At 66.4% G+C, this 55,628-nt stretch carries 59 protein-coding genes (2 of these 59 only partly in view); 27 read left to right on the forward strand and 32 right to left on the reverse strand.

Translation table 11 applies throughout. The features are described 5' to 3' along the window. The 3 genes from EDC22_RS04780 to EDC22_RS04790 all read right to left on the reverse strand — a co-directional run. Window positions 1-407, reverse strand: the 5' end (the start) of a protein-coding gene (locus EDC22_RS04780) for a xanthine dehydrogenase family protein molybdopterin-binding subunit (protein WP_132805462.1). It extends 1,957 nt beyond the left edge of the window; only the first 407 of its 2,364 coding nucleotides appear in the window; it begins with the start codon at window positions 405-407; the stop codon falls past the left edge of the window. A 33-nt stretch (window positions 408-440) separates the two neighbouring features. Next, window positions 441-932: a (2Fe-2S)-binding protein gene (locus tag EDC22_RS04785; protein WP_132805463.1), complete on the reverse strand. Its 492-nt coding sequence runs from the start codon at window positions 930-932 to the stop codon at window positions 441-443. A 162-nt stretch (window positions 933-1,094) separates the two neighbouring features. Next, entirely contained in the window at window positions 1,095-1,565 is a 471-nt protein-coding gene (locus EDC22_RS04790) for an SRPBCC family protein (protein ID WP_132805464.1), read from the reverse strand. 143 nt (window positions 1,566-1,708) lie between these two features. Here EDC22_RS04790 and pcaB point away from each other — a divergent pair, with 143 nt between their 5' ends. Genes pcaB through pcaC form a run of 3 tightly spaced genes read left to right on the forward strand, consistent with a single transcriptional unit; the run spans window position 1,709 to window position 4,228 of the window. Further along, a complete protein-coding gene (pcaB, locus tag EDC22_RS04795; protein ID WP_245499630.1) occupies window positions 1,709-3,040 on the forward strand; it encodes a 3-carboxy-cis,cis-muconate cycloisomerase in 1,332 nt (443 codons plus the stop codon). A 17-nt stretch (window positions 3,041-3,057) separates the two neighbouring features. Then, a complete protein-coding gene (pcaD, locus tag EDC22_RS04800; protein WP_132805465.1) occupies window positions 3,058-3,837 on the forward strand; it encodes a 3-oxoadipate enol-lactonase in 780 nt (259 codons plus the stop codon). Window position 3,838: 1 nt separating this feature from the next. Beyond that, window positions 3,839-4,228: a 4-carboxymuconolactone decarboxylase gene (gene pcaC, locus EDC22_RS04805; RefSeq protein WP_132805466.1), complete on the forward strand. Its 390-nt coding sequence runs from the start codon at window positions 3,839-3,841 to the stop codon at window positions 4,226-4,228. Here the strand turns inward: pcaC and EDC22_RS04810 are convergent. Next, window positions 4,225-5,157, reverse strand: coding sequence for a helix-turn-helix domain-containing protein (locus tag EDC22_RS04810; protein WP_165926796.1), 933 nt, complete (start codon window positions 5,155-5,157; stop codon window positions 4,225-4,227). The genes pcaC and EDC22_RS04810 overlap by 4 nt on opposite strands. A gap of 289 nt (window positions 5,158-5,446) precedes the next feature. On the opposite strand from EDC22_RS04810, the gene EDC22_RS04815 reads away from it, so the two are divergent. The 11 genes from EDC22_RS04815 to EDC22_RS04865 all read left to right on the forward strand — a co-directional run bounded on the left by EDC22_RS04815 (window position 5,447) and on the right by EDC22_RS04865 (window position 16,529). Continuing rightward, window positions 5,447-6,484, forward strand: coding sequence for a TRAP transporter substrate-binding protein (locus EDC22_RS04815; protein WP_132805468.1), 1,038 nt, complete (start codon window positions 5,447-5,449; stop codon window positions 6,482-6,484). Between the two features lie 98 nt (window positions 6,485-6,582). Then, window positions 6,583-7,155 carry a TRAP transporter small permease gene (locus tag EDC22_RS04820; RefSeq protein ID WP_132805469.1) on the forward strand — a complete coding sequence of 191 codons (573 nt, stop codon included), beginning with the start codon at window positions 6,583-6,585 and terminating at the stop codon, window positions 7,153-7,155. Continuing rightward, on the forward strand, window positions 7,155-8,474 hold the full coding sequence (locus EDC22_RS04825) for a TRAP transporter large permease (protein WP_132805470.1): 1,320 nt from the start codon (window positions 7,155-7,157) through the stop codon (window positions 8,472-8,474). Before EDC22_RS04820 ends, EDC22_RS04825 begins: the two co-directional genes overlap by 1 nt. A gap of 139 nt (window positions 8,475-8,613) precedes the next feature. Beyond that, window positions 8,614-9,549, forward strand: a complete 936-nt coding sequence (locus EDC22_RS04830; protein WP_132805471.1) for an ABC transporter permease subunit — start codon at window positions 8,614-8,616, stop codon at window positions 9,547-9,549. Then, window positions 9,546-10,883, forward strand: coding sequence for a high-affinity branched-chain amino acid ABC transporter permease LivM (gene livM, locus EDC22_RS04835; protein WP_132805472.1), 1,338 nt, complete (start codon window positions 9,546-9,548; stop codon window positions 10,881-10,883). The genes EDC22_RS04830 and livM overlap by 4 nt, the downstream gene beginning before the upstream one ends. Next, window positions 10,880-11,779: an ABC transporter ATP-binding protein gene (locus tag EDC22_RS04840; protein WP_132805473.1), complete on the forward strand. Its 900-nt coding sequence runs from the start codon at window positions 10,880-10,882 to the stop codon at window positions 11,777-11,779. Before livM ends, EDC22_RS04840 begins: the two co-directional genes overlap by 4 nt. Further along, window positions 11,776-12,516: an ABC transporter ATP-binding protein gene (locus EDC22_RS04845; protein ID WP_132805474.1), complete on the forward strand. Its 741-nt coding sequence runs from the start codon at window positions 11,776-11,778 to the stop codon at window positions 12,514-12,516. Before EDC22_RS04840 ends, EDC22_RS04845 begins: the two co-directional genes overlap by 4 nt. A gap of 7 nt (window positions 12,517-12,523) precedes the next feature. After that, window positions 12,524-12,868: a DUF6867 family protein gene (locus EDC22_RS04850; RefSeq protein ID WP_132805475.1), complete on the forward strand. Its 345-nt coding sequence runs from the start codon at window positions 12,524-12,526 to the stop codon at window positions 12,866-12,868. A gap of 140 nt (window positions 12,869-13,008) precedes the next feature. Then, complete coding sequence (locus EDC22_RS04855) at window positions 13,009-14,112, forward strand: branched-chain amino acid ABC transporter substrate-binding protein (protein WP_132805476.1); 1,104 nt, start codon at window positions 13,009-13,011, stop codon at window positions 14,110-14,112. Window positions 14,113-14,250: 138 nt separating this feature from the next. Beyond that, on the forward strand, window positions 14,251-15,255 hold the full coding sequence (locus tag EDC22_RS04860; RefSeq protein WP_132805477.1) for a P1 family peptidase: 1,005 nt from the start codon (window positions 14,251-14,253) through the stop codon (window positions 15,253-15,255). Window positions 15,256-15,350: 95 nt separating this feature from the next. Then, window positions 15,351-16,529 (forward strand): NAD-dependent epimerase/dehydratase family protein, encoded by a 1,179-nt coding sequence (locus EDC22_RS04865; RefSeq protein ID WP_132805478.1) that lies wholly within the window; start codon window positions 15,351-15,353, stop codon window positions 16,527-16,529. 34 nt (window positions 16,530-16,563) lie between these two features. On the opposite strand, the gene EDC22_RS04870 is transcribed toward EDC22_RS04865, so the two are convergent. Then, window positions 16,564-18,081 (reverse strand): 2-hydroxymuconic semialdehyde dehydrogenase, encoded by a 1,518-nt coding sequence (locus EDC22_RS04870; protein ID WP_245499631.1) that lies wholly within the window; start codon window positions 18,079-18,081, stop codon window positions 16,564-16,566. A gap of 73 nt (window positions 18,082-18,154) precedes the next feature. After that, window positions 18,155-19,546, reverse strand: a complete 1,392-nt coding sequence (locus EDC22_RS04875) for a UDP-glucose dehydrogenase family protein (RefSeq protein WP_132805479.1) — start codon at window positions 19,544-19,546, stop codon at window positions 18,155-18,157. A gap of 540 nt (window positions 19,547-20,086) precedes the next feature. Between EDC22_RS04875 and rpmG the strand changes: the two genes are divergently transcribed. Together rpmG and EDC22_RS04885 are read left to right on the forward strand one after the other, a co-directional pair. Then, window positions 20,087-20,254 (forward strand): 50S ribosomal protein L33, encoded by a 168-nt coding sequence (gene rpmG, locus EDC22_RS04880; protein ID WP_132805480.1) that lies wholly within the window; start codon window positions 20,087-20,089, stop codon window positions 20,252-20,254. A gap of 97 nt (window positions 20,255-20,351) precedes the next feature. Further along, window positions 20,352-21,839: an aldehyde dehydrogenase gene (locus EDC22_RS04885; RefSeq protein ID WP_132805481.1), complete on the forward strand. Its 1,488-nt coding sequence runs from the start codon at window positions 20,352-20,354 to the stop codon at window positions 21,837-21,839. A gap of 398 nt (window positions 21,840-22,237) precedes the next feature. Here EDC22_RS04885 and EDC22_RS04890 read toward each other — a convergent pair whose 3' ends face one another. Together EDC22_RS04890 and EDC22_RS04895 are read right to left on the reverse strand one after the other, a co-directional pair. Beyond that, on the reverse strand, window positions 22,238-23,611 hold the full coding sequence (locus EDC22_RS04890; RefSeq protein ID WP_132805482.1) for a PleD family two-component system response regulator: 1,374 nt from the start codon (window positions 23,609-23,611) through the stop codon (window positions 22,238-22,240). Beyond that, window positions 23,608-23,994 (reverse strand): response regulator, encoded by a 387-nt coding sequence (locus EDC22_RS04895; RefSeq protein WP_132805483.1) that lies wholly within the window; start codon window positions 23,992-23,994, stop codon window positions 23,608-23,610. Before EDC22_RS04895 ends, EDC22_RS04890 begins: the two co-directional genes overlap by 4 nt. A gap of 105 nt (window positions 23,995-24,099) precedes the next feature. On the opposite strand from EDC22_RS04895, the gene EDC22_RS04900 reads away from it, so the two are divergent. From EDC22_RS04900 to EDC22_RS04910, 3 genes are all read left to right on the forward strand, one after another. Beyond that, complete coding sequence (locus EDC22_RS04900; RefSeq protein ID WP_132805484.1) at window positions 24,100-24,384, forward strand: DUF3572 domain-containing protein; 285 nt, start codon at window positions 24,100-24,102, stop codon at window positions 24,382-24,384. Window positions 24,385-24,401: 17 nt separating this feature from the next. Then, window positions 24,402-25,307, forward strand: a complete 906-nt coding sequence (locus EDC22_RS04905) for an ROK family protein (protein ID WP_207903691.1) — start codon at window positions 24,402-24,404, stop codon at window positions 25,305-25,307. 95 nt (window positions 25,308-25,402) lie between these two features. Further along, window positions 25,403-26,695 carry a DNA polymerase IV gene (locus tag EDC22_RS04910; protein ID WP_132805486.1) on the forward strand — a complete coding sequence of 431 codons (1,293 nt, stop codon included), beginning with the start codon at window positions 25,403-25,405 and terminating at the stop codon, window positions 26,693-26,695. A 68-nt stretch (window positions 26,696-26,763) separates the two neighbouring features. Here the strand turns inward: EDC22_RS04910 and EDC22_RS04915 are convergent, their stop codons facing one another. Then, entirely contained in the window at window positions 26,764-27,588 is an 825-nt protein-coding gene (locus EDC22_RS04915) for a cell envelope integrity EipB family protein (protein WP_165926797.1), read from the reverse strand. Window positions 27,589-27,729: 141 nt separating this feature from the next. Between EDC22_RS04915 and EDC22_RS04920 the strand changes: the two genes are divergently transcribed. From EDC22_RS04920 to EDC22_RS04935, 4 genes are read left to right on the forward strand one after another with little or no spacing between them, the layout of a single operon-like run. Then, window positions 27,730-28,191 carry a RidA family protein gene (locus EDC22_RS04920; protein ID WP_132805488.1) on the forward strand — a complete coding sequence of 154 codons (462 nt, stop codon included), beginning with the start codon at window positions 27,730-27,732 and terminating at the stop codon, window positions 28,189-28,191. A gap of 4 nt (window positions 28,192-28,195) precedes the next feature. Further along, the gene (locus EDC22_RS04925) at window positions 28,196-28,939 is read left to right on the forward strand and encodes a glycerophosphodiester phosphodiesterase family protein (RefSeq protein ID WP_132805489.1); all 744 of its coding nucleotides are present in this window, start codon (window positions 28,196-28,198) and stop codon (window positions 28,937-28,939) included. Window positions 28,940-28,990: 51 nt separating this feature from the next. Further along, window positions 28,991-30,247, forward strand: a complete 1,257-nt coding sequence (locus tag EDC22_RS04930; protein WP_132805490.1) for a GNAT family N-acetyltransferase — start codon at window positions 28,991-28,993, stop codon at window positions 30,245-30,247. A 56-nt stretch (window positions 30,248-30,303) separates the two neighbouring features. Continuing rightward, window positions 30,304-30,729, forward strand: coding sequence for an HIT family protein (locus tag EDC22_RS04935; protein WP_132805491.1), 426 nt, complete (start codon window positions 30,304-30,306; stop codon window positions 30,727-30,729). A 23-nt stretch (window positions 30,730-30,752) separates the two neighbouring features. Here EDC22_RS04935 and EDC22_RS04940 read toward each other — a convergent pair whose 3' ends face one another. From EDC22_RS04940 to EDC22_RS04960, 5 genes are all read right to left on the reverse strand, one after another. Continuing rightward, a complete protein-coding gene (locus tag EDC22_RS04940) occupies window positions 30,753-31,097 on the reverse strand; it encodes an AzlD domain-containing protein (RefSeq protein ID WP_132805492.1) in 345 nt (114 codons plus the stop codon). Further along, on the reverse strand, window positions 31,094-31,798 hold the full coding sequence (locus EDC22_RS04945; RefSeq protein WP_132805493.1) for an AzlC family ABC transporter permease: 705 nt from the start codon (window positions 31,796-31,798) through the stop codon (window positions 31,094-31,096). The genes EDC22_RS04940 and EDC22_RS04945 overlap by 4 nt, the downstream gene beginning before the upstream one ends. Before the next feature lie 34 nt (window positions 31,799-31,832). Then, on the reverse strand, window positions 31,833-34,238 hold the full coding sequence (gene clpA, locus EDC22_RS04950; RefSeq protein ID WP_132805494.1) for an ATP-dependent Clp protease ATP-binding subunit ClpA: 2,406 nt from the start codon (window positions 34,236-34,238) through the stop codon (window positions 31,833-31,835). Window positions 34,239-34,247: 9 nt separating this feature from the next. Next, entirely contained in the window at window positions 34,248-34,574 is a 327-nt protein-coding gene (gene clpS / locus EDC22_RS04955; RefSeq protein WP_132805495.1) for an ATP-dependent Clp protease adapter ClpS, read from the reverse strand. A gap of 277 nt (window positions 34,575-34,851) precedes the next feature. Further along, a complete protein-coding gene (locus tag EDC22_RS04960; protein WP_132805496.1) occupies window positions 34,852-35,184 on the reverse strand; it encodes a phasin family protein in 333 nt (110 codons plus the stop codon). A gap of 392 nt (window positions 35,185-35,576) precedes the next feature. On the opposite strand from EDC22_RS04960, the gene EDC22_RS04965 reads away from it, so the two are divergent. Further along, entirely contained in the window at window positions 35,577-36,965 is a 1,389-nt protein-coding gene (locus tag EDC22_RS04965) for a D-alanyl-D-alanine carboxypeptidase (RefSeq protein WP_132805497.1), read from the forward strand. A gap of 12 nt (window positions 36,966-36,977) precedes the next feature. Here EDC22_RS04965 and EDC22_RS04970 read toward each other — a convergent pair whose 3' ends face one another. The 6 genes from EDC22_RS04970 to EDC22_RS04995 form a co-directional block, all read right to left on the reverse strand. Then, the gene (locus EDC22_RS04970; RefSeq protein ID WP_132805498.1) at window positions 36,978-37,688 is read right to left on the reverse strand and encodes a DnaJ domain-containing protein; all 711 of its coding nucleotides are present in this window, start codon (window positions 37,686-37,688) and stop codon (window positions 36,978-36,980) included. A 9-nt stretch (window positions 37,689-37,697) separates the two neighbouring features. Beyond that, window positions 37,698-38,429 carry a vWA domain-containing protein gene (locus EDC22_RS04975; RefSeq protein ID WP_132805499.1) on the reverse strand — a complete coding sequence of 244 codons (732 nt, stop codon included), beginning with the start codon at window positions 38,427-38,429 and terminating at the stop codon, window positions 37,698-37,700. A gap of 101 nt (window positions 38,430-38,530) precedes the next feature. Next, window positions 38,531-38,971: a DUF1489 family protein gene (locus EDC22_RS04980; protein WP_132805500.1), complete on the reverse strand. Its 441-nt coding sequence runs from the start codon at window positions 38,969-38,971 to the stop codon at window positions 38,531-38,533. Further along, window positions 38,971-39,579, reverse strand: a complete 609-nt coding sequence (locus EDC22_RS04985) for a flavin reductase family protein (RefSeq protein WP_132805501.1) — start codon at window positions 39,577-39,579, stop codon at window positions 38,971-38,973. Before EDC22_RS04985 ends, EDC22_RS04980 begins: the two co-directional genes overlap by 1 nt. A gap of 2 nt (window positions 39,580-39,581) precedes the next feature. Then, window positions 39,582-40,301: an HAD family hydrolase gene (locus tag EDC22_RS04990; RefSeq protein WP_132805502.1), complete on the reverse strand. Its 720-nt coding sequence runs from the start codon at window positions 40,299-40,301 to the stop codon at window positions 39,582-39,584. A gap of 1 nt (window position 40,302) precedes the next feature. Further along, on the reverse strand, window positions 40,303-40,881 hold the full coding sequence (locus EDC22_RS04995; RefSeq protein ID WP_132805503.1) for a nitroreductase family protein: 579 nt from the start codon (window positions 40,879-40,881) through the stop codon (window positions 40,303-40,305). Window positions 40,882-41,122: 241 nt separating this feature from the next. Between EDC22_RS04995 and EDC22_RS05000 the strand changes: the two genes are divergently transcribed. Further along, window positions 41,123-42,841: a vWA domain-containing protein gene (locus EDC22_RS05000; RefSeq protein WP_207903692.1), complete on the forward strand. Its 1,719-nt coding sequence runs from the start codon at window positions 41,123-41,125 to the stop codon at window positions 42,839-42,841. Between the two features lie 86 nt (window positions 42,842-42,927). Here EDC22_RS05000 and EDC22_RS05005 read toward each other — a convergent pair whose 3' ends face one another. From EDC22_RS05005 to EDC22_RS05020, 4 genes are all read right to left on the reverse strand, one after another. Beyond that, window positions 42,928-44,892, reverse strand: a complete 1,965-nt coding sequence (locus EDC22_RS05005; protein WP_132805505.1) for an acetyl/propionyl/methylcrotonyl-CoA carboxylase subunit alpha — start codon at window positions 44,890-44,892, stop codon at window positions 42,928-42,930. Between the two features lie 124 nt (window positions 44,893-45,016). After that, on the reverse strand, window positions 45,017-46,399 hold the full coding sequence (locus EDC22_RS05010; RefSeq protein WP_132805506.1) for an L-serine ammonia-lyase: 1,383 nt from the start codon (window positions 46,397-46,399) through the stop codon (window positions 45,017-45,019). Window positions 46,400-46,494: 95 nt separating this feature from the next. After that, on the reverse strand, window positions 46,495-47,658 hold the full coding sequence (locus EDC22_RS05015) for an alpha/beta fold hydrolase (protein ID WP_165926799.1): 1,164 nt from the start codon (window positions 47,656-47,658) through the stop codon (window positions 46,495-46,497). 439 nt (window positions 47,659-48,097) lie between these two features. Next, the gene (locus EDC22_RS05020) at window positions 48,098-49,705 is read right to left on the reverse strand and encodes a carboxyl transferase domain-containing protein (RefSeq protein WP_132805508.1); all 1,608 of its coding nucleotides are present in this window, start codon (window positions 49,703-49,705) and stop codon (window positions 48,098-48,100) included. Between the two features lie 141 nt (window positions 49,706-49,846). Between EDC22_RS05020 and EDC22_RS05025 the strand changes: the two genes are divergently transcribed. Then, on the forward strand, window positions 49,847-50,359 hold the full coding sequence (locus EDC22_RS05025) for a hypothetical protein (protein ID WP_132805509.1): 513 nt from the start codon (window positions 49,847-49,849) through the stop codon (window positions 50,357-50,359). A gap of 51 nt (window positions 50,360-50,410) precedes the next feature. Here EDC22_RS05025 and EDC22_RS05030 read toward each other — a convergent pair whose 3' ends face one another. The 6 genes from EDC22_RS05030 to EDC22_RS05045 form a co-directional block, all read right to left on the reverse strand. Beyond that, a complete protein-coding gene (locus EDC22_RS05030; protein WP_132805510.1) occupies window positions 50,411-50,833 on the reverse strand; it encodes a rhodanese-like domain-containing protein in 423 nt (140 codons plus the stop codon). A gap of 140 nt (window positions 50,834-50,973) precedes the next feature. Further along, on the reverse strand, window positions 50,974-51,099 hold the full coding sequence (locus tag EDC22_RS18195; protein WP_281048271.1) for a hypothetical protein: 126 nt from the start codon (window positions 51,097-51,099) through the stop codon (window positions 50,974-50,976). Between the two features lie 151 nt (window positions 51,100-51,250). After that, the gene (locus EDC22_RS05035) at window positions 51,251-52,054 is read right to left on the reverse strand and encodes a YdcF family protein (protein ID WP_132805511.1); all 804 of its coding nucleotides are present in this window, start codon (window positions 52,052-52,054) and stop codon (window positions 51,251-51,253) included. 170 nt (window positions 52,055-52,224) lie between these two features. Further along, window positions 52,225-52,353, reverse strand: a complete 129-nt coding sequence (locus tag EDC22_RS18200; protein ID WP_281048272.1) for a hypothetical protein — start codon at window positions 52,351-52,353, stop codon at window positions 52,225-52,227. Between the two features lie 177 nt (window positions 52,354-52,530). Continuing rightward, window positions 52,531-52,722, reverse strand: a complete 192-nt coding sequence (locus EDC22_RS05040; RefSeq protein ID WP_132805512.1) for a hypothetical protein — start codon at window positions 52,720-52,722, stop codon at window positions 52,531-52,533. A 109-nt stretch (window positions 52,723-52,831) separates the two neighbouring features. Beyond that, window positions 52,832-53,653: an aldo/keto reductase gene (locus tag EDC22_RS05045; protein WP_132805513.1), complete on the reverse strand. Its 822-nt coding sequence runs from the start codon at window positions 53,651-53,653 to the stop codon at window positions 52,832-52,834. Window positions 53,654-53,728: 75 nt separating this feature from the next. Here EDC22_RS05045 and EDC22_RS05050 point away from each other — a divergent pair, with 75 nt between their 5' ends. Beyond that, on the forward strand, window positions 53,729-55,102 hold the full coding sequence (locus EDC22_RS05050; RefSeq protein WP_132805514.1) for a cation diffusion facilitator family transporter: 1,374 nt from the start codon (window positions 53,729-53,731) through the stop codon (window positions 55,100-55,102). A 25-nt stretch (window positions 55,103-55,127) separates the two neighbouring features. On the opposite strand, the gene EDC22_RS05055 is transcribed toward EDC22_RS05050, so the two are convergent. Beyond that, entirely contained in the window at window positions 55,128-55,388 is a 261-nt protein-coding gene (locus EDC22_RS05055) for a hypothetical protein (RefSeq protein ID WP_132805515.1), read from the reverse strand. Then, on the reverse strand, window positions 55,345-55,628 hold the end of the coding sequence (locus EDC22_RS05060) for a S8 family peptidase (RefSeq protein WP_132805516.1). Its footprint extends 1,333 nt past the window's final position; only the last 284 of its 1,617 coding nucleotides appear in the window; its start codon lies off the right edge, out of view; its stop codon occupies window positions 55,345-55,347. Before EDC22_RS05060 ends, EDC22_RS05055 begins: the two co-directional genes overlap by 44 nt.

Below are 55,628 nucleotides of genomic sequence, written 5' to 3' on the forward strand. Positions count from 1 at the left end.
TAATCGACGCTGACCGCCTCGGCGGCATCGCGCGCCTGCCGCACCGTTTCGGCGATGATCACTGCCACCGGGTCCCCGACATAGCGGACCTTGCCCTGCGCCAGGCAGGGGTGGCCGGGCGTCTTCATCGGCGAACCATCCTTCGAATGGATCATCCATCCGCACGGCAGCGGCCCGATCCCATCGGCGGCAAGGTCCGTGCCGGTCAGCACCGCAAGGACGCCGGGCATCTCGAGCGCCGCCTTGGCATCGATGCTCCTGATGGTGGCGTGTGCGTGCGGTGACCGCAGGAAGTAGGCGTGGACCTGGCCGGGCCGATTGACGTCATCCGTGTAGTGTCCCTTGCCCGTGATGAAGCGCTTGTCCTCGACGCGCTTCACACGAGCACCGATTCCGGTCGCACTCATGGCGTCTCCTCCCAGAGACTCGCTCACATCGTGTTATTCTGCGGCCATCCGGCCGCTGGCGGTCATCGCCTGCGCGCCGGCGGCGATCGCCTTGACGATATTGTGATAGCCCGTGCAACGGCACAGATTGCCTTCGAGCTCGTGACGTATCGTGGCTTCGTCGAGGTTCCCGCCGTGCCGATTGACCATGTCGATCGCCGCCATGATCATGCCCGGCGTGCAGAAACCGCACTGCAGGCCGTGGTTGTCGCGGAAGGCTTCCTGCATCGGATGAAGCTGGTCGCCACGCGCCAGCCCCTCGATCGTCGTCACCGAACTGCCGTTGCACTGCACGGCGAGCGTGGTGCAGGACTTCACGGCCTTGCCGTCGAGATGCACGACGCAGGCACCGCACTGGCTGGTGTCGCAGCCGACATGGGTGCCGGTCAGCCGCAACATGTCGCGGAGGAATTCGACCAGCAACGTCCGGTTGTCCACGTCACGGGACTCGGGTTTCCCGTTGACCGTAATGGTCACGCTCGTCATGTCTGCTCTCCTCCTCCGGACGGCTACGTCCGGGCCTGTGTTGTTATGGTCGGGTAGGTGCGGCAAATCGGGGGAAAATCCGCAAGTTCGCGCTGTCAGCTACGGTCTGCCCCTCGTATCGGTTCGGTTTCAGGGGATTCTTGTATCCTATGCCCTCCGAGGTCAAGCCGCGTCCGGCGCTTCGCCCGGCGCGAGCCGCTTGCGGAAATTCTCGAAGAACTGATCGGCCGTCTTCTTGGCGGCACCGTTGACCAGACGCTGGCCGATCTGGGCGATCTTGCCGCCCACCTGCGCGTCGACCTCGTAGGCCAGCACCGTACCGCCGTTCACACCGTCGCGCAGGCTGACGACGGCACCCCCCTTGGCGAACCCCGCAACACCGCCCTGCCCCTGTCCGGAGATCCTGTATCCATTCGGCGGATCGATGTCGGAAAGGGTGACGTCGCCCTTGAAGCGGGCCTTGACGGGGCCGATCTTGCTGACCGCGACAGCCGCGAATTCGGTGTCGCTCACCTTCTCGAAGCTCTCGCAACCGGGGATGCAGGCCGCCAGGACGGCGGGATCGTTGAGCGCGTTCCACACGGTCTGCCGGTCGGCGGGCAGCTCGACCTCACCGGACATCTTCATCGACATGGGCCAATCCTCCTGCACGACGGGGCGAGACTGTAGCGCAGGCGCAACCGGATTGCAGCGTTGGCGCGTGACTCCACCCCCGCGGGGCGCATAGTCTTCGCGCCAGCGGTCGCACAGGGGGCAATTTCGACGTGGATTCCGCATTGCTGTCATCGCTGTTCACGACCCGGGCCATGCGCGAAGTGCTGGGAGACGAATCGCGGATCGACGCGATGCTGGCGTTTGAAGCGGCGCTCGCCCGGGCCGAGGCAGACGCCGGTGTCATCCCGCCGGACGCCGCCGAGGCGATCGAAGCGGCCTGCCGCAGCTTCACGGCCGACACCAGAGCGCTGGCGGCGGCGACCCGCACCGCCGGCAATCCGGCGATTCCGCTGGTCAAGGCGCTCACCGCCCACTGTGCAGAGCCGGGACGCGGCTGGGTACACTGGGGGGCGACCAGCCAGGACGTGATCGACACCGCGACGTCCCTTGTCGGGCGCCGCGCCGTCGCGCTGCTGGACAGCGAGTTGATCCGCCTGTGCGACGGACTGGCCGCCCTTGCCCTCGCCCATCGCGACACCGTCATGCCCGGGCGCACGCTGTTGCAGCCCGCACTTCCGATTACACTCGGGTTCAAGGCCGCCCAATGGCTGGATATGACGATGCGTTGCCGCGAGCGACTCGGCGCGGCTGCCGCCGATGCCTGCCTCCTGCAATTCGGCGGGGCGGTGGGGACGCTGGCAGCATTGGGGGTGGCGGCAGCGACGGTACGCGAGCGGCTCGGCCAGCTCCTCGAATTGCCGGTGCCGCACCTCGCCTGGCACACATCTCGCGACAGGATCGCCCGATTGGGCTGCGAAGTGGCCGTGCTTACGGGAACGCTTGCGAAGATCGCGGGCGATGTCGCCCTGCTGATGCAGGCGGAGATCGCAGAGGCCTTCGAACCGGCCGCGCCGGGCAAGGGCGGATCCTCGACCATGCCCCAGAAGCGCAATCCCGTGGCAGCTCCCGCCGTCCGCGCCGCGGCCCTGCGCGCAAACGGGCTCGCCGCTGATCTGATCTCCGCGCTGCCGCAGGAGCACGAACGCGGCGCGGGCGGTTGGCACATGGAGTGGACGGTCCTGCCGGACCTGCTGCTGGGCGCAGCGGGCGCGCTGTCGCATGTCGGCGAGGTGATCGAGGGGCTGGAGGTCGATCCGGCCCGGATGCGCGCCAATCTGGAGACCGGCGGCGGGACGCTGATGTCCGAGGCGCTGATGATGGCGCTCGCACCCAGACTCGGACGACTGGAGGCGCACCGGCTGGTCGCAGACCTCGCACGCCGGACCATCACGGGCGGCCCGACGCTTCGGCGCCTCGCCGAACAGGATGAGACGGTGCTGGCCGTGCTGGGACGCGAGGGCATCGCTGAGGCGTTCCGGCCGGAAGCCTATCTCGGCGTTGCCGGAGCGAGTATCGACGAAGCCGTCGCGCGCTGGACGCGGCGGCGAGACTGAGGTTCGCAGGAGGACAGATGCCCCATATCGAAGCCGACGGAACGCGGATCTACCATGAAATCTCGGGTTCGGCGGGCAAGCCGTGGCTGGTCCTGTCGAACTCTCTCGGCACCCGACTCGAAATGTGGGACGGTCAGGCCGCAGCGCTGGCGGATGACTTCCGGATACTGCGATACGACAGTCGCGGCCATGGACGATCCGACGCACCGGCAGGCAACTACACGATCGAGCGGCTCGGGCGGGACGTGCTGACGCTGCTCGACGCGCTCGGCATTGCCAGGGCGCGGTTCTGCGGCCTGTCGATGGGCGGCATGGTCGGCATGTGGCTCGGCATCAACGCGCCGGACCGTCTCGACCGGCTGGTGCTGTGCAACACGGGCGCACGACTTGGCCCGCCGGAGCTCTGGTCGCAACGTATCGAGGCGGTGGCGAGCGCTGGAATGGCGGCGGTGACCGATGCGGTGATCGAACGATGGTTCACGCCGGAATTCCGGGCTGCCCGTCCCGACAAGGTCGCGCCCGTGCGACGGATGCTGCTGGATACGCCGGCAGCAGGCTATGCCGGCTGCTGCGCGGCGATCCGCGACATGGACCAGCGCGAGGCCGTGACGTCCATCCGCATTCCAACCCTGGTGATCGGCGGCAGCCGCGACCCCGCCACCCCGGCGAGCATGGCCGAGGAGCTTGCGTCAAGCATTCCCGGTGCGCGGCTCAGCATCCTGGAGGCGGCCCACCTGTCGAATATCGAGCAGGAAGAAGCCTTTAACGATACTGTTTCAACCTTCCTGAGAGCCTGAAATGGACGACAGCGCCCGATTTGAACGTGGCATGGCGAATCGCCGGGCCGTGCTCGGCGATGCCCATGTCGACCGCGCGACGGCACGCACGACCGAGGTCGATCGCGACTTCCAGAACCTGATCACCCGCTATGCCTGGGGCGAGATATGGGATCGTCCCGGTCTCGACCGACGCACGCGCAGCCTGCTGACGCTGGTGATGCTGCTCGCCCTTGGCCACGAGGAGGAGTTCAAGTTGCATTTGCGCGCCTCGGCCGCCTGCGGGGTGACCCGCGGCGAGGTCATCGAGGCGCTCCTGCAAGCGGCGATCTACTGCGGTGTGCCGGCGGCCAATACGGCGTTCCGGCATGCCAAGGACGTGTTCGCCGAGATGGATTCCGTGCACTCCTAACGCCGCGATCCGGGCTGGCCCGCCATTTCGCGCCCTCTGGGCCGTGGACGACCCTCGCGGAATGCCTGGGGGGTGATGCCGGTATAGCGGCGGAAGAAGCGGGTGAAGTGCGTCGGGTCGTTGAATCCCAGATCATAGGCGATCTCGCTGACCGACTGATCGGTGAACATCAGCTGGCGCTTCGCCTCCGTGACAACCCGCTGGCGGACCAGATGGCCCGCGGTGACGCCCGCCACCCGCTTGCAGTGATCGTTCAGCCGGTCGGCCGTCAGGCCGAGCGCCTCGGCGTAGTCCGCAAGCCGCCGCGTCCGCCGGAACTCCGACTCGACCAGATTGAGCAGCCGCTCGACCGTCGTGTCGCTGCGCCGTAGTGTCACACTGTCGTGACGCAAGCGGCTCGCGGCGACCCGGCCGGCCTCAATGACCAGTAGAGTCAGGCAGGCACGCATGGCGAGCCGGTACCCGTCCCGGCCGAGTTCATGCTCCTCGGCGAGCAGGTCGAACAGGTCAGTCAGGCGAGACAGGTCGTCCTGCGGCCCGAACGGGACGAGGATCCGTCGATGTCCCTCGGCGAGTTGCCCGGCGAGAGATTCGCCTGCCGCCGGCGTCGCGCCGACGACGTCGCGCGAATAGGACAGTACATGACCTCGGGTCCCCGCCTCGAAGCGGAAGCCGTGCACTGCCAGCGGCGGCACGAAGATCAGCACCGGTGCGGCAAAGGGCAGCAGCGACTCTTCGAACGTCATTTCGCCGCGGCCGGCCGCGATGAACAGGATCTGGCCGAGATGGCGGTGACTGTGCGGCGCGATCTGCCAGCCATGCCGCCAGGATCGTGAGGCGATGGTTTCGATGTGGACGAAATCGAAGACGTGATCGTCCGCGTGCTCGCCGTAGAGATGGAATTGCGGGATCGCGGCGCTCGTCGGCATCTCTGGCAACTGTGGGGATGGCAAGAGTCGGGGAACGGCCGGTGCACTCCTCGAACTCCGGCCGGCAGGGGCCGGATCTATCATGATAGGCTGGCAAGGCGGGCCGGTGAACGCGGAATGAGCGGTGCTTGCGCTCGCAATGCGAACAAGCGATCGACATACGACCATCCGACGCCGGCTCTCGGTTGCGCACCGTCCGGCCATCGCGGATAGTCAGAGGCACTTCAGGATGGACTGCCGCATGCGAACGGCAGCCAGATGCGAAACAACTGCCCTTGGGAGGTCTTCCATGAGACGCACCGCTCTTGCGCTCACAGCCGCGATCGCGCTGCTGGGCTCGACGGCGATCCCGGCCTTGGCCCAGGATGTCGTCCTCAAGATCCATCAGTTCCTGCCGGCCCAGGCGCCGATCCCGGCGAATTTCATCAAGCCGTGGGCGGAGAAGGTCGAGGCGGAGTCGAACGGCCGCATCAAGTTCGAGCTGTATCCGGCCATGCAGCTCGGCGGTGCGCCGCCGGCGCTCTACGATCAGGTGCGCGATGGCGTCGCCGACATCGTCTGGACGCTGCCGGGATATACCCCCGGCCGGTTCCCCGGCACCGAGGCGTTCGAGCTGCCGTTCATGCCGGCCAGCGGCGAGGCGACCTCGCAGGCCGCATGGGAATTCTACGACAAGCACCTGCGCGATGAATTCGCCGACGTCCACATCATCGCCGTCCACACCCACGGCCCCGGCCTGCTGCACGTGAAGGGAGACGGCGTCCGCAAGCTCGAGGACATGCAGGGCCTCAAGCTGCGCGGCCCGACCCGCGTCATCACCAAGCTGCTGGAGCAGCTCGGCGCAACGCCGGTCGGCATGCCGGTCCCGGCGGTTCCCGAAGCCCTTTCGAAGGGCGTCATCGACGGCACGGTGATCCCGTGGGAGGTGACGCGGCCACTCAAGGTCGCGGAGCTCGTCGACACGCATACCGGTTTTTCAGGCGACCGAGGGCTCTACACGAGCTTCTTCATCTTCGCCATGAACAAGGACAAGTACGAGTCGCTTCCGGACGACCTAAAGAAGGTCATCGATGACAATTCCGGTCTCGAGACTGCGAGATGGGCCGGCCGCGTGATGGACGAGGGCGACATTCCCGGCAAGGCTGCCGCCGAGGCACGCGGCAACACGATCATCATCCTGGACGAGGCCGAGACGCAGCGCTGGAAGGAGGCGTCGCAGCCTGTCATCGTCGCCTGGATCGCCGAGATGAATGACAAGGGTCTCGATGGCCAGGCACTGTATGAAGATGCCAAGGCTCTGATCGCAAAGTACGCGTCGGGGAGCTGAGCGGACACGAGAGTCGACGGCACCCGGCAAGGGATGCCATCGGCGGCGGAGCGGAACCCGCTCCGCCGCGGCCTCACGGACGAGAGACTTGCCTCGGCATGCCGCAGCTGACCCATCCGCCCGCCGGTATCGCCCCCGCACTCGAAGCACGGGTGGGGTTGTGGATCGGGCGGTTCGCCGCGGCACTCGCCCTGACCGGCGGAGTTCTGCTGATCGTGCTGGTGATCCTGTCGGTCATCAGCATCACGGGGCGCGGAATGGCCGGCTGGATCGATTTCCTGCCATTCCGACCGGGACCGATACCCGGTGACTTCGAACTGGTCTCGGCCGGGTGTGCCGTGGCCGTATGCACCTTCCTGCCGTGGTGCCAGCTCAGGAGGGGCCACGTCACCGTCGACGTCTTCATCACCCGGCTGCCCCCGCGGGGACGGGCGGTGCTGACCCTTGTCGGCAATGTACTGATGACCGGCGCGGTCGCCATCATCGCCTGGCGCCTGCAACTCGGTTTGGCCGACAAGATGCGCTACGGCGAAACCACCATGATCCTGCAGATGCCGGTCTGGTGTGGCTATGCCGGGGCGGTGGTCGGGCTCTGGGCCTTCGCGCTGACCGCGCTCTATACCGTCTGGCGATCGATCAACGAGATCGCGCAGGGACGTGACGGGGACTGATGGACCGCCTGGAAATCGCCCTCCTCTCCTTCCCGGTGCTGCTCGGGATGATCTTCCTCAGGGTGCCGATCGGGCTTGCCATGCTGATCTGCGGCATCGTCGGGACTGGTCTCGTCGCCGGCTGGGTTCCGATCCTGGCGAGCCTCAAGTCGCTCACCTACGACGTCCTGTCGAACCACAGCCTGTCGATCATCCCGATGTTCCTGCTGATGGGTCAGTTCGCGACCAAGGGCGGCATCTCGCGGGCATTATTCCGGGCTGCGGCTGCGTTTCTGGGCCACCGCAAGGGTGGCGTCGCAATGGCAGCCGTCGGAGCCTGTGCAGGCTTCGGGGCGATCTGCGGATCGTCGCTCGCCACGGCGGCCACGATGGCGCAGGTGGCGCTCCCCGAGATGCGCCGCTACGGGTATTCCGGCGCGCTTGCGACCGGGACGCTGGCCGCGGGCGGAACCCTCGGCATCCTGATCCCGCCGTCAATCGTCCTGGTGATCTACGCGATCCTCGCCGAACAGAACATCGTCAAGATGTTCATCGCCGCCTTCGTGCCCGGACTGCTCGCGGCGATCGGCTTCATGCTGGTGATCGCCATCTATGTGCGCACGGTGCCGACGGCGGCAACGGCCGGCGAGCGGGTACCGGCCCGCGAACGGCTGCGCGCCCTCGTCGAGATCTGCCCGGTCGCGCTGATCTTCGCGCTCGTGATCGGAGGCATCTATGTCGGCTGGTTCACGCCGACGGAGGCCGCCGCCATCGGCGCGGCAGGAACCGGCCTACTGGCGATGCGCTCCGGCGGTCTCGACTGGAAGGGCCTTGCCGACGCGCTGCTGGCGACAGCGGTATCGACCGCGATGATCTATTTCATCGTGTTCGGTGCGCAGGTGTTCAATACCTTTCTCGCCTTCACCCAGCTTCCGCAATTCACCGCCGACTGGGTGGCCGCGTCGGGTCTCAGTCCCTGGCTGGTGCTGACCCTGATCCTGTTTGCCTATCTCGTGTTCGGCTGCGTGATGGATTCGCTGTCGATGATCCTGCTCACCGTGCCGATCTTCTTCCCGCTGATCATGACGCTCGATTTCGGCATGAGTCCCGAGGAAACCGCGATCTGGTTCGGGATCCTGGTGCTGATCGTCGTCGAACTCGGCCTCGTCACGCCGCCGGTCGGCATGAACATCTTCATCATCAACTCGATGGCCCGCGACGTGCCGATGACTGCGACCTATCGCGGTGTCCTGCCGTTCCTGGGGGCGGAACTGGTCCGCGTCGCGCTCCTGACGGCGGTACCATGGATCGTGCTTTTCCTACCACGGGCGATGGGTTGACCATGGTCGGACAAGCTCGGTGATTGTCACTTATGTGACGGGTTGCTATGACCAGTGAGGGGGTCCGCACGGGCCCGACGCGATACCGGCCAAGAACCGACCAAGATCGGCCGGCGCTTCTTCGAGGGGGCTCTCGCGCATGGAGTATTTTCTCCAGCAGCTGATCAACGGCGTCACGCTCGGCTCGATCTACGGGCTGATCGCCATCGGCTACACGATGGTCTACGGGATCATCGGCATGATCAACTTCGCCCACGGCGACATCTTCATGATCGGCGCCTTCATATCGCTGATCTTCATCATTCTCATCGGCGTCACCGCGGGCATGTCACTCGCCGTCATGATCCTGGCGCTGATGCTGGTGCTGGTCATCGCCATGGCGCTGACGGCGACCTATGGCTGGACAGTCGAGCGCCTCGCCTACCGGCCGCTGCGCACCTCGTTCAGACTGGCGCCGCTAATCACTGCGATCGGCATGTCGATCGTGCTGCAGAACTATGTGCAGATCGTCCAGGGCGCGCGGGTCAAGCCGCTGCAACCGATCATCTCCGGCGGCTTCACGCTCATGGAGCTGCAGACCGCCGCCGGCACCTTCCGGGTCAACCTGTCGATCATCCAGATCGTCATCGTGGTGACGACGGTGGCATTGATGGCCATCTTCGCGCTGATCATCGCCCGCACCTCCCTCGGACGGGCGCAGCGCGCCTGTGAGCAGGACCGCAAGATGGCCGCGCTGGTGGGCGTCAACGTCGACCGGACGATCTCGCTGACCTTCGTCATGGGCGCCTCGCTCGCTGCCGTCGCGGGCATGATGTATCTGCTCTACTATGGCGTGATCGACTTCTACATCGGCTTCCTCGCCGGCATAAAGGCATTCACGGCGGCCGTGCTGGGCGGCATCGGCTCCCTGCCCGGCGCCATGCTGGGCGGTCTGCTGATCGGCCTCATCGAGACCTTCTGGTCGGCCTATTTCTCGATCGAGTACAAGGATGTAGCGGCCTTCTCGATCCTGGCGGTGGTGCTGATCTTCATGCCCTCCGGCATCCTCGGCAAGCCGGAGGTCGAAAAGGTATGACAGCAAAGCCGGCTGCCGATTCGGAATCCAACCGCGTCGCTGGCGCGCTGAAGGATGCGGGCCTTGCGGCGGTGGTGACGTTCGCGCTCGCAGCACCAATCATGGGGCTGCGCACGACCACGTCGGCCGGCAACAGCGGGCTGATCATCGTCCAGGACTGGCCGTCCGTCTTCATTGCCGTCGCAGTGGTGTTCGTCGGCCGATTCCTGCTCGACCTGTTCGTCTGGCGGCGGGTGATACCGGTCCCGATCGGCGACAAGTGGTTCCGCCGGCCCGGTGGCATGCCGCTCGCCCGCCATGGCGAGGCGCTCGGCAAGTACTTCGGCCCTGCCCTGCTCGGCTTTGCCCTGGTGCTGCCGTTCCTGCCGATATCCGACCGCTACGTCATGGATCTGTCGATCCTTGTCCTGACCTACGTGATGCTCGGCTGGGGGCTCAACATCGTCGTCGGACTCGCCGGCCTGCTCGATCTGGGTTACGTGGCGTTCTACGCGGTCGGCGCCTATTCCTATGCCCTGCTCGCACAGCATTTCGACCTTGGCTTCTGGATCTGTCTGCCGCTCGCGGGGATCCTGGCCGCGTTCTGGGGGATCATCCTCGGATTCCCCGTCCTGCGGCTGCGTGGCGACTATCTGGCGATCGTCACCCTTGCCTTCGGCGAGATCATCAGGGTGGTGCTGCTCAACTGGTACGAGTTCACCAACGGACCGAACGGCATCTCCGGCATTCCGCGCCCATCATTCTTCGGTCTCGAGTTCGAACGCGGCGAGGACGGTTTTGCCGCGTTCTTCGGGCTCGAGTTCAGCCCGATGCACCGGATCATCTTTCTCTATTACCTGATCCTGGTCCTCGCGCTCATCACCAACTTCGTGACGCTGCGCCTGCGCCGCCTGCCGGTCGGCCGGGCCTGGGAAGCGCTGCGCGAGGACGAGATCGCCTGCCGGTCGCTCGGTATCAACACCACCAACACCAAGCTGACCGCCTTCGCGATCGGTGCGATGTTCGGCGGCTTCGCCGGTTCGTTCTTCGCAACGCGACAGGGTTTCATCAGCCCCGAATCCTTCACCTTCATCGAGTCGGCCCTGATCCTGGCGATCGTCGTGCTCGGCGGCCTCGGCAGCCAGATCGGCGTTGTCATCGCGGCGGTGGTGATGATCGGAGGGTTCGAGTATTTCCGCGAGTTCGAGCAGTACCGGATGCTGTTCTTCGGACTGGCGATGGTGGTGATCATGGTCTGGCGCCCGCGCGGCCTGATCGCCACCCGCCAACCGTCGATTGCCCTGACGAAACGCAAGGCGATCGGCGCCGACATGGTCGGAGAGGGCCACGGATGACGACTGCGGCAAACCAGGCGGCGACGAGGCCGCGATGGCAGGCAGACCCCGTGCTCACCGTCGAGCACCTGACCATGCGGTTCGGCGGGCTTGTCGCCGTCGACAATTTGAGCTTCTCGGTGGGGCGCGGCGACATCACCGCGATCATCGGCCCGAACGGCGCCGGCAAGACGACGGTGTTCAACTGCCTGACCGGCTTCTACAAGCCGACCGAGGGGATGATCACCATGCGTCGGGCGAGCGGCGAGACCTTCCTCCTGGAGCGGATGCCCGACTTCCGCATCGCCGCGCAGGCGAAGGTTGCCCGCACGTTCCAGAACATCCGCCTGTTCGGCGGAATGACGGTTCTGGAAAACCTGATGGTTGCCCAGCACAACCGGCTGATGGTCGATTCCTACTATACCTTGGGCGGCATCTTCGGACTGGCGCATTTCCGCCGCTCGGAACGGGCTGCCGTGGAAAAGGCCAAGTACTGGCTTGACCAGATCAATCTCACCGATCGTGCCGACGATCCGGCCGCCGACCTGCCCTACGGCGCCCAGCGCAGGCTCGAGATCGCCCGCGCCATGTGCACGGAGCCGGAGCTGCTTTGCCTTGACGAACCGGCCGCCGGCCTCAACCCGCGCGAGTCGGCGGAGCTCAACGAGCTTCTGCGTTACATCCGCGACAGGCATTCCACCTCGGTGCTGCTGATCGAGCATGACATGAGCGTCGTGATGGAGATATCCGACCACGTCATCGTTCTCGACTACGGCGAGAAGATTTCGGACGGAACGCCCGAACAGGTGCGCAACGATCCCTCGGTGATCGCCGCCTATCTCGGCGTCGAGGACGAGGAGGTCAACGAGGTTGAACGCGAGGTCGGCGCCATCGACGCGGACGGAGGGCGGGCATGAGCGCGGCCGATTCCTCTCCGCCACTGCTGTCGGTGCGCGGCGTCGAGACGCACTACGGCAAGATCATTGCGTTGCGGGGCGTCGATCTGGATGTCCGGTCCGGCGAGATCGTCACGCTGATCGGGGCAAACGGGGCCGGCAAGTCGACGCTGATGATGACCATCTGCGGCAATCCGCGGGCGAGCGCCGGCACGATCCTTTTCGACGGCATCGACATCACGCGCATGCCGACGCACGAGATCATGCGGCTGCGGATCGCCCAGTCGCCCGAGGGACGCAGGATCTTCCCGAGAATGACGGTATTCGAGAACCTGCAGATGGGCGCCTCGATCACCGACCTGTCGCATTTCGACGAGGATCTCGAGCGGGTCTACACGCTGTTCCCCGTGCTCAAGAAGCGGTCGGCCCAGCGCGGTGGAACGCTGTCGGGAGGCGAACAGCAGATGCTGGCGATCGCGCGCGCGCTGATGAGCCGCCCGCGGCTGCTGCTGCTGGACGAACCCTCGCTCGGGCTGGCGCCGCTGATCGTCAAGCAGATCTTCGAGGTGATCGGCGAACTGAACCGGGTCGAGGGGCTCACCGTGTTCCTGGTCGAGCAGAATGCCTACCATGCGCTGAAGCTCGCTCATCGCGGCTATGTGATGGTCAACGGATCGATCACGATGAGCGGCAGTGGCAGCGAGCTGCTGGCCCGGGAGGAGGTTCGCTCGGCCTATCTCGAAGGCGGACGGCATTGAGGCGCACATGGGACTTCTCTGGGAAAGCAGTTTCGGCGTGTTCCTGCTGGTGACGGTCTGCCTCGGCGGCGCCGCCGCCTTCATGACCGGCCGCGCGATCGCCTCGACCTGGCGCCCGGTATGGCAGCTTCCGGCCTATCTGCTGCTGCTCGCCGCCGCCGCCCGGTTCCTGCATTTCTCGCTGTTCGGCGGCTCGCTGCTGTCGCTGCACTATTATTTTGTCGACCTTGTCATCCTGGGTGTTTTCGGAGCGCTCGGATTCCGTCTGATGCGGGTTCGCCAGATGGTTACGCAGTACGGCTGGCTCTATGAACGGGCCGGTCCCTTCGGCTGGAGGGATCGGCGATCCTGAATGCTGGCGAATCATTGCCGACGTTTCATCCGCCAGCCGTTCCTAATCCCGAAAATCCGTGCAATATAGGCTTCAACCGGGCTCGTCCCGGGAGAAACCCAGGGGCCGAACCGGCCCGCATTCTGGAGGGAGTCGACTTCATGAAGAAGCAACTGTTGACGGGACTGGCGCTGTCCTTCGGCATTGCCGCCGCGGGTGCCGCGCATGCCGACATCACGATCGCCACTGCCGGTCCGATGACCGGCCAGTACGCCTCGTTCGGCGCGCAGATGAAGGCGGGTGCGGAGCAGGCTGTCGCCGACATCAACGCCGCCGGCGGCGTGCTCGGTCAGAAGCTCGTGCTCGAGGTTGGCGACGATGCCTGCGATCCGAAGCAGGCCGTGGCCGTGGCCAACCAGATGGTCGGCAAGTCGATTGCGCTGATGGCCGGGCATTTCTGCTCGGGATCCTCGATCCCTGCCAGCCAAGTCTATGCGGAGGAAGGCATCATCCAGATTTCGCCGGCCTCGACCAATCCGAAGTTCACCGACGAGCGCCCCGGTCCCGGCGTATTCCGCGTCTGCGGCCGCGACGACCAGCAAGGTCAGGTGGCCGGCAAGTTCCTGGCCGAGAAGTTCGGCGACAAGAAGATCGCGATCCTTCATGACAAGTCGGCCTACGGCAAAGGTCTCGCTGATGAGACCAAGAAGTACATGAACGAGGCCGGGAAGCAGGAAGCCCTCTACGAGGCCTACACGGCGGGCGAGAAGGACTACACCGCGCTCGTCTCCAAGCTCAAGTCCGAGAATATCGACGTCGTCTATGTCGGCGGTTACCACACCGAGGCCGGCCTTATCGTCCGCCAGATGCGCGATCAGGGCATGGACGCGCTGCTGATCTCGGGTGATGCGCTGGTTACCGACGAGTACTGGCAGATCACCGGCGACGCCGGCCAGGGCACCCTGATGACCTTCTCGCCGGATCCGCGCAAGAACCCGGATGCCGCACCGGTGGTCGAAGCCTTCCGTGCCAAGGGCATCGAGCCCGAGGGCTACGTGCTCTACACCTACGCCGCGATCCAGACCTGGGCACAGGCGGTCGAGAAGGCCGGCTCGACCGACTATGACGCCGTGGTCAAGGCGCTCAACGAGGGCGAGTTCGACACCGTTCTCGGCAAGCTTTCCTTCAACGAGGTCGGCGACGTTTCGCTGCCGGGGTACGTCTTCTACGAATGGAAGGACGGCGCCTACGATTATCTGAACTGATCGTCGGGCAACCGGTTTCCAGGGAAGGCCCGGTCTTGCGCCGGGCCTTCTTCCTGCCATCGCCTCCGTCCGTTCGCCCGACTGTCGGTCCGACCCCGCCCGCCTTGCGCGGGATTCGGCACGAGAGGCCCTGACGCGATGACTCCGGGACCAAGAAACAGCCTCACCGATGTCGCCGGTCTCTCGGTTGGCAACGCCGACGACGATCGTCTGATGTCCGGCACCACGGTCATACTGTGCGACGAGCCCTCGGTGGCGTCCGTCGACGTGCGTGGTGGCGGGCCAGGTACCCGCGACACCGAACTGCTCGCGCCGGAGATGACGGTACCGCGCGTCGATGCGGTCGTGATCTCCGGCGGGTCCGCGTATGGCCTCGATGCCGCGTCCGGCGTCCAGGCTTGGCTGCGGGACAAGGGCCGTGGCTTTGCCGTCGGCCCGGTTACCGTACCGATCGTTCCGCAGGCGATCCTGTTCGATCTGATCAATGGCGGCGACAAGAATTGGGGGAAGTTCCCGCCCTATCGCGAACTCGGCTGGGCAGCTTGCGAATCGGCCACCAAGGACTTCGCCATCGGCTCGGTCGGCGCGGGTCTCGGCGCGACCACCGCAACGCTGCGCGGCGGCCTCGGCACCGCCTCGGCAGTCACCGACGACGGCTACACCGTCGCCGCGATCGTCGCGGTCAATTGCGTCGGCCGCGTGACGATCGGCGATGGCCCGCATTTCTGGGCCGGGGCGTGGGAGGCCGGTGCGGAGTATGGCGGCCATGGCCTGCCGGCCCATGTCGACGAGGCAGCGCTCGCGCCCTACTCCAAGCTCGATGCCCTCTCGTCGACGACGCCGGCGCTGGTCGCCACAGACGCGGTACTCACCAAAGCAGAAGCGAAACGTCTCGCCGTGATGGCACAGGACGGAATGGCGCGCGCGATCCATCCCGTGCACACGCCGCTCGATGGCGACACGGTCTTTGCGGTGGCAACCGGCAGGAAGCCGATGAACGACCCGGTGGTCGACATGATGCGGATCGGCGCGGCGGCTGCCCGCTGTCTCGCCCGGGCGATCTGCAGGGCGGTTTACGAGGCCGGTCAGGGCGGGCGCGGTCCGGCCCGGTGGCCAGCCTATCGTGACCTCTTTCCACGCTAGTCGGACCCGCGCCGGCCGGTTGCGCGCGCAACCGCTCCTGTGTTTAGTGCGTCAGGGACCCGACTGCGCAATCCAGATCGGATCAGGGTGTATCCATGAAGGTCATCGTATTGGGTGGCGACGGCTTCTGCGGCTGGCCGACCGCCCTGCACCTTTCCAAGCTCGGCCATGACGTTGTCATCGTCGACAACCTCTCCCGTCGCAAGATCGACGTCGAGCTCGAGGTGGAGTCGCTGACGCCGATACGCCCGCTCGGCGAGCGCATCGCCGCCTGGGAGGAGATATCGGGCCGGCGGATCCCCGTGCACCGATTTACCGTCGGCGAGCATTATCACCGCCTGCTGTCGCTGCTGCGCGACGAGGCGCCGGATGCCGTCGTCCACTTCGCCGAGCAACGCGCTGCGCCGTACTCGATGAAGTCGTCCTGGCACAAGCGTTATACGGTCCGGAACAATCTGTCGGCCACCAACGACGTCTGCGCCGCGATCGTGGAATCGGGACTTGACATCCATCTCGTGCATCTCGGCACGATGGGCGTCTACGGCTACGGCTCGGCCGGCATGAAGATCCCGGAAGGCTATCTCGATATCAAGGTCGAGACCGACGGCGGCCTCGTCGACCAGCAGATCCTCTACCCCGCCAATCCCGGGTCGATCTACCACATGACCAAGACCCAGGATCAGCTGTTCTTCTTCTTCTACAACAAGAACGACGGGCTGAAGGTGACCGACCTGCACCAAGGTATCGTTTGGGGCACGCAGACCGCCGAGACGCGACTCGACGAGCGTCTGATCAACCGGTTCGACTACGATGGTGACTACGGCACCGTCCTCAACCGCTTTCTGATGCAGGCCGCGGTCGGCTACCCGCTCACCGTGCACGGAACGGGCGGCCAGACTCGGGCATTCATCCACATCCAGGATACGGTGCGCTGCATTCAGCTTGCGATCGAGAATCCGCCGCAGAGTGGCGAGCGCGTCAATATCCTCAACCAGATGACCGAGACCCACCGGGTCGGCGACCTCGCCCGGATGATCGCCGACATGACGGGGGCTGCGATCGATCACGTACCGAACCCACGCGTCGAAGCCGACGAGAATGACCTGCACGTCAGGAACGACCGATTCCTGCAGCTCGGACTGGAGCCCATAACACTGCGCGAGGGGCTGATGCGGGAGGTCACCGAGATCGCTGCCCGCTACGCCGACCGCTGCGACCGGAGCAAGATCCCGTGCCGATCCGCCTGGAACAAGGCCCGAGCCGCGCAGATGTGACCGCGATGTCCGTCACGAGGGTGGAACGCGGCCGTTACAGCTTCACGCAGATGTTGCGCAGCTCGGTGTAGAACTCCAGCGAATGCGCGCCGCCCTCGCGGCCGACACCGGATCTCTTGGCGCCGCCGAACGGCGTCCTGAGGTCACGCAGGAACCAGCAGTTGATCCAGGCGACCCCGACCTCTATCCGCGAGGCCACACGATGGGCGCGCGAGACGTCGCGCGTCCAGATCGAGGTGGCCAGTCCGTAACGCGTGTCATTGGCGAGCGCGACGGCCTCATCCTCATCGTCGAACGGCATGACGTGGGTGCATGGCCCGAAGATCTCGTCGGACACGACGGGCGAGGACTGTGGCAGGCCGGTCCATACCGTGGGCTCGACCCAATAGCCGGATACAAATCCCGGCACGTTCGGTACACCCCCGCCGACCAGAACGGTCGCGCCCTCGCGTCGGGCCATGTCGTAGAAGGACAGAACCTTCTCGCGATGCACCTGGCTGACGAGCGGGCCAAGCGTTGTCTCGTTGCTGAACGGATCACCGAAGCGGAACCGCTTTGCCCGTTCGCAGAACCGTTCCACGAAAGCCTCGAAGATGCCGCGCTGGACATAAAGCCGCTCGGTGCCGAGGCACACCTGGCCGGTGTTGGAGAAGCACGCGCGCGACAACCCCTCGACGGCGGCGTCGAGGTCGGCATCGTCGAAAACCAGGCCGGGGTTCTTGCCGCCGAGCTCTAGCGAGACCGGGCGGACCCCGGTGGCGGCGGCGCGCATGATCGCCTCGCCCGTAACCGACTCGCCGGTGAAGGTGATGCCATCGACGTCAGGATGGCTGGTCAGGAACTCGCCGGCCGATCCCGGGCCAAAGCCGTGCACGACATTGTAGACGCCTGGCGGCACACCGACGGCATTCATCACCTCGCCGAGCAGCGCCGCCGTCGCCGGCGTCTCCTCGGACGGCTTCACCACGACGGTGTTGCCGCAAGCGAGTGCAGGCGCAACCTTCCAGGTCATCAGTAACAGCGGCAGATTCCACGGACAGATCACGGCGATGACGCCGCGCGGGACGCGGATCGTGTAGTTGAGCGCATCGGCCCGGTCGGGAGTCGGGGTCTGAAATACCTCCGTGCCCATCGTGGCGATCAGGTCGGCAAAGACCGCGAAGTTCGCGGCGCCGCGCGGAATGTCGATCTGCCTTGCCAGCGAAACGGGCTTGCCGGTGTCGAGAATCTCCGCGCGCAGGAAGTCGTCGAACCGGCGGTTCACCTCGTCGACGATGCGCCTCAGGATCGCGATCCGCTCGGGAACCGACATGCGGCCCCATGGCCCCCTCAGCGCCTTCCTGGCCGCGGTGACGGCAGCATCGACATCGTCAGCCGTCGATTCCTGAACGAGCGCCGTCACCTCGCCCGTAGCCGGGAAGCGGTCCTCGAACGAACGGCCGGCGCGCACCTCACCATACCTGCCATCGATGAATTGGGCGATCCGCCGGACACCCGTCCCCGTGTGTACGGCCGGGGCGGCTGGCTCGCTGTCGATCGTTGCTGTCGTCACTCCGGTTCACCCATTCGCGACATCGCCTCATGGTCGAGCGCCCCGACCTGGACGCCCCCGACACGACCCGATGCTATCGACTCACATTCGCAGCCAAGGGCTCGGACTGAGACTGATCGCCGGTCGAGGCCGTGACCGTCTGACCAGCCGGTACGGGAGGACGTCCGATCGAGACATAACCCAGCCCGGATCGCAGCATCTCCTCGGGCGTATAGATGTTGCGCAGGTCGATCACCAGAGGGCGGGCCATCAGCCGCCTGACCTCGTCGAGGTCGAGGGCGCGAAACTCGTCCCATTCCGTGACGATCACCAGCGCCGACGCACCCTCGATGGCCTGGTAGGAACCGCCGGTCCAGACAGCGCGCCGGAACTCCGGCAGCTTGCGCGCCTCCGGCATCGCCACCGGATCGTAGACGGCGACTTGGGCCCCGGCCCTGGTCAGCGTCTCGACGATGTCGATCGAGGGGGCATCGCGCATGTCGTCGGTGTTCGGCTTGAACGACAGGCCCAGCACGGCCAACCGACACCCGGCCACGGAACCGCCGCATGCCTCGATGATGCGGTCGGCGAGCCCCTTCTTGCGCGCGGTATTGCTTTCGATGACGGCCGTCACGATCCGCGTCGGGACACCCGCTTCATCCGCCGTGCGGACCAGGGCGAGCGTGTCCTTGGGAAAGCAGGATCCGCCGAAGCCGGGTCCGGCATGGAGAAACTTTCCGCCGATCCGCCGGTCGAGCCCGATGCCGCGCGCCACGTCCTGCACGTTGGCGCCGGTGCGCTCGCAGATATCGGCGATCTCGTTGATGAAGGCGACCTTCGTCGCAAGGAAGGCGTTGGCGGCATACTTGGTGAGTTCCGCGGTGCGGCGGCTGGTGAAGACGATCGGGGTCTCATTGAGGAACAGCGGCCGATAGAGCAGCCGCATCACCTCCCGCGCCCGCTCGCTCTCCGCCCCGATCACCACCCGGTCCGGGCGCTTGAAATCGTCGATCGCCGAGCCTTCGCGCAGGAACTCAGGATTTGACGCCACATCGAAATCGAGGTCCGGCCGGACGCGGTGAACGATCGCCTCGATCTCGTCGCCGGTGCCGACCGGAACCGTCGACTTCGTGACCAGCAACAGCGGCTCCTCGGCGCAGGCCGCGATCGCCTCGGCCGCGGCGGTCACATAGCTCAGATCCGCATGACCGTCGCCGCGCCGCGACGGCGTCCCGACCGCGATGAACACAGCGTCCGCGCCGCGCACCGCGGCGGCAAGATCGGTTGTGAAGGCAAGCCGTCCGACGGCGACGTTGCCGGCGACCAGAACGTCAAGTCCCGGCTCGTAGATCGGGATCTGACCGCGCGACAGCCGCTCGATCTTCACTTCGTCCGTGTCGACGCAGGTGACATGGTGACCGAAATCAGCGAAGCACGCGCCGCTCACCAGCCCGACATACCCCGTGCCAACCATTGCGATCTTCATGGGCGGAGATCCCTCTCAGCCAACGTCCCATTGGGGGCCGTCGCGAGCCCGGAGGAGTCCTCCCCCACGATCAGCCGATCAGACGCCAGTCGTTCCATCAGCATTTTCAGAGTGTTGGCAATCGCCATCCCGGATCGGAGCGGCGATACTACGGGATCGACTGCACGGTCGCCAGCCCAAAGGACCGGTGGTGCCGTCCCGGCCAGACGTGCAGCGCGGCGGAGCCGGCCGCGGCGTCGACGACGACGTCATCCCGAGCGGTGCACGCGAGGCAGCGGGCGAGTGGTGTCGGTCCACATCGTCGAATTCCTTCGGTTCGTTGCAAAACCGCAGAATCAACGATCAAGGCTCGCGTCAAGCTAACCCGCTGACCCCACTCAACTTAATTTCGGATCAGGCTTTCAGCGGACAGAACCTCCGCCGTCTCGAAACTCCTGAACCCGGTCAGTTCCTTGACTTCTGCGCCGTGGCGCGTAGTTTCCCGGGCAAGACGCTTCGGCCGGGCTATCGTGCCCGGACTCGAGAACAGGGAATTCCGACATGGCCAAGCCGACAACGGTCAAGATCAGGCTCGTGAGCACCGCCGATACGGGCTACTTCTACGTGACCAAGAAGAATACGCGGACAATGACCGAGAAGATGACGGTCCGGAAATACGATCCGGTTGCCCGCAAGCACGTCGAGTTCAAGGAAGCAAAGATCAAGTAGACGTCGCTATCCCGGTCGTACGTGTCGGAGGCACCGTCCACGGCGGTGCCTCTTTTGCTATGATCGCCGCCGACGACATTCCAGCCAGGAGCGCCCGATGAATGCCCCAGTGGTTCCTGAAGCGTTGAAATCCCTCCGCATCCCATCCAGTGCGATCATCGGCGGCAAGTCGGTCGCCGCAGCCTCGGGCAAGACCTTCGATTGCGTCTCGCCGATCGACGGGACGGTGCTGGCGCAGGTCGCCGCCTGCGAGGCAGAGGACGTGGACCGGGCGGTAAAGGTCGCCCGCGAGGTCTTCGAGGCGGGCACCTGGTCCATGGCCCCGCCCCGCCAGCGCAAGCAGGTGATGATGAAGTTCGTCGAGGTGTTGCGGCAACATGCCGAAGAACTGGCGATGCTCGAGACGCTCGACGTCGGCAAGCCGATCTCGGACTCCCGGTCGGTCGATGTGCCGGCGTCGATCAACTGCATCCAGTGGTATGCCGAAGCCACTGACAAGATCTACGACGAGCTGGCGCCGACCGGCCCGGGCGCCGTCGCCATGATCACACGCGAGCCCCTCGGCGTCGTCGGGCTTGTCGTGCCCTGGAACTATCCGCTGCTGATGGCAGCCTGGAAGCTCGGTCCGGCGCTTGCCGCTGGAAACAGCGTGATTCTCAAGCCTGCCGAGCAGTCGCCGCTGACTGCGATCCGGATCGGCGAGCTGGCGCGCGAGGCGGGACTGCCCGATGGCGTGTTGCAGGTGCTCCCGGGCTTCGGCGAGACGGCGGGCCAGGCGCTCGGCCGCCACATGGACGTCGACATGATCGCCTTCACCGGCTCCACCGAGGTCGGCAAGTACTTCCTGAAGTATGCCGGCGAATCGAACATGAAGCATGTCAGCCTCGAGTGCGGCGGCAAGAAGCCCAACATCGTTTTCGCCGATGCCATCGATCTCGACGAGGTAGCGCGGCAAACGGCGATGGGCGTCTTCTACAACTGCGGCCAGACCTGCACCGCCGCGACGCGGCTGATCGTCGAGGAGTCGATCCACGACGCGATCATCGACAAGATCCGCGCGCTGGGCGCCGAATGGCAGCCCGGCAATCCGCTGGATGAGAACACCCGGATGGGTCCGATGGTTGACCGGACCCAGCTTGAGCGCGTGCTCGGCTACATCGATATCGGCCGCAAGGAAGGCGCGGAACTTGCCTATGGCGGATCGCGCGTGATGGAGGAAACCGGCGGCACCTACATCGAACCGACCGTGTTCGATCGGGTCGACAACTCGATGCGAATCGCCCAGGAGGAGATCTTCGGGCCGGTGCTCTCGACGATCACCTTCCGCGACGAGGAGGAGGCGGTGCGGATCGCCAACGACTCGATGTACGGACTGGCCGCGGCGGTCTGGACGCGCGACATCAACAAGGCCCATCGCCTCGCCCGGGCGATCAAGTGCGGCCTTGTCGCGATCAACGACGTCGACGGCGGGGACATCACCACGCCGTTCGGCGGCTACAAGCAGTCGGGGATTGGCCGCGACAAGTCGCTGCATGCCTACGACAAGTACACCCAGCTGAAGACCACCTGGATCACGCTGTCCTGAGACGTCTGCCGCACGGGAATGACAAAGGCGGTGCCGGTCGGTACCGCCTTGTCGGTGCGGGATCATCGATCTGTCGGGCAGTGGCCCGGTCAAGCATAAGGTGGCCGGCCGGAGGGCGGGTCATACGAGGAGGCCACTCTAACCGCACTCCGACCGGCCTAACCCCACGGACCCAGGAGATGCGGCGGACCTGAGCATTCCGTAGGGTATCGGTCGCTGTCCTTCGGCCTCCGCCTATTGGCTCGCCCCGCCAACGGACAGTCTGTGTTCGGGACGGAGCCTAGCCCGAAACCGCAAAGAATCAATCGAAATTTATGAAACTGCTGACCTATCATCGGTCAAGGTAAACAGCGGCCGTCGTCGCTGACGTCGCCACGCTACACAGCCCGGGTCGGACGTCACGCGGCATCGGCCACGACACGGTTGCGGCCGTTGCGCTTTGCTGCGTAGAGCGCCATGTCCGCCCGCTTCAGAATGGCATCCGGCGCTTCGCCCGGCTGCTCGAGTACTCCGACACCGACGCTGACCGTGATATCGAGCACGAGTGCGCCGTCCAGAACGACGAACGGCTCCTCGCAGACCGCGCGGCGCACCCTTTCGGCGACCCGCACCGCCAGCGCCATGTCGGTCTCCGGCATCACCACGACGAATTCCTCGCCGCCGAGTCGGCACACCAGGTCGATGCCGCGCACGGTTCGGCGGACACGGCGAGCAAACTCCCGCAGAACGTCGTCGCCCGCATCATGGCCGTGCGTATCGTTCACCGCCTTGAAGTAGTCGATATCGAGGACCATGACAGACAACGCCCTGCCCCGGTCGCTGGCCTGCTCGACGAGCGAGCGCAGATGGGTTTCCATGTAGCGGCGGTTGTGAAGCCCGGTCAGCGCGTCGGTGAATGCCATCGTCACGGACAATTGGACATTGTCGCGGAGCTTGTCCGTGTACCGTTTGCGGCGCACCTGCGTGGCGATGCGCGCCTTCAGCTCGTTACGGTCTATCGGCCGGATCACGTAGTCGCTGACACCGATCTCGAGCCCACGCAGGATGCGCACCGATTCCTCGGGATCGGCGATCAGCACGATCGGCAGGTTGCGCGTGCGTTCCAGCGAACGGATCTGCGAACACAGCCGCAGGGCATCGAACCCCGACAGCGAGAGACTCACCACCGCGACGTCGTAATTGTCGTCGGCCAGCCGGAACAGGGCTTCCTGGGGGTCCGGCTCGACATCAACGCGATGGTTGCGCTCGAGATATTCGCGGAGCCGCTCGGCCGCACTGGCGCGATCCTCGACGACGAGGATGCGGCCATTGTCGCCGCCCACCTTGATCGCGGCAGCGAGCGGATCATCAAGCCCCATATGGCGCCCCGTCGTCGCGCGCAGGCGCAGTTCGTCAGTCATCAGCTTGAGTCGCGCGAGACTGCGCACCCGGGTGATCAGTGCAAGGTCGTTGACCGGTTTGGTCAGGAAGTCGTCGGCGCCCGCCTCGAGACCCTTCACCCGGTCGCTCGGCTGATCGAGTGCCGTCACCATCACGACAGGCAGGTGATGGGTGGCGGGATTGGCCTTGAGGCGCCGGCACACCTCGAACCCGTCCATTCCCGGCATCATCACGTCGAGCAGCACGACATCGCACTGCCCCTTCTCGGCGATCTCGAGCGCCTGGGGGCCGTTGGACGCCGTGACGACGTCGAAATACTCCGCCGTCAGTCGGGCCTCGAGCAGCTTCACATTCGCGGCGATGTCGTCGACGACGAGGACGCGGGCGGTCATCTCTCGCTCCCCGGCGCGTCACCGACGTAGCGACGCACGGTTTCCATGAACCGCGCGACCGAAATGGGCTTCGAGATGTAGGCCTCGCAGCCGCCCTTGCGAATCCTCTCCTCGTCCCCCTTCATGGCGAAGGCGGTGACCGCGATCACGGGAATCGCGTGCAACTCCTCGTCCTCCTTGATCCAGCGCGTGACGTCGAGGCCGGAGACTTCCGGCAGCTGGATGTCCATCAGGATCAGATCCGGGCGGTGGCGCCGGGCCAGCTCGATCGCCTCGGTGCCGCTACGGGTCTGGATGGTTTCGTAGCCGTGAGCCCGCAACAGATCGTTGAAGAGCTTCATGTTGAGCTCGTTGTCCTCGACGATCAGGATTTTCTTCGGCACACTTCCAGCCCATGCTGTCGAGGTGACGCTGCGATCCCGCCCCTGCGGATCGCAGACTCAGATAGTCGAGAAACCTTACGTAAAAGCAAATCGAACTTTCCAGCCATGCTCGACGATCGCACGCGCGAGGCCGCAGAAGCCCTCGCCCTTCAGGCACTGTCTTTCCTTGCCCGTGACCCGCAGCGCATCGGCGGCTTCCTCGCCTCCTCCGGACTCGAGGCCGACCAGCTTCGTCTGGCCGCGCAGGAGCCGGGCTTCTTCGCCGCCGTGCTCGGGCACCTCATGTCCGACGAGCCGATGCTGCTGATGTTCGCTGAGGATGCCGGCGTCGAACCTCAGGCGATCCCGGCCGCCCACCGGTTGCTGAACGGACCGGTGTTCGAACCGTGACCTCGGGCGGCGGTCGATTGCGTGTCGGGGTCGATCTCGGCGGCACCAAGATCGCCGCAATCGCCCTCGATGCGGACGGGGCGGTGGTCGGCGAAGCGCGCCGCCCGGCGCCGCGTGACGATTATCGCGCCACCGTGGAGGCTCTCGCCGACATCGTGGCCGAGGTCGAGCGTCAGGCTGGCGCCCGCGGCAGCATCGGCATCGGAATGCCCGGATCGATCTCGCCGGTGACCGGTCGCATCCAGAACTCCAACTCGGTCTGGCTGAACGGTACGCCATTCGCGGAGGACGTGCAGGCGGCGCTGGCGAGGCCGGCCAGGTTCGCCAACGATGCGGACTGCTTCGCCCTGTCGGAGGCAACCGATGGCGCCGGTGCCGGTGCCTCGAGCGTGTTCGGAGCGATTCTCGGCACCGGTTGCGGCGGCGGCATTGTCGTCGGCGGGAGGCTGCTGGCGGGCCCGAACCGGTCGGCCGGCGAATGGGGCCATTCGCCCCTGCCCTGGCCGGTTTCCGAGGAATACCCCGGTCCGATCTGCTGGTGCGGGCGGCGCGGCTGCCTGGAGACCTGGGTCTCCGGCACCGGCATGCAGATGGATCACGCGGCGCGCACCGGTGAGGCCCTCGCGGCAGATCAGATCGTCGCCCGCGCTCCGACCGATCCCTCCGCGCGGGAGACGCTGGAGCGACATCTCTCGCGGCTGGCGCGAGCCCTGGCCGTCATTGTCAATACGATCGACCCTGACGTCATCGTGCTCGGTGGTGGGCTCTCGCAGATGCCGCACCTATACGATCGCCTTCCCGACACAATGCGCCCGCACATCTTCGCCGCCGCGCCCCTCGTGACCGTGCGTCCGCCACGCCATGGCGATGCAAGCGGCGTGCGCGGAGCGGCCCGGCTCTGGCGCCTGGATGAGACCGGCTGAGCCGGCGCGCGGCCGACGCCGATCGTGTATGATCGGATGCCGGCCGCGGCCGCAAGGGGCCGGTGCGCCCGTCGTCCTGCCGATTCGGCCTGTCCATGACCGACTCCTCAGGGTTCTGTCGTGATTGCCTCCAGCCGCTGCCCGCGTCGGCCATGCGTTGTCCGGGCTGCCTGGGTCCCCGGATCGTCCGTCACGCCGAGCTCGACAGCCTGACGATCGCGCATGTCGATTGTGACGCCTTCTACGCGGCGATCGAGAAACGCGACGACCCTTCTCTGAAGGATCGTCCGGTGATCGTCGGCGGCGGCCGTCGCGGGGTCGTATCGACTGCCTGCTACATCGCCCGAATCACGGGAGTCCGTTCGGCGATGCCGATGTTCAAGGCGCTGAAACTGTGTCCGGACGCCGTTGTGATCCGTCCCGACATGCAGAAATATGTCGCCGTCGGCCGTCAGGTAAGGGCGATGATGCTCGAACTGACCCCACTGGTCGAACCGGTGTCGATCGACGAGGCGTTCCTTGATCTGAGCGGAACGCAGCGGATCCATCGGGCCTCACCCGCACTCACCCTGGCCCGCTTTGCGCAGATGGTCGAGCGCGAGATCGGCATCTCCGTATCCGTGGGTCTGAGCTACAACAAGTTTCTCGCCAAGGTGGCGTCCGATCTCGACAAGCCGCGTGGCTTCTCGGTGATCGGTCGCGCCGAGACGCTGCAATTTCTGGCCGACAGGCCAGTCGGCCTGATCTTCGGCATCGGCACGTCCATGCAGCGGCGCCTGGCGCGCGATGGTATCCGTACCATTGGCGATCTTCAGCGCCGCGCGCCGGCCGACCTCGTTCGGGCCTATGGGAACCAGGGCATCCGGCTGGCGCGACTAGCCCGCGGGGAGGACGACCGCAGCGTCTCGCCCGAGCGCAAGACCAAGAGCGTCAGCTCGGAGACGACGTTCGAGCACGACCTGTCCGAACTCGAGGAGCTGACCCGGATCCTCTGGCGGCTTACCGAGAGCGTTTCCCGCCGCCTCAAGAAGGCCGGCCTGACGGGACGCACCGTGACCGTCAAGCTGAAGACCGCGGATTTCCGGACCATCACGCGCTCGCACACGCTCGACCGCCCGACCCAACTCGCGGATCGCATCTTCGACGCGGGGCGGCGGCTGCTCGCACGGGTTGCCGATGGCACCCGGTTCCGGCTGCTCGGCATCGGCGTCTCCGACTTCGCCGAACCGGACGACGCGGGTTTCGCGGACCTGATCGACCCTCGGCCGGCCCGCCGGGAAGCCGCCGAGCGCGCTGTCGACCGCATCCGCGAGAAGTTCGGCGATGCCGCGGTCGAGCGCGGCCTTGTCTTCAGCGGGACGGCACGGCGCAAGCGACCACCGCGTTAGCTTCGAAAGGCGATCCCGTTCAGGCAGTTGGGCGTACGAGTTGATCGCGCGGCTGAAGCCACGACGCCTCACTTTCCGCAGGCCGGCTGATCCAGGAATTCGATAGACGACAGTTCGCCGACGAGGGTGAAATCGCCATAGTCCAAGGTTATCTCGCGGCTGACGCCGTTCTCGAAGAGATCGTAGGTGAATTCGTAGGACGGAGTCGTCGCCTCGGCGTCCTCGGTGTCGAAATATCCGATCGTGACGATCCAGCTCGCCAGCCTGCCAAGCACATCGTCGCCGGGTCTGCCGGTGTTTCCCGCCGGCTCCCGGCGCGGCCCGATGACCGTAGATGTGGCATAGACCTTCCGGCCGGTCTCCGACCCGTCAAAGATGTCGGCGGTGACGATCTTCTCCCCGGCGATCGCCGCCGCGAGAATTCGCTGGACGTGCTGGGTGGGAAACAGCACCGACTTCCCGATGGAGAAACGGCCCTGCTCCGGCTCGCGGAGGTTGATCGACACCTCATCGTCGAACCGGCTGGCGATGCCGTTGGTCTCCTCCGACAGCGTTTCGTTGATGAAATTCTGCGTGACGAATCGATAGGCGGATCCGTCTGCCGCCTCCCACGTTGCCGAGCGAAGATCGTTGATGGTCGAACCACGCCCGCCCGTGATCCGGGTGACGAAGCGCGTGTTGACCGTCCAGCCGTCGCAGTTCGTGCCGCTCGTCTCGAATACCAGCCGGCCGGTGACGTCGTTCATCGCCTCGCCGCCTTTCGACGGATCGAGCTCGAGATCGTAGACGGCGCGATGCGGCGTCATGGTCGGCGTGGCCGCGACGGCCCGGGCCGGAATCAGCGCGAGCGCGGCGAGCAAAGCTGCGGCGATGACTGCAGGACGTGTTCTCAAGATCTTGGGTCCCCCTGGCATGGATGCCGGACTGACTGAGTAGCACGAACTAGGCCGGCACGAGGGCTGAAATGCGGCGCCTTGCCAGTGCGTCCGGAATCCCTCATCACAACGGCAGCATCCGCCGGCAGAGGAGATCCCATGTCCACCACCGTAGAATCACGGCTCGCCGAGCTCGGCATCGTCCTGCCACGTCCGGCCGCTCCGGCAGCGAACTACATTCCGTTCGTTGCGATCGGCAATCTGCTGTTCGTTTCCGGACAGCTGCCAATGGGCGAGAACGGCCTCGAGCACGTGGGCAAGCTCGGCGCTGACTACACGGTCGAGCAGGGTCGCGAGGCGGCCAGGTTGTGCGCGATCAACCTGCTGGCCCAGGCCAAGGCAGCGACCGGCGACCTGTCGCGGGTACGCTGCGTGAAGCTGACCGGCTTCGTCAACGCCACCCCGGATTTCGTTGATCACCCGAAGGTCGTCAATGGCGCCTCCGACCTCATGGTGGCCGCTCTCGGCGACAAGGGTCGGCATTCGCGCTCGGCGGTGGGATCGTCCGCCCTTCCCTTCGGCGCAGCCGTCGAGGTCGAGGGCATCTTCGAGATCGGCTGAGATCATGGCCGGGCTGTCCTGGCTCACCGACCGTCCGGTCGCCCACCGCGGTCTGCATGATGCCCGGGCGGGCATCATCGAGAACACGCTGTCCGCCGCCCAGGCGGCCATCGCGGCCGGCTATGCCATCGAGATCGACCTGCAGGCCGCGGCCGACGGCACGCCCGTCGTTTTTCACGACGACACGCTCGATCGGCTGACAACGGCAACGGGGCCGGTTGCGGCGCTTGGCGCGGCGGAGCTCGCCGCGATTCCGTTGAAGGCAACCTCGGACCGCATCCCGACCTTCCGCCAGCTGCTCGACCTCGTTGCCGGCCAGACGCCGCTCGTCGTCGAGGTGAAGTCCGACTGGTCGGGGGTGCCGGCCCTGTGCGAACGGATTGTCGCCGACCTCGAAACCTACCACGGACCGGTGGCGATCATGTCGTTCGATCCGAAGGTTGTCGACGTCCTCCGGCGGATCGCGCCGGCGCTGCCGCGCGGCATCGTCTCGGAATCCTATCGCGACTGGCAGGAAGGTGGCACCACGCCGTGGAGCCGGTTCGTGATGCGCCACCTCCTCCACGTCTGGCGAACCAAGCCCCATTTCATCGCCTATTGTGTCGACGACCTGCCCGCAGTCAGTGCACTCCTCCTGCGCTGGCTGTTCGGCCTGAAACTGCTGACCTGGACAGTACGGACCCCAGAGCAGCGCGCGCGCGCCGAACGCTGGGCCGACCAGATCATTTTCGAGGGCTTCCGCCCGTGATCGCCGGGCCAGCCCCTCGAACGGAGGCACCGGCGCGCTAGAATCGGGTCGATGGCAAGGGCTGACGAGACAGACGAGCGCGAGATCACCGTCCGCGTGACCGACCGCCTGTCGGCGGTCAGTCCCGCGGCGTGGGATGCCTGCGCGAACCCGGCGAGCCGGAAGGCTTCTCCAAGCGACCCACGCATCGGCGCGGATGAATCGAATTCTGCGCATGAAACGCACAACCCCTTCGTTTCACACGCGTTTCTCTGCGCGCTCGAGGAGTCCGGCTGCGTCTCGGCGCACACCGGCTGGCTGCCACAGCATCTGATCGTCGAGGCGGCAAACGGGCAGATCAGGGCGGCGATGCCCTGCTACCTGAAGGCGCATTCGCAGGGCGAATACGTCTTCGATCACGGCTGGGCGGACGCCTACGATCGGGCCGGCGGCCGCTATTATCCGAAGCTTCAGGTCTCCGTTCCCTTCACGCCGGTGACCGGCCCGCGACTCATGGTAGCACCCGGCCCCGACGCGGAGGTTGGTCGGGCAACACTGCTGTCGGCGGCCATCGAGCTCTGCCGTCGCCACCATGCCTCGTCGGTGCACTGGACCTTCCTGCCGAAATCCGACGCCGACTGGCTCGGCGAGGCCGGCATGCTGCTGCGTACCGACCGGCAGTTTCACTGGTCGAACCGAGGCTATCGCAGCTTCGAGGACTTTCTGTCCGACCTGTCGTCGCGCAAGCGCAAGGCGATCCGCCGCGAGCGCCGCGAGGCGACGGCCGCCGGGATCGACATCGTGCGCCTGACCGGCGCGGACATAACCGAAGCCCACTGGGACGCGTTCTTCGCGTTCTACATGGACACTGGTTCGCGCAAATGGGGCAGGCCCTATCTCAATCGGCGCTTCTTCAGCCTGATCGGCGAGCGGATGGCCGACCGGATCGTGCTGATCATGGCACGCCGGTCCGGCCGCTGGATCGCCGGTGCGCTCAACCTGCGCGGCGACAGTGCGCTCTACGGGCGCAACTGGGGCTGCATCGAGGATCATCCGTTCCTTCACTTCGAGGTCTGCTACTATCAGGCGATTGAGTACGCGATCGCCAACGGGCTGGCCCGCGTCGAAGCCGGAGCACAGGGCGAGCACAAGCTTGCGCGCGGCTATCTTCCTGTGACCACGCGCTCCGCCCACTTCATCGCCGATCCCGGCCTCCGCAGGGCGGTCGCCGACTACCTCCTGCGTGAGCGGGCCTATGTCGACCTGGAGAACGCGGCGCTGGCCGCCCATGCGCCCTTCCGCAGGGACGCATGCGACAGGACCGATTGACGCGGCCGCCAGCGTCGGGAAGCTTGCGCGCGGAACGACAGGCAGAGGAGACCCGAATGCCCGCCTATGACGACAACAACGTCTTCGCCAGGATCCTCCGAGGCGAGATCCCCTGCCACAAGGTCTACGAGGACGACCGCACGCTCGCCTTCCTCGACATCATGCCGCGCACCCGTGGTCACACGCTGGTCATCCCCAAGGTCAAGGCGACCGGGCTCGCCGACATCGAGCCCGATGATCTTTGCCATCTGATGGGCGTCGTGCAGAAGCTCGGCCCCCGGATCACCGAGGCGCTCGGCGCCGACGGTTTCATGATCCAGCAGTTCAATGGCGCCGGCGCGGGCCAGACCGTGTTCCACATCCACTTCCATGTCATCCCGCGCTGGGCCGACCAGCCGATGCGTCCTCACGGCGTGACGATGGAGGATCAGGAGGTGCTCCGCGAGGTCGCCGAGATCCTGCGCCCGGCCCTTGCCCGCTGATCGCCTGCAGGCCGTCCCGGCGGTCAGGACGCAAGCCACAGCCCTGCAAGCAACGTCGCCTCGCCGGCGACGATGCCCAGGAACAGGCTGCGTCGCAGCAGGAAATAGGCGCCGAGGCCGGCGGCGACCGCGAGCAGCCGCAGGGTGAGGCTGGCCATCACCAGATCACCGACCGGGAACAGGATCAGCCGCGAGACCAGGCCGGCGATCAGCGCGGTCGAGACCGCCCGCACCCATCTCAGACTCTCGCTGGACTCGTCGAGGCGGACCGAGAACAGCACCCCCAACAGGCGCCAGATGTCGGTCGCCAGAAATCCTGCGATGGCGATGAACAGATACGGCCCGATGCCAACCCCGACGGCGCTCATGCCCGGCGCCGCCGCCCCACGGCCCAGGCGATGGTTCCCGCGACGAGCCCGGTCCACAGCAGATCGAATCCCGGTAAAAAGAGATGGAACACCGGCCCAAGGGCGAAGCCGCCGATCACGGCGGCGAGGTCCATGCGCTCGCGGATCGCCGCGATCAGCGAGAACAGGAAGTAGAAGGGCGTCAGCAACAGCAGCGCCGCGGAGATGTCGGCCGGCACTTCCCCGGCGATCAGATGCCCGACACCCGTGGCGCAGACGGTAAGCGGCCACAGCACGCAGGCCAGCCCCAGATAGTAGGGCACCCGGTCGGCGCGATCGAGTTCGGGAATCCGGCGCATGGACTCGATCCAGACCGTGGCCGCGACGAAATGCGACATCAGCATCTGCTGCCACAGCGGCGTGCGCGCCCCGCGCAGGACGGGCAGGATCGACACCGTCATCGGCATCAACCGTACGGCGGTGATGGTGACGGCGATCGCTGCGGCGAGCAGGGTGGCGCCGGAATCGATCTGGTCGACAAGGACCACCTGCCCCGGCAGCGCGAAGACCGTGAAGGTCATGTAGACGGTCTGCCAGAAATCGAGACCGGCAGCTCTGGCGAACGCCCCGAACCCGACGAACGAGGCGAACAGCACCATGCCCGGCACGCCCGCCCCCCTGCGCGCACCGAGCATCGCGGCCCGCCGGCGGCCAACGCTCACCAGCTGTGATCCATGATCCCGCCCCGCCCGAAACTCAGTGGCTGGGCAAGGGAATCTTCGGCACCACCGGTCCGCCGCTGCGCGAACCCTTGCCGCCCTTGGGACCGGACTTCTTCGGCTTGGGCGTCTTCCGGCTCTGCCTGGCTGGCGGCGCCTTGGGCGCAGCCTCGACATACTCGAAGGCGAGACGGGATGGACCGTCCGGCGGCGTCTCGACAAGCACCTTGACGTTGCCACCGTTCTTCAGTCTGCCGAACAGTACCTCGTCGGCCAGCGGCTTCTTGATATGCTCCTGGATGACGCGGGCAAGCGGACGGGCCCCCATCTGAACGTCGTAGCCGCGCTCGGCGATCCACTTGTTCGCCGCGTCGGTCAGTTCGATCGTCACGCCGCGATCGGCGAGCTGCGCTTCGAGCTGCAGCACGAACTTCTCGACAACCATCGCCACGACCTCGGGAGGCAGGTTGTCGAAGGCGATCACCGCGTCGAGACGATTGCGGAACTCCGGCGCGAACATCCGGTTGATCGCTTCCTCGTCGTCGCCCTCCCGCTTCATCCGGCCGAAGCCGATCGGCGGCTTGGCGAGATCGGCGGCGCCGGCATTCGTGGTCATGATCAGGATGACGTTTCGGAAATCGACCTGCTTGCCGTTGTGGTCGGTCAGCTTGCCATGGTCCATGACCTGCAGGAGGATGTTGAACAGGTCCGGATGCGCCTTCTCGATCTCGTCGAGCAGCAGGACGCAATGCGGATGCTGGTCCACGCCGTCGGTGAGCAGACCGCCCTGGTCGAAGCCGACATAGCCGGGCGGGGCACCGATCAGTCGCGAAACCGTGTGGCGCTCCATGTATTCCGACATGTCGAAGCGCAGCAGCTCGACACCGAGCAGCCGGGCGAGCTGCTTGGCGACTTCGGTCTTGCCGACGCCGGTCGGGCCGGAGAACAGGTAGCAGCCGATCGGCTTCTCGGGATCTCGCAGACCTGCGCGGGCGAGCTTGATCGAGGCGCCCAGCGCCTCGATGGCCCGATCCTGTCCGAAGACGACACGCTTCAGGTTCTCGTCGATGTGCTGCAGAACCTCGGAGTCGGCCTTGGAGACCGTCTTCGGCGGAATCCGGGCCATGGTCGCGACGGTCGCCTCGACCTCCTTTACGCCGATCACCCGGCGCCGCCTCGAGGCCGGCAGCAGCATCTGCGAAGCGCCCGACTCGTCGATCACGTCGATCGCCTTGTCCGGCAGCTTGCGGTCGTGGATGTAGCGCGACGACAGCTCGACGGCCGACCTGATCGCCTCGTTGGTGTATTTCACACCATGGAAATCCTCGAAATAGGGCTTCAGACCCTGAAGGATCTTGATCGCATCGGGAACGCTCGGCTCGGCAACGTCGATCTTCTGGAAGCGGCGCACCAGCGCGCGGTCCTTCTCGAAGTGCTGCCGATATTCCTTGTACGTCGTAGAGCCGATGCAGCGCAGCTGCCCGCTTTGCAGCGCCGGCTTGAGCAGATTCGAGGCATCCATCGCACCGCCCGAGGTTGCCCCCGCGCCGATGACGGTATGGATCTCGTCGATGAACATGATGGCGCCGGGATACTTCTCGATCTCCTTCACCACCGCCTTGAGCCGCTCCTCGAAATCGCCGCGATAGCGCGTACCGGCGAGAAGCGTTCCCATGTCGAGCTGGAAGATCGTCGCCTTCTTGAGAACGTCGGGTACCTCGCCATGAACGATCTTGCGGGCCAGCCCCTCGGCGATGGCAGTCTTGCCCACACCAGGATCGCCGACGAACAGCGGGTTGTTCTTCTGACGCCGGCACAGCACCTGGATGGTGCGCTGCAGCTCGGCGTCGCGACCGATCAGCGGATCGATGCGGCCTTCCTGGGCCTTCCGGTTCAAGTTTATGCAGTATGCCTCGAGCGCGTCCGACTTCTTCTTCTCGCCGTCTTCGCTCTCGGCCGCCTCTTCCTCCGACCCGCGCACCGTACGTGTCTCCGAATAGCCCGGGCGCTTGGCGATGCCGTGGCTGATGTAGTTCACGGCGTCATAGCGCGTCATGTCCTGCTCCTGCAGGAAATATGCCGCGTGGCTCTCGCGTTCCGCGAAGATCGCGACGAGTACGTTGGCGCCCGTCACCTCCTCGCGGCCCGAGGACTGGACGTGGATCACGGCGCGCTGGATGACCCGCTGGAAGCCCGCGGTGGGCTTGGAGTCCTCGCCGGTATCGCTGATCAGATTGTCCAGCTCGTTGTCGATGTAGTCGACGAGGTTCTTGCGCAGGACCTCCAGATCGACGTTGCAGGCGCGCATGACCGCCGCTGCGTCCTGGTCGTCGACCAGCGCGAGCAGCAGATGCTCGAGCGTCGCATATTCGTGGTGACGCTCATTTGCGGCGGCAAGGGCCCGGTGCAGGGCCTGCTCAAGGCTTCTCGAGAACGACGGCACAGGCGGGTCCTACTTCTTCTCCATGACGCACTGCAAAGGATGCTGGTGCTTGCGCGCGAAGTCCATCACCTGGGTGACTTTCGTCTCGGCCACCTCGTAGGTGTAGATGCCGCACTCTCCGACTCCATTCTGGTGGACGTGCAGCATGATGCGGGTCGCCTCGTCCCGGCCCTTGTTGAAGAAGCGCTCGAGGACATGCACCACGAACTCCATCGGGGTGTAGTCGTCGTTGAGCAGAAGAACCCGGTACAGGTTCGGGCGCTTCGTCTTCGGGCGCGTCTTGGTTACGATGCCCGTGCCAACGCCATTGTCGCCCTCGCCCTGCCGGCGAGCCATCCGGGTGACTGCCGGCAATGATCCCACCGAGACAAGCGGCCCGTTCATAGACCCAGCGACCTCCGGCCCTCGACCCCATCCGTTGCTGATTTCGCCGCAGTCGGGCGTCCGGCCCGACGAATCTCATATTAGGAGCCGTTTCGGCTGCTTTCCAGAGTGACGATAACTTAGGTCTCCGCTTTCGCCGTTTCCAGAACGCCGCGACACAAAAACGGCCCGGCAGTGCCGGGCCGCGATGGAAGAGCGGATAGGCGGGGAGGACAGCGACGCGGCGGACCTACTTGCCGGCCTTCGCGATCATGCCCTCGAACGGCTTGTAGGCGTCCCTGGCAAGGTCGACATACAACTCGCCGACCTTGGTCGCCTGGGCGATGAAGCCCTCATAGGCCGATTTGATGTAGTCGCTCTGGATCTCCATCGCCTTGTCCAGCGACTTGGCAGCCATGAGCTTTTCGAAGGCTGCGGCGCCGTCTTCGAACGACTTCTTCGAATAGTCGGCGATCTCGACGGCGAGCGACTGCATGCCCTTGCTGAAGGAGCCGAAGCTCTTCATCGCCTGATCCATGTTGTCCTTGCCGATCTTCTGGAAATCCTCGAATCCGTTGATCATTGGTGGCGCTCCTTTAGGTTCGGATGGGTTCGAGCGCGAGCTCCCGGCGCCTCGCTGCATCGTATGGACCATATATGTGCAATGCAGCAAAAGTGTCAAGGAGTTTTTGCAGTGCACAATGGCAAGTTGCTCGGCGGGACCCGCCCGTCAGGCTTTACGGTTTCCTAACCCCGATCGACTAATTTCCCTCAAATCCGATGCGCGATGATGACGATCGGGGCGCTGCCCTGAAGATGCTGTCATTGCCGCGAAAGACATGAGGCGTTCGCGTTCGCTGGAGAGACGGGGGATCAACCTCTACCCATTGCGGCAGTCGGCCGGCAGGGTCCGTTCCCTGTCTGCGGCATGCTCCGCAGCGTGCGCGACAGTGTGATGGGATTGGAGATCGATCAATGATCGGCGTTCTCCGGCAAGCTGGATGGACTGCGCAGCTGCGTCGCGCTGCGGGCTTTCTGGCAATCTGGATCGCGATCCTGGCCACGCTCGCGCCAGCGGCCGATGCGAATGAACGGTACGCGGCCTTCGTCATAGACGCGCTGAACGGCAAGGTGCTGTTCGCCCGCAATGCCGATGCGGCCCGGTATCCGGCGTCGCTGACCAAGGTGATGACCCTGTACATCCTGTTCGAGGAACTGCAGGCCGGCCGGCTGCGGCCCGACTCGCGTCTCACCGCATCGCAGAATGCCGCCAATCAGGCACCCTCGAAGATCGGTATCAAGGCCGGCGAGACGATCACTGTCGATCAGGCGATCCGCTTCCTCGTCACCAAGTCCGCCAACGACGTTGCGGTCGTGGTGGCCGAGAACGTGTCGGGCAGTGTCCCGGCCTTCGCTGCCCGGATGACCCGCACGGCCCGCGCGATCGGCATGAACAGCACGACCTTCGCCAATCCGCACGGCCTGCCCAACGACGCGCAGCGCACGACCGCCCGCGACATGGCGACCCTGGCCATCCAGATCATGCGGAGGTTTCCACAGTACTACGGCTATTTCCAGACTCGCTCCGCGACCTGGAAAGGCACCACTTTCGGCAACCACAACAAGCTGCTCGGCACCGTTGCCGGAGTCGACGGCCTGAAGACCGGATACATCCGCGCCTCCGGGTTCAATCTCGTGTCCTCGATGCGGCGCGACGGCCGCCATATCGTCGCCGTGGTGATGGGTGGACGCACCGGCGCCTCACGCGACGCGCATATGCGCGAACTGCTCGAAACCTACATCAAGTCGGCTTCACGCGGTGGCGCACTGATCGCATCGGTCCCGCCCCCGCCGGTCGCGACGGCATCGGCCCCGGCGGCGCTTGCCGCAGCGCCGCTGCCGACGCCGCGGCCCGAGCTTGCGTCGCTGCCGGTCGGCACCGCCAGCCTGCCCGTCCCCCGGATGCTGGTTCCCTCGACCACCGTGCCCGGCACGCTGGTCACTGCCGGGGCTACTGCATCGTCGAAGTCGCTCGATACGCTCGCTGCCTCGGCGACGGCGGCGCCGCCACCCCCCTATGAGACCGGATCCACGGACTCAGAACCTCCGGTCGTACGCCCGGGCGACTGGGTGATCCAGGTCGGCGCCTTCAACAGCGAGGCCCTTGCCCGCGAGGCGCTGCAGCGCGCTCAGGCCGCCCTTCCCGACAGGCTCGGCGCAGCCACCGCCTTCACCGAGACGACCGAGAAGAATGGAACGACGTTGTGGCGGGCGCGCTTTGCCGGCTTCGACAAGCCCGAGGCCGAGGGAGCCTGCGCGGAGCTGAAGCGCAACTCGTTCGGCTGCTTTCCGGCCCAGAACTGAGCGGGAGGCCGCCTAGCGATGTTTGCGAAGCAGAAATTCCTTGGCTTCGTTGATCTTGGCGGCAAGGTACGTAGATCCCCCACGATCGGGATGCAGCTTGAGCATCAGTTCGCGGTGCGCACGCCGGATCACGGCCTCCTCGGCGCCCGGCGGCACGCCCAGTATCTGATAGGCCTGCTCCGCCGTCATTGGCCCGTCGTCGCGGACCGGGCCGCCCTGCCCCGCGCCCGCATCCGGCTCACCGTCTTCACGCCAGCCGGGCGCCCTGCGGTCGAGATACACCTCGAGTAGCTGTCGACTGCGGTCGTCGTCGAGCTCTGCGAGAAGATCGAGCAGCGCCTGCTCATCGAGCGAAGATAGGCTGCATCCGGCGTGCAGACCGCGCAGCACCGTCCCATCCAGTTCGCCGGAGTCGTGATCGAGCGTCATCTCCAGCCAGGGCGAGCGCACCTTCGAGGTCTGGCCCGGCGAGGGGTCCGCGTGCCCGCCGTAGCTTCCCATCATGCCGCGCCCCATGCCCAACAATGACAGCCCGAGCGCGGCCAGCGGCAGCGCGAGAGCCCATCGGCCGAGAAACGCGAGCACCAGCGCTCCGGCAAGCGCCACAATGCCTCCAGCCATCCTGATCCCGCGGGCCAGCCGTGCCGGATTGGCCGAGACGAAGCCGCGAACCAGCAGGATGACGATGAGGAGGCCGATCACCCCGAGAATGACGGCGCCCATCCGCGACTCTCAGTTGAGCTGCTGGAGCAGGAGACGCGCCTGCCCGCCCCTGCGCCCGTACTCCGCAAGGGCCTTGCGCCCCCCGGCGGCAAACACGGCAACGGCGGCAAGCAGTTCGCGCAGCTGCCGGGCCGACCCCATGTCGAACCGGCAGTAGGCCCCGCCGGTCAGCCGCGCGATCTCACGGAAGGCCCGCTCGGCAACGGCATCGCGACCTTCATGGAACATGAACGCGCGCGTTCCCGACAGCGCGATCTCGCCGGCAAGCTGGCACAGCTCGTCGATCGATTCTTCCATGCAGTCGCCGATATAGACGAGCGCCTGTACGGGCTTCCGGCGTGTCTCGTCGCGCGTGTGGCGCAATACCTTGCGGATCTGAGTATGGCCGCCCCGGCAGTCGATCCGTGCCATCAGCCCGGCAAGGCTCGCCGGATCGGCGACCCATCGGCTGGCCCGGCACTCGCCGAAACCCCGGAAATAGACGAGCTGGACATCCAGTCCGCCGATGGCCGCAGTTTCCCGGAACATCTCGGCTTGCAGCTGACAGGCGGTATCCCAGGTCGGCTGGCGGCTCATGGTCGCGTCCAGCGCGAAGATCAGACGCCCGCGCGCACCCGCCGGCCGGTTGCCGGCCAGGGTCCGCGCCTCGCGCAGGAAGGTATCGATCTCGGAGTCCGAGCTGACCTGCTCCGGCGCGGGAGCGACCGGTCGCGAAACGGGTGTTTTCCTGTCCTCGGCCACTGTCCTCGGTGCCTCGATTCCGGATCGTGCTCGGGTCCCCGGATTGTCTTGTCTAGATTTGGCGTTGTCGGGCGGTTTCGCAATGGCGCGACCCGTGGTCGCTAGAGCAATCCGAGCGCTGCCAGTTCGCGGCGCATGTCGTCCGGCATGTCCGCCGCGTCAGCTGACGCGTCCGCATCTAGGTCGGCCGGCGCCTCCGAGGCCGCCAGATAGCGCCAGCCCTGGAACGGAGCCCGCGGGCGCGGCACGACCGGCACGACCCGCGGTTCGAGCACCAGGGCGCAGCGTTCGATTCCGTCGTCGCCGACCACACTGCGAATGTCCTTGAGCCGCTGGCGGCATTGAATGAGCCCGCGGATCACCCAGTAGAGCGAGCCGCCGGCCAGCAGCGAATCGCGCCGCCTGGGGCTCATCCGGGTCGTGTGAACCTGCTCGGCGGGCAGGCCGAGCCGCGCCCGCTCCGCCTGCCGCTCGGCGATCCAGTCCTCGAGATCGGCGATCGAGCTCGCACCGACACAGAGCTTGACGAGGTGGACAGTCATCACGTCTCGAGCGTCGGGCGCCGCATCTGGAACACGTCGTCGACCACGGAATAGTCCATGTAGCCGAGCCGGGCGATGGGCCGGGCGCGGCTGATGTCGACCATGCCGTCGACGATGAGCCTCTCGTCGATATGGATGCCGACCACCTGTCCCAGCACCAGCCACTGGTCGGTGTCGGCCCCGTCGAGTCCGATCAATGGTATCGTCTGCAGGTGTCTGCATTCCAGTGCGACCGGCGATTCAGCGACGCGGGGCGGCTTGACGATGCGCGACGGCACCGCCGTCAGCCCGGCCGTGGCCAGTTCATCGACGCCGGCCGGATAGGGCGCCGAGGACTGGTTCACCTGCGCCCGCAGCTCCCAAGTTGCGAGATTGCAGACGAATTCCCCGCCTTCATCGGCATTCGTCGCGCTGTGCTTCCAGCCGGTCGAGCCGAAGGCGACGATGTGCGGATTGGTCGCGAAGGCGTTGAAGAAGCTGTAGGGGGCCAGATTGACCCGCCCGTCCCGGTCGAGCGTTGATATCCAGCCGATCGGCCGCGGCACGACAAGAGCCTTGAACGGATCGTGCTTCAGCCCGTGGCGGTTCTCAACGGCATCGTAGAACATGTTCACCCCCACACCCCGGCCGGACAACCGGCATCGATCCAATCCGGCAGCGCCTCGATACTGGCCAGCACCACATCCGCGAGGGGTTCGAGATCGGCGAGGCCACCGTTTCCGCTGAGCACCGCGATCGCCCAGCCCGCCCCGGCGGCACGCGCCATCTCCAGATCGTGGACATTGTCCCCAACGACGGCGACACAGTCCGGTGTCAGCCGTGCTGCGTCGCAGAAGGCGTGCACCATGTCCGGCCCCGGCTTCGGTCTGGCGACGGAATCGTAGCCGAACACGTGGGGCACAAGCGGTGCCAGACCCTTCGTTTCGAGAAACGCGCGCACCGACACCAACGAGTCGTTGGTGGCGATGCCGTAGGCCAGCCCGCGCCGCTCCAGCTCCCTGAAGAACGGCTCGAGGGCAAACAGCGGCGCCGAGGTGATGGGCCCCATCCGCGCGCAGGTCGTGTCGATATGACGCGCCAGTTCGAGACCACGCGCTGCATCGACGTCGGGCCACCACAGCGCGACCAGGTCGCGCGTCGACCCGGCAGCGAAGACCGATCCGGCTCGCAGTCGCCCGGTCGCTGTATCAAGACCGGCAGCCTCTGCCATCGCCTCGGCCCGTTCCGCGCCACCGAGCTCCTCCGCCAGGTGGAGGATGACCGGCCCCCAGGTGGCATCGCAGTCGATCAGCGTGCCATCCTTGTCGATGAGGACGCCCCGTGGCGTCATGTCAGCCGACCCATCGCACGACGATCGAGTCGAGATCCGGCCGATCGCGCTCCACCGGCGCTTCTGCCGGCGTGCCGATATGGATGAAGCCGGCAATCCGCTCGCCCTCCTTCAGGCCGAGCAGCCGCGCGACCTCCGCGTCGTAGGCCGGCCAGCCGGTCAGCCATTGCGCCGCGTATCCCGCCGCATGGGCGGCGTGCAGGAGGTTGAGGCATACGGCACCCGCGGAAAGCTGCTGCTCCCAGACAGGGATCTTCGGATGCTCCGCGGCGCGCGACACCACGGCGACGACCAGTGGCGCCCCGTCGCGCTTGCTGCGTTCGACCTCTGCCATCTGCTCGGAGGCCGCCTCGTTGCGTGACCGCCAGATTTCCATCAACCGTTCGGTGAAGACGGCTCGCTCCGGGCCGCCGATGATGATGAAGCGCCACGGCACGAGCTTGCCGTGGTCGGGCACCCGTGCAGCGATGCGCAGCATTGACTGCAGACCGGCGTCGTCGGGCGCCGGGGCCACCAGGCGGGCGGCCGGGATCGATCGGCGCGTGGAAAGGTATTGGATGAGGTCGCTGCTGTTCGTCACGGTCTGGACTTCTGCAAGGGTTCCGGCTGTCGAGGGACGCAGACAGGATGCTGCGACAGAAGAGAAAGCGCGCTGCCGGCAATTGTCCAGCCCTCGTGTTCCAGCCCTCGCGTGGCATCCGCGTGCAGCTGCCCAAGCCGCGCCACATTCGACCGGCGTATTGAGTCGCGGTTCCTGCCGCGGACGGTCGTTCACAGCGTCGAATCGCGTAAGATTTCCGGCTCAGGGCGAAACGTCACCGATGCAGTTCATCAGGATGCCAGACTGGCGCATGGTCCGCACCGCCGCCCGGCGGGCGTGGATCGCCGTCGCGCTTGCCGGCTGTCTTGGCCCAATCGACTCGGCCTCTGCCGGTTCGCTGATGGTCGTCGTCGACGGTTCGAACAGCATGTGGGCCGAGATCGACGGCGTGAACAAGATCGTCGCCGTTCAGGATGCCATCGATCGCGCACTGTCGACGCAGAACCGCGGCCTGTCGGTCGGCGTCGTCGCCTATGGCGCCATGCGCCAGAATGCCTGCTCGGACGTTGCGGTGGTGGCACCGCCTAAAGGCATCGCGGCCGAAGCGGCAATCGCGGCGGTGCGGGCGATCCGCCCCAAGGGAGCCTCGCCCGTCGCTTCGGCACTCGAAACGGCCGCCTCCGTTGCGCCGACGGGCGAGCCGTTGTCGATCCTGCTGATCGCCGACGGCACCGATAATTGCGGCGGCGATCCGGTGGCGGCTGCCCGCAGGCTCGCCGCCGAACATGCAGCGATCATTCACGTCATCGCCTTCGAGGCGATACGGCCCGACGGCCTCAAGGCCCTCGCGCCGATTGCCGAGGCGACGGGCGGAAGCTTCACCTTGGCCACCACGCTGGAGGAGTTCCGTGCAGCCTTCGCCGCCGCCGAGATCGCTGCGGCCGCCCACGACGGCAGGCCGGCTCCGCCGCTGCCGGCGCCCGACGTGGCTGAGCTCGCGGCCGAGCCCGAGGCGGAAGACCACCCGGCGCTGTTCACCGGTTCGGTCGAAGACGGCGCGGGCACGGGCGGCCCGCTGGTCCTCGCCCAGGCAGAAGTCCCCATGCCGCGCGAACGGCCGATACTGCCCGATCCGGCCGAGAACGACCCCGGGACGATCCGGGCCGGGCAGCCGCTCGACCTCCTGCGCGGCCTCAACGTTGACCCGGGCGCTGCGGTCGACCCGGATGCGCCTCGCCCGGACCATCGGCTGCAGCTTGCCGCGCGCCTCGTCGAAGGCGGCGAGATGATCGGCAGCGGTGTGATCTGGCGGATCTTCAAGGCGCAGCCGGGCCACGACGGCACGTTCGAGCTTCTCGAGGAAAGCGAGGCTCCGACGCCGAGCTTCGTGCTGCCCGCCGACGACTATATCGTCCACGTCGCGTACGGACTCGCCAACACGGCGCGGCGAATCTCGATGCGGGACGGGCCGGCCGACGAACAGATCGACCTCAATGCCGGCGGGCTGCGGCTGCACGCCGTAGGCGCCCTTGACGAACCGCTGCCGGACCGCAACCTGATGCTGTCGGTCTATTCCTCCGAGCAGGACGAATATGGCCAGCGCAAGCTGCTGGTCGAACAGGCCACGCCGGGCAAGATCATCCGCCTGAACGCCGGCACCTACCATGTCGTCAGCCGCTATGGCGACGCCAATTCCGTGATGCGCACCGATCTGCGCGTCCAGCCCGGGCAGCTGACCGATGCGACGATCCGTCATCAGGCTGCCGAGGTCACGTTCAAGCTGGTCAACGAGGCGGGTGGCGAGGCGCTGGCGAACACCGCGTGGAGCATCCTGTCGCCTGGCGGCGACGTCGTGAAGGAAAGCTTCGGCGCGTTCCCGAGCCATGTGCTGGCAAGCGGGGAGTATTCAGTCGTCGCCCGGCACGAGGGTCGGCTCTACTCCCAGGACTTCAGCGTCGAACCCGGGCGGGATCGCGAGGTCGAGATCGTCGCCCGATAGAGCTGCGGCCATGCCGGCTCTGCTGCCATGCCGGCTCTGCTGCGGCATGGCTGTGATTGGTCGGGGCCGAAACGGCTCCGGAAACATCAATCGGCGTGGATTGTAATCAGCTTCTGGCCTTCGCCGACCTGTTCACCGGCCGCCGTACTCACCTCGGTCACCGTGCCGTCCCGTCCGGCGACAAGCGTGTGCTCCATCTTCATCGCCTCGATGACCGCAAGCTTGGCCCCCTTCTCGACCCTGTCGCCGGCAGCGACATGCACGGAGATCACCTTGCCGTGCATCGGCGCGCGGATAACCGCGTCGCCATCGCCCGTATCCAGATCGAGCGCGAACGGATCGCGGAAGCAGACCGTCGTCTGGATGCCGTCGGCCAGCACGCAGACGCCATCCTCGAAATCGACCAGATCGACCTCGAATTCCCCGTCCGGAGCCGGATCCGTCATCCTGACCGCGGGCTCGCCGTCGGCCCATTCCAGATCGACGCTTTCCGGCACGCCGTCCACAAGGATGGGCGTACTGACGGCCCTGACGGTGCCCAGCTGGAAGCCGTCACAGACGCTCCAGGGACTGTAGCGCTCGTCGGAGCGCAACAGTCGATCGCGCTCGATACGCTCCACCTCGCGCTCGACGAGACGGATCGTCCCGAGCGCGATCGCAGCCTGACGCGCGCCGGGCGCGGCGGCGATCAGTTGGTCGAGCTTGCGGTCGATCATTCCCGTATCGAACCGACCGGCGCGGAAATCGCGATCGTCGGCGAGCCGTCGCAGGAAGCCGATGTTGCTCTTCGGCCCGGCCACGATGCTGGCGGCGAGCGCAGCCGACAGGCGATCAAGGGCCTCGTCGCGGGTTGCGCCATGCGCGATCACCTTGGCGATCATCGGATCGTAGAACGGCGTCACGGTGTCCCCCTCGCGCACGCCGGTGTCGATCCTCACCCCCTCCCCGCCGGCAAGCTCGAGCGCATGCAACGTACCGGTCGAGGGCAGGAAACCGTGCTGCGGATCTTCGGCATAGAGCCGCGCCTCGACGGCATGCCCGTCGAGCGGGATCTCGTGCTGCGTCATCGGCAGCGGCTCGCCCGACGCGACTCGGATCTGCCACTCGACGAGATCGAGTCCCGTGATCTCCTCGGTCACCGGATGCTCGACCTGCAGCCGTGTGTTCATCTCCATGAAGTAGAATGGCGTGTCGTCGGCAAGCGGCCGCGACCCGTCGACGATGAACTCGACGGTTCCCGCCCCCTGGTAGCCGACGGCAAGCGCCGCGGTCACCGCGGCCTCGCCCATGCGGGCGCGCAGCCCGGCAGTGATGCCTGGCGCCGGTGCCTCCTCGATCACCTTCTGATGGCGGCGCTGCAGCGAGCAGTCGCGCTCGTACAGGTGGACGACGTTTCCGTGGCAATCGCCGAAAATCTGGATCTCGACATGACGCGGCTTGGTGACGTACTTCTCGATCAGCACGCGGTCGTCGCCGAAGGCGGCTTTCGCCTCGCGCTTAGCACCGGCGAGCGCGTCGTCGAAATCCAAGGCCCGGTCGACACGTCGCATCCCCTTGCCGCCGCCACCTGCGACCGCCTTGATCAACACCGGATAGCCGATCTCGTAGGCCTTCTCGCGCAAGAAGTCCGGCTCCTGCCGATGGCCATGGAAGCCCGGAACCACGGGCACCTTGGCCTTCTGCATCAGCGCCTTGGCCTCATCCTTGAGGCCCATGGCGCGGATCGCGGAGGCCGGCGGCCCGACGAAGACGAGACCCGCCGCAAGACACGCTTCCGCGAAAGCGGCATTTTCCGAAAGGAACCCGTAACCGGGATGGATGGCGTCGGCACCGCTGTCGCGGGCAGCGGCGATGATCGCCTCGCCCCGAAGATAGCTGTCGGAAGCCGGCGCGGGCCCGATCGCAACGGCCCTGTCGGCCAGTTCGACATGCAGAGCGCGCGCATCGGCTGCCGAGTAGACGGCGACCGTCTCGATGCCGAGACGGCGGGCGGTTCGGATGATGCGGCAGGCGATCTCGCCGCGATTGGCGATGAGCAGGGTGCGGATCATGCCGAAGTTATGTCATCGGCGCGAGTGGTCGGCAATCGGCAGGCACGCGGCAAACCGACGGGGCGAACCCCGCGGTGACCGGTCGCTGTCGCCAGTCGCCCTTGCCGCCCCCCTTACGCCTGCCTCAACATGCCACGACGTTGACCGCGAGTCCGCCCTGGCTGGTCTCCTTGTATTTCTCGCTCATGTCGAGACCCGTCTGACGCATGGTCTCGATGCAGGTATCAAGCGGCACGAAGTGGCTGCCATCGCCGCGCAGCGCCAGCGAGGCGGCGGTGACGGCCTTCACCGCCCCGAGCGCATTGCGCTCGATGCAGGGCACCTGCACCAGGCCGCCCACCGGATCGCAGGTCATGCCGAGGTGATGTTCCAGTGCGATCTCGGCGGCATTCTCCACCTGGGCATTGCTGCCGCCGAGCGCCGCGGCCAGTCCGGCGGCCGCCATCGCCGATGCCGAGCCGACCTCACCCTGGCAACCGACTTCGGCTCCCGAAATCGACGCATTGTGCTTGATGATGCCGCCGACCGCAGCAGCCGCCAGCAGGAATGTGCGGACCCCTTCGGTGCCGGCACCCGGGCAATGGTCGACATAGTAGCGGATCACCGCGGGGATCACGCCGGCCGCCCCGTTGGTCGGCGCGGTCACCACCCTTCCGCCCGCAGCATTCTCCTCGTTGACGGCCATCGCATAGACCGACAGCCAGTCCATCACCGTGTGCTCGAACGGCCGGTTGAGCCCCGCCTCGCGCGCAAGCTGCGCGTGGATGGCGGCGGCGCGGCGGCGCACCTTCAGGCCGCCCGGCAGCTCGCCGGACGCCGCGAGGCCGCGCCGCATGCACGCATCCATTGCCGCCCAGATTCGGTCGAGGCCGGCATCGAGTTCGGCGTCGCTGCACCGGCATAGCTCGTTCGCCCGCTTCATCGCGGCGATGGACAGGCCCGACTCCTCGCCCATCCGCATCATCTCCGCGGCCGTCGCAAACGGAAACGGCACGGGTGTCGACGCGGCGGCCGGCGATGGCTCCTTCTCCTCGAGTTCGGCCGCGGTCTTCACGAACCCCCCGCCGATCGAGAAATACGTCTCCTCCGCGACAACATTGCCGTTGCTGTCGAGCGCGCGCAGCCGCATCCCGTTGGAATGGCCGGGCAGCGGCGGCCCATAGTCGAAGACGATATCCCGGTCCGGATCGAACCGCAGCGGCGGCAGACCCGGTGCCTCGATCCGGCCCGCGGCGGCGACCGTGGCGATGATCTCGGCGACGCGATCGGGATCGACCGCATCGGGACGTTCACCGGCAAGCCCCAGCACGATGGACCGGTCGGTGGCATGGCCCTTGCCGGTAAACGCCAGCGATCCGTGCAGGGATACCGACAGGCTCGCAAGTCCCTGCGGCCGGTCGCGCCGTAGCATGTCGAGGAACAGACCCGCCGCCACCATCGGCCCGACGGTGTGCGAACTCGACGGACCGATGCCGATCTTGAACAGCTCGAACACGGACAGGAACATCGCGGTCTCCTTGCGCGCACAGCCTACGGCTGCGCCGGACCTGGCCGTCATCTCAGCGCGACATTGCCTGCCTTGCCCGCGTCACCGGCAGGGGCTCACCGCGGCATCGCCGGCAGTGCGCGGCATTGGTCGGGAACCGGCTTTCCGGCGAGCCGGTCCGCCATCCAGGCCACCGCCGCCGGCGCGCCGAGCTTGCCGGCCGGATCGTGACCAGTACCCTTCAGCCATTCGAAGGCGACAGGCGTCCCACGGGCGCAAAGTTCGTTCGCGAACTGCTGGGTGACCTGCGGTCGGACCACCTTGTCGGCGCTGCCCTGCACAAGGAATACCGGCGCACCGGCCGGTGCCTTGCCTGGCGAGTTCTCCGCGAGCAGCCTCTTCCACGGTTCGATGCGGGTTACGTCGCCGACAAGGAATCGCTTCTGCAGGATCTGTTCGAGATCGACGATAACCAGATCCTCGAGATCGCTCTCGATGCAGTCCGCGGCGATCCCGTCGACCACGGGGCGGACGCCCGGATCGAGGACGGTTCCAAGCGGGGCGCCGTAGACCCGGTTCCACGACCACAGTGCGAACGAGGTGAGCACCTTGCCGCCCGCGCTTGCCAGATCATCCTTGAGCAGCTGGCCGAGATCGGTCGCCGGTGCCGCCGCGGCGACGCCGGCCAGTGTCAGTTCCGGGGCGTAGGCTGCCGCGAGCTGCCCGCTGAACAGCGCCGCATGCCCGCCCTGCGAGTGGCCCCACACGGCAAACCGCCGGGACGCCCCGGCCTGCGTCAGACGGTTGGCCGCGCGCACCGAATCGAGCACCGCCCTGCCCTCGCTGATGCCGACCAGATATGGATGGGCGCCCGAGGTCCCGAGTCCCGGATAGTCGGTCGCTGCCACGACGAAACCCTGCTCAAGCATCGCCTCCAACCCCTGGATCTGCTGGAACACCTGCGGCAGGAGCGAGGGGGCGCATCGCGTCGCGACACCTGTCGTCGGATGCGCCCAGGCGATCACCGGGCGTCCCCCGGTAGGCGCCGGTCCGGAAGGCACAACCACCACCCCGGAGACCGCGATCGGTCGGTTGTCGAGACCTGTGGACCGGTAGAGGACGCGATAGGCGCTGCTGCCGCCCGGCGACCCTGAAATTGGTGCCACTCGAAGGATTTCGCCGGGAGGACCGGAGATACGGTCGGCAGCGATCTCGTAGAACGCGCCGGGATCGGGCGGCTCGATCCCGCAGGAGGTCAGCGCCACGACCGAAGCGACCATTACCGTTCGTCCCGTCCGTCCAACGGCAGAGTGCCGCGGACCGGCCATACGGCCCATTCGCATCGCACGCCTCCCCGCGGCATGTCTTTTCGCAGGGCAGACTAACCGATCACGGGGCGGGATGGCATTCGTTCGTGCCACACGCAACGGACTGAGCCCGAGAACGACAGGGCATATGCCGCGATCGGCACATCCGATGCTGCAGCGACCGCCGGCAGCGGCACGGCTATGAAGGCTGCGGCCAGCGCCGCCGGCAGGACCATGCACAGGCCGATCATGATGTACGCCGCTCCTCGCGGCGGAGGCGCTGCCAGTGTCCGATCGGCTGCTGGCTGGTCATTCGACCGCGCCGACGGTCCGGCGCCTCACTTTCGGCAGGGGCAAGGCGCTGAGGTCACGCGACAACCCGCATCGGGTACGGACTCGTGTTTCGGATCCGCTACATCCGAAACACGCCGAACTTCGTCTCCGGCACCGGCGCATTGAGCGTCGCCGAGAAGGCGAGGGCCAGTACGCGCCGCGTCTCGCGCGGGGTGATGATGCCGTCGTCCCACAGACGCGCGGTGGCGTGATAGGGGTGTCCCTCGGCCTCGTAGCGGTCGCGGATCGGCTGCTTGAACGCTTCCTCCTCCTCGGCGCTCCAGGTTCCGCCATCGGCCTCGATGTTGTCGCGGCGCACGGTGGCGAGCACACTGGCCGCCTGTTCGCCGCCCATCACCGAAATGCGCGCATTCGGCCACATGAACAGGAAGCGGGGCGAATAGGCGCGCCCGCACATGCCATAGTTCCCGGCGCCGAATGAGCCGCCGACGATCACCGTGATCTTCGGCACCTTCGCGCAGGCGACGGCGGTGACAAGCTTCGCCCCGTCCTTGGCAATGCCACCCGCCTCGTAGTCGCGTCCGACCATGAACCCGGTGATGTTCTGCAGGAACAGCAGCGGAATGCGCCGCTGGCAGCACAGTTCGATGAAGTGCGCGCCCTTCAGCGCCGATTCCGAGAACAGGATGCCGTTGTTGCCGAGGATGCCGACCGGCATGCCATGCAGCCGTGCAAAGCCGGTCACCAGTGTCGTTCCATAAAGGCGCTTGAACTCGTCGAACTCCGAACCGTCGACGATCCGGGCGATCACCTCGCGAATGTCGTACTGGGTCGACAGGTGGCGCGGCACGATCCCATCGAGTTCGGCCGGATCGTAATACGGTTCGACGGGGGACCTGAGGTCGAGATCGATCGATTTGCGGATATTGAGCCCCGCGACGATCCGCCGGGCGATTCTCAGCGCGTGGTCGTCGTCGATCGCGTAGTGGTCGGCCACGCCCGAGCGGCGCGCATGAACGTCGGCGCCGCCCAGATCCTCGGCCGTGACCATCTCGCCCGTCGCTGCCTTCACCAGGGGCGGGCCGCCGAGGAAGATCGTGCCCTGGCGGCGGACGATGATCGTCTCGTCCGACATGGCCGGCACATAGGCACCGCCCGCCGTGCAGGACCCCATCACGACGGCGATCTGCGGGATGCCCTCGGCGGACATGTTGGCCTGGTTGTAGAAGATCCGGCCGAAATGCTCGCGGTCCGGGAACACGTCGGTCTGGTTGGGCAGGTTGGCCCCGCCGGAATCAACGAGATAGATGCACGGCAGCCGGTTCTGCAGCGCAATCTCCTGCGCGCGCAGGTGCTTCTTCACCGTCATCGGATAATAGGTGCCGCCCTTGATGGTGGCATCATTGCAGACGATGACACATTCGCGGCCCTCGACCCTGCCGATCCCGGTGATCAACCCCGCCGCGTGGATCGCATCCTCATAGAGACCGTAGGCCGCCAGCGGCGACAGTTCGAGGAACGGCGACCCCGGGTCGATCAGCCGCATCACCCGGTCGCGCGGCAGCAGCTTGCCCCGGCTGACATGGCGCTCGCGCGCCCTGGCGGAACCTCCCATGGCCGCCTCGGCCCGCTTCGCGGCGAGGTCCTCCACCAGCGCCGCCATCGCAGCGGCGTTCGCCCGGAAATCGTTCGATGCGATGTTGACGGCAGTCTCGATACGCGGCATCGGCGACCCTCCCGCGCCAAGCGTTAGACGAACCCCGCCATGCCGGCAAGCGCACCGCCCGGTCGCGACAGGTTCGCCATGATTCCGCCGCGAGCCGGGAGCACCCGTATCGCATTCGCTCCACTGTCGAGGTCGACCAAGATGGACCGCCGTCTGCTCCTGCCCGCCTGCCTCGCCGCCTCCTTGTTCCTGTCGATGGCCACACCGGCCGTGTCCGAGGACGATCCGGCGACCTTCGCCGAACAGGTCTACGATGCCGGCTGGGACGCCATCACCGCTGACGCCAAGACGCGTCGCGACTGGCTGTCCGGGCCGTTTGCCAAGGTTGTGGCCCGGCACGAAAGACTTCAGGAGGACGAGCGCATCGGCTACGATCCCCTCACCCAGGGCGACGAGGCTGATCTCGACACCCTGACCGCAACCGTCACCGACGATAACGCCAAGACGGCCACGGTCGAGGTCGAGCTCGAGGTCGACGGCGAAGCGCGGACCATCACGCTGGTTCTGAACCATTCGCCCAAGGGGCTGCGGCTGAGCGACATCAGGCGTCCGGACGGCACCAGCGTGAGAGCCGACATGGAAAAGGCGGTCAAGCATGCAGCCGGCGCCGGCGACAAGCCGGTGAAGAAGCAGAAGCCCGAGAAGAAGAGCTGATCGAACCCAGGGGCGCGACCCGACCGCCCGCCGGACTGCGACGGCCGCCAATCAGGATGCAGCTTCGCCCGGCGCCGGTTCGGGACGCTCTATCGGGCCGCCCGCCTTCTCCCAGGCACCGAAGCCACCATCGATATGGCAAACCGGCCGCATCCCCATCCGCTGGGCTGTCTGGGCCGCCAGGGCCGACCGCCAGCCGCCCGCGCAGAAGAAGACGAAGCGGGCATCGCGGGCGAATACCGGCTTGTGGTACGGGCTGTCGGGATCGATCCAGAACTCGAGCATGCCGCGCGGCGCATGGACCGCACCGGGAATGCGGCCGGTGCGCGCCAGTTCGCGGATGTCCCGAAGGTCAACGAAGACCACGTCGTCGCGGCCGTGCAGCCCGATCGCCGTCTCGACGTCGATTGTCTCGATCTCGGCAAGCGCGTCATCGACGAGCTTCCGGAACCCCGTCGTGATCGTTTGCGGCACCCGATCCTCCCCTTCCGTCCCAGCGCCATTGCCGGCCAGTATAGGAGGCCGGCGGCGGCGCGAGAATTCGGTCGGTGCAGACGTCAGCGGCGCGGCCCCTTCGGACCGCGCCGGTCAATTGCATGATGACAGGGAAAGGGTCAGCGCGCCGCTATGGCGTTTGGCTCGAAGCCGCCGAACAGCGCTGCAATCAGCATCACGCCAACGAGCACCGCCAGCGTCCACGCCGTCACCCGAAGGTACGACGGCCCTGCGTCACGTTCCATTCAAGATCCTCTTGCGCTCCGCCGGCCCTTGCGCGCTCAGCTCGCGGTTCCGGACGGGCGCTCTGGTTACGATTTATTAGGATTTGTTGCAAGGGCCTGCTGCACCGCAATATGGTCATGCACGGATGACACCGAAAGCCGGGCCCGCCACTCAACGATCCGGGCCCGGCAGAGGTTCCGAGCTCTTGCCGGTGAGATAGTAGGCGACCAGCCCTACCCATTCGCGCGTGGCCACATCGATGCGCCGCAATCCTTCGGAGGCGGAATCGAACGGGCGCCAGACGTCCTGCCAGCCGCGGGTGCGGAAATCGACCGGGTAGGCTTCAACCGGAAAACCTGCGGCTCGGAAGCTGCCGATGGCGCGCGGCATATGCCAGGCCGATGTCACCAGGAGCCAGGTCTCGCCGTCCCCGGGCTGAACCAGTTCACGGGTGTAGACCGCATTCTCGTGGGTGTTGCGCGAGCGGCCCTCGAGTTCGATCCGGTCCGGATCGACGCCGAGGCCGGCAAGAAGACGGCCGGCCAGATCGGCTTCTGTGCCCTCGTCGAACAGCAGGCGTCCGGATCCGCCCGTGAACACCAGCCGCGCCCGTGGATACCGGCGCGACAGCGCGGCGAACTCGACAACCCGTTCCGCCGTTTCGTTCAGGGCGACACTGCCCCGGGCCGAGCTGGTGACGGTCTCGAACGATCCGCCCAGCAGGATGATCCCGTCCGGCGGAATCGAGTTGGCCTGCCAGGCGGGGAACCGTTCCTCGAGCGGCAGGATCAGCCACTGGCCGAGCGGCGAGAAGGCACAGACGATGAGGCCCGTCAGACCGAGGCCGAGCAGCCAGCGTCCCAGACGCCGCAGGCGGCCGGCGAGCAGGGCAAGTGCCCCCGCGGCCGCCATCGTCAGCAGCAGGTTCGAAGGCTGCAGCAGGAACCAGGCGATCTTGGACAGGTAGAAGAACATCCGACGGCCTCCGCGCGACCGTCACACCCGACCATGCGACGGAGAACGCCGCAACCCTTCCGGCAAGGGCGACCGCCAGAACGATTTCCGGAGCGCAGACGCCACCTGTCCGTCAGGAACTCCCACGGAACAGGCAGTTGGGACGGAACATCGGATGCGCGAACCGATCTCTACAGCGACCGCATCGCCGGCTCGGGCGGGTTGATGTCGGCATTGGTGGTGCGCGTACCGACGCCGATGATCGTCGTGGCGAGCACGGCGGCGACAACAATGGTCAGGAGCGCTGTCTTCGGACGCATGGCACGGGACTTCGCACAGGGAAGTTGTCAACGTGCAGATCGGCTTAGCGTGATCGTGATGAACGAACCCTGAATGCCGCCGGTCCCGGCCCCAGCAAGCTGTCGGCATGGCTAACGCAAGGTAACCGCCAGCGGCATCGACTGTCTGCGCGCGCCCCGTTCGACGCGGGAGACCTGTCAGGTACCGTCCACGGAAGCGGCGACCAGCTGCTGCGTCCGCGCTGGGTTCAGCGCGTCGCGCCGGTCGAGGCGGTAGCAGCCCAATATACACGGCGCTTCGCCCACCATGTCCGCACCGAAGGGCAGCACCGCCGGCCCGCCGCCGACCCAGGCGAAACCCGCCAGTCCGATCCGGCGATGCAAGGCCATGGTTCCCTCCCCGGATGTCGTGGGGCCCGGCCGCAAGCCGCAGTCGCCTCCCCGGCACCTGGTCGCCATCCGCCCGACGTTCCGCGCGGAAAGCCCGATACGCTACGCCTCAGTCCCAGTCGGGCGCCCAGCTCACCTGCACGACCCGACCGTCCGGTCGGGCCAGCCCGGCGATGGCCGCCATTTCGGCATCGGTCAGGGTGAAGTCGAAGACATCGAGGTTCTCGGCCAGCCGCGCGGTCGAACTCGTCCGCGGGATCGCGATCACTCCCGATTGCTGCACCAGCCATCTGAGCGCCACCTGGCCGGCCGTCTTGCCGTGACGGGCCGCGATCTCCTCGATGACCGGATCTCCGACGACCCGGCCCCGCGCCAGCGGACAGTAGGCGGTCAGCGAGAGGCCGTGGCGCCGGCAGGCCGCCATCACCCTGCTCGCGTCGAGGAACGGATGGTACTCGACCTGATTGGTCACCAGCGGCTCTGGGCACAGCCGTACCGCCTCCTCGATCAGCGCCACGGTGAAGTTCGATATCCCGATGTGGCGGGCCAGTCCCCGCTGCTTCACGCGAGCAAGGGCGGCGAGGCTGTCGGCGAGCGGAATCGCCGGGTTCGGCCAATGGATCAGCAAAAGGTCGACGTAGTCGGTGCCAAGGCGGGCAAGGCTTTCCTCGGCACAGGCCTCGAGTTCCCCGGGCGCAAGGCGATCGTACCAGACCTTGGTCGTCAGGAAGATATCGCCGCGTGGCACGCCGCTGGCGCGTATCGCCGCGCCGACCTCACGCTCGTTGCCATAGGCCTGCGCGGTGTCGACGTGACGATAGCCCAAGGCGAGGCCCGCCTGTACGATGTCGGCGCATTGCGCGCCACGCAGCTCCCAGGTCCCGAGCCCAATGGCGGGGATCCTCGCGCCGTTCGCCGTCACCTCGTGCATGCCTGCAACTCCCTGTAGCCATGTGCGTCGGTCCGGGGCATATCTACCGCGAGAATCGCCGGAGCCAACAATCGGATGTCGTCAGAGAAGCGAAAGGTTGCGCTCTGGTCGTTGCTGGCGAGCGGCGTCCTCGCCGCGTCCAAGTTCGTCGTCGGCATCATGACCGGCAGCCTCGGAATCATCTCGGACGCCTTTCACAGCCTGCTCGACTTCGGAGCGACGATCATCACCTACATGGCGATCCGGGTCAGCGACCGTCCGCCGGACCGCACGCATCATTTCGGCCATGGCAAGATCGAGAGCGTCGCCGCTCTCGCCGAGACGGCGCTGCTGGTCGGCACTACCGGCTGGATCGTCTACGAGGCGATCAGCCGGCTTGCGGCCGTCGAGCAGCCCCACGTCGAGGTCGGCTGGATCGCGATTGCGGTGATCGTCGGCTCGATCCTCATCGACTACAACCGGGTGCGCGCCCTGCGCCGGGTGGCAAAGAAGTACAAGAGCCAGGCGCTCGAGGCCGACGCACTCAACTTCTCGACCGACATGCTGAGCTCGGCCGTCGTCCTGGTCGGCCTCGGATTGACGTGGCTCGGCTATCCCAAGGCGGACGCGCTGGCAGCCATCGGAGTCGCCATGTTCATTTGCGTCGCAGCCTGGCGGCTCGGCAAGCGCACCCTCGACGCGCTCATGGACGCCGCTCCGGCAGGCGCCTACGACAAGATCGCGACCATCGTGCGCGAGGCCGACGGCATCCTAGGGCTGGAGCGGCTGCGCATCCGTCCGGTCGGGGCGACGCTGTTCGTCGATATCGATGCGACCGTCGGCAGAACATTGCCGCTCGATCGCGTCGCCGCCATCAAGAGTGCGGCCATCGACACGATCCTCGACGCCTTTCCCGAGGCAGATGTCAGCTTCACCGCTCATCCGGTGGCGCTCGACGACGAAACGGTCCATGACAAGGTCATGCTGATTGCCCGCCGTCGTGCCCTCGCGGTCCATCACATCACTGTCCAGCACATCGGCGAACGGCTGTCGGTGAGCTTCGACATCGAGGTCGATGGCCGCCTGCCGCTGCGTGAGGCGCACGAAATGGCCGACGGGCTGGAAAAGGCGATCGCTGACGAACTGGGAACCGATGTCGAGGTCGAAAGCCACATCGAACCTTTGCACGTCGCGACGCTCGACGGCCATGATGTCGAGGAGCCCCGTCGCGAGGCCTACACGGCCCTGCTCTCCGACCTCTCGCGGATCGACGGCCGGCTGAGCCAGGTGCACAATGTCCGCGCCCGAACGAACGATCACGGTGTCTTCGTCACCTTCCACTGCCGGGTCGATCCGTCGGCCCCGGTCGAGGCTGTGCATGCCGCAGTCGACGACCTCGAATACGCCTTCCGTCAGCGCGCGCCCGAGGTCTGCCGAGTCATCGCCCACGCGGAGCCGCTACCGGAGTGAGCGAGCGGCCGCAGCATCGGGCCGATCAGACGGCGTGCCGCTCGGGCTGTATGTTGCAGGACTTGACGCCGGGCAGACGCGCGATCTCGGCAGCCTGCCCGGCATCGTCGAGCAGGACCCAGAACATCGATCGGCCAACCGGGTTGCGCGCCCCGGGAGCCAGCGCACCGACATTGCCGGGCCCGACGACCGCTTCGATGCGTTCGATCGTGGCGGCACGCTCGCTGTCCGAAAGGGCCGACTCAAGGGTTGCGACCGCGTGCTGCCTGTTGCGAGTCCGGGACATTACCCTGCTTGCCGACGCCTGGCCTGTTGGTGACCAGATTATAGAGGTTCAATCGACCATGGCCATAGTCCTGGTGGAACGCGTGCCCTCCACCGGTCATTGTCGGGGTCGCATCGCTCGTGTGGCGCAGAGCCGCGATCACCTGATCGATACCGCGCTTTCCGTACACCGCCATGTGGATCGCCAGCGCCGCGGTGACATGTGGCGTCGCCATCGAGGTTCCGTCCCAGGCGTCGAACC

Source organism: Tepidamorphus gemmatus, from assembly GCF_004346195.1.
Lineage (GTDB): Bacteria > Pseudomonadota > Alphaproteobacteria > Rhizobiales > Tepidamorphaceae > Tepidamorphus > Tepidamorphus gemmatus.

Coding starts and splice junctions, on each gene's coding strand:
- EDC22_RS05020 (WP_132805508.1), bottom strand. CDS start 49,705: ATGCCGCGTATCGAGACTGCCGTCAACATCGCATCGAACGATTTCCGG.
- EDC22_RS05015 (WP_165926799.1), bottom strand. CDS start 47,658: ATGGTCGCTTCGGTCGTGGCGCTGACCTCCTGCGGGATCGAGCCGCCC.
- EDC22_RS04875 (WP_132805479.1), bottom strand. CDS start 19,546: ATGAAGATCGCAATGGTTGGCACGGGGTATGTCGGGCTGGTGAGCGGC.
- EDC22_RS04845 (WP_132805474.1), top strand. CDS start 11,776: ATGAGCGCGGCCGATTCCTCTCCGCCACTGCTGTCGGTGCGCGGCGTC.
- EDC22_RS04920 (WP_132805488.1), top strand. CDS start 27,730: ATGTCCACCACCGTAGAATCACGGCTCGCCGAGCTCGGCATCGTCCTG.
- EDC22_RS04900 (WP_132805484.1), top strand. CDS start 24,100: ATGCTCGACGATCGCACGCGCGAGGCCGCAGAAGCCCTCGCCCTTCAG.
- EDC22_RS04930 (WP_132805490.1), top strand. CDS start 28,991: ATGGCAAGGGCTGACGAGACAGACGAGCGCGAGATCACCGTCCGCGTG.
- EDC22_RS18200 (WP_281048272.1), bottom strand. CDS start 52,353: ATGCGTCCGAAGACAGCGCTCCTGACCATTGTTGTCGCCGCCGTGCTC.
- livM (WP_132805472.1), top strand. CDS start 9,546: ATGACAGCAAAGCCGGCTGCCGATTCGGAATCCAACCGCGTCGCTGGC.
- EDC22_RS04980 (WP_132805500.1), bottom strand. CDS start 38,971: ATGACTGTCCACCTCGTCAAGCTCTGTGTCGGTGCGAGCTCGATCGCC.
- EDC22_RS04960 (WP_132805496.1), bottom strand. CDS start 35,184: ATGATCAACGGATTCGAGGATTTCCAGAAGATCGGCAAGGACAACATG.
- EDC22_RS04865 (WP_132805478.1), top strand. CDS start 15,351: ATGAAGGTCATCGTATTGGGTGGCGACGGCTTCTGCGGCTGGCCGACC.
- EDC22_RS05000 (WP_207903692.1), top strand. CDS start 41,123: ATGCAGTTCATCAGGATGCCAGACTGGCGCATGGTCCGCACCGCCGCC.
- EDC22_RS04825 (WP_132805470.1), top strand. CDS start 7,155: ATGGACCGCCTGGAAATCGCCCTCCTCTCCTTCCCGGTGCTGCTCGGG.
- pcaD (WP_132805465.1), top strand. CDS start 3,058: ATGCCCCATATCGAAGCCGACGGAACGCGGATCTACCATGAAATCTCG.
- EDC22_RS04850 (WP_132805475.1), top strand. CDS start 12,524: ATGGGACTTCTCTGGGAAAGCAGTTTCGGCGTGTTCCTGCTGGTGACG.
- EDC22_RS04855 (WP_132805476.1), top strand. CDS start 13,009: ATGAAGAAGCAACTGTTGACGGGACTGGCGCTGTCCTTCGGCATTGCC.
- EDC22_RS04925 (WP_132805489.1), top strand. CDS start 28,196: ATGGCCGGGCTGTCCTGGCTCACCGACCGTCCGGTCGCCCACCGCGGT.
- EDC22_RS05050 (WP_132805514.1), top strand. CDS start 53,729: ATGTCGTCAGAGAAGCGAAAGGTTGCGCTCTGGTCGTTGCTGGCGAGC.
- EDC22_RS05035 (WP_132805511.1), bottom strand. CDS start 52,054: ATGTTCTTCTACCTGTCCAAGATCGCCTGGTTCCTGCTGCAGCCTTCG.
- EDC22_RS04965 (WP_132805497.1), top strand. CDS start 35,577: ATGATCGGCGTTCTCCGGCAAGCTGGATGGACTGCGCAGCTGCGTCGC.
- EDC22_RS04935 (WP_132805491.1), top strand. CDS start 30,304: ATGCCCGCCTATGACGACAACAACGTCTTCGCCAGGATCCTCCGAGGC.
- EDC22_RS04910 (WP_132805486.1), top strand. CDS start 25,403: ATGACCGACTCCTCAGGGTTCTGTCGTGATTGCCTCCAGCCGCTGCCC.
- EDC22_RS04985 (WP_132805501.1), bottom strand. CDS start 39,579: ATGTTCTACGATGCCGTTGAGAACCGCCACGGGCTGAAGCACGATCCG.
- EDC22_RS05055 (WP_132805515.1), bottom strand. CDS start 55,388: ATGTCCCGGACTCGCAACAGGCAGCACGCGGTCGCAACCCTTGAGTCG.
- EDC22_RS04940 (WP_132805492.1), bottom strand. CDS start 31,097: ATGAGCGCCGTCGGGGTTGGCATCGGGCCGTATCTGTTCATCGCCATC.
- EDC22_RS04970 (WP_132805498.1), bottom strand. CDS start 37,688: ATGGGCGCCGTCATTCTCGGGGTGATCGGCCTCCTCATCGTCATCCTG.
- EDC22_RS05010 (WP_132805506.1), bottom strand. CDS start 46,399: ATGTTCCTGTCCGTGTTCGAGCTGTTCAAGATCGGCATCGGTCCGTCG.
- EDC22_RS04890 (WP_132805482.1), bottom strand. CDS start 23,611: ATGACCGCCCGCGTCCTCGTCGTCGACGACATCGCCGCGAATGTGAAG.
- EDC22_RS05005 (WP_132805505.1), bottom strand. CDS start 44,892: ATGATCCGCACCCTGCTCATCGCCAATCGCGGCGAGATCGCCTGCCGC.
- pcaC (WP_132805466.1), top strand. CDS start 3,839: ATGGACGACAGCGCCCGATTTGAACGTGGCATGGCGAATCGCCGGGCC.
- clpS (WP_132805495.1), bottom strand. CDS start 34,574: ATGGCTCGCCGGCAGGGCGAGGGCGACAATGGCGTTGGCACGGGCATC.
- EDC22_RS05045 (WP_132805513.1), bottom strand. CDS start 53,653: ATGCACGAGGTGACGGCGAACGGCGCGAGGATCCCCGCCATTGGGCTC.
- EDC22_RS04885 (WP_132805481.1), top strand. CDS start 20,352: ATGAATGCCCCAGTGGTTCCTGAAGCGTTGAAATCCCTCCGCATCCCA.
- EDC22_RS05040 (WP_132805512.1), bottom strand. CDS start 52,722: ATGGCCTTGCATCGCCGGATCGGACTGGCGGGTTTCGCCTGGGTCGGC.
- EDC22_RS04815 (WP_132805468.1), top strand. CDS start 5,447: ATGAGACGCACCGCTCTTGCGCTCACAGCCGCGATCGCGCTGCTGGGC.
- EDC22_RS04990 (WP_132805502.1), bottom strand. CDS start 40,301: ATGACGCCACGGGGCGTCCTCATCGACAAGGATGGCACGCTGATCGAC.
- EDC22_RS18195 (WP_281048271.1), bottom strand. CDS start 51,099: ATGGAACGTGACGCAGGGCCGTCGTACCTTCGGGTGACGGCGTGGACG.
- EDC22_RS04810 (WP_165926796.1), bottom strand. CDS start 5,157: ATGCCGACGAGCGCCGCGATCCCGCAATTCCATCTCTACGGCGAGCAC.
- EDC22_RS04790 (WP_132805464.1), bottom strand. CDS start 1,565: ATGTCGATGAAGATGTCCGGTGAGGTCGAGCTGCCCGCCGACCGGCAG.
- EDC22_RS04785 (WP_132805463.1), bottom strand. CDS start 932: ATGACGAGCGTGACCATTACGGTCAACGGGAAACCCGAGTCCCGTGAC.
- EDC22_RS04830 (WP_132805471.1), top strand. CDS start 8,614: ATGGAGTATTTTCTCCAGCAGCTGATCAACGGCGTCACGCTCGGCTCG.
- EDC22_RS04860 (WP_132805477.1), top strand. CDS start 14,251: ATGACTCCGGGACCAAGAAACAGCCTCACCGATGTCGCCGGTCTCTCG.
- EDC22_RS04840 (WP_132805473.1), top strand. CDS start 10,880: ATGACGACTGCGGCAAACCAGGCGGCGACGAGGCCGCGATGGCAGGCA.
- rpmG (WP_132805480.1), top strand. CDS start 20,087: ATGGCCAAGCCGACAACGGTCAAGATCAGGCTCGTGAGCACCGCCGAT.
- EDC22_RS04820 (WP_132805469.1), top strand. CDS start 6,583: ATGCCGCAGCTGACCCATCCGCCCGCCGGTATCGCCCCCGCACTCGAA.
- EDC22_RS05025 (WP_132805509.1), top strand. CDS start 49,847: ATGGACCGCCGTCTGCTCCTGCCCGCCTGCCTCGCCGCCTCCTTGTTC.